Source organism: Streptomyces sp. NPDC020362, from assembly GCF_040642095.1.
Lineage (GTDB): Bacteria > Actinomycetota > Actinomycetes > Streptomycetales > Streptomycetaceae > Streptomyces.
Genome location: NZ_JBFAET010000076.1, coordinates 1 through 40,411, shown reverse-complemented (window position 1 = coordinate 40,411; position 40,411 = coordinate 1). Strand labels below are relative to the sequence as shown.

37 protein-coding genes and 1 pseudogene are annotated in these 40,411 nt (G+C 72.3%); 9 read left to right on the top strand and 29 right to left on the bottom strand.

Annotated features, from left to right (window positions below; genetic code table 11):
- Nucleotides 1–31: 31 nt before the first annotated feature.
- From der to aroH, 5 genes are all read right to left on the bottom strand, one after another.
- A complete protein-coding gene (gene der, locus AB0H32_RS25335; RefSeq protein WP_361124577.1) occupies nt 32–1,516 on the bottom strand; it encodes a ribosome biogenesis GTPase Der in 1,485 nt (494 codons plus the stop codon).
- A 77-nt stretch (nt 1,517–1,593) separates the two neighbouring features.
- On the bottom strand, nt 1,594–2,181 hold the full coding sequence (locus AB0H32_RS25330; RefSeq protein WP_361124582.1) for a lysophospholipid acyltransferase family protein: 588 nt from the start codon (nt 2,179–2,181) through the stop codon (nt 1,594–1,596).
- Between the two features lie 53 nt (nt 2,182–2,234).
- Nucleotides 2,235–2,930: a (d)CMP kinase gene (gene cmk / locus AB0H32_RS25325; protein ID WP_361124575.1), complete on the bottom strand. Its 696-nt coding sequence runs from the start codon at nt 2,928–2,930 to the stop codon at nt 2,235–2,237.
- 302 nt (nt 2,931–3,232) lie between these two features.
- Entirely contained in the window at nt 3,233–4,318 is a 1,086-nt protein-coding gene (locus AB0H32_RS25320) for a prephenate dehydrogenase (RefSeq protein ID WP_361124574.1), read from the bottom strand.
- Entirely contained in the window at nt 4,315–4,677 is a 363-nt protein-coding gene (gene aroH, locus AB0H32_RS25315) for a chorismate mutase (RefSeq protein WP_361124572.1), read from the bottom strand. Before aroH ends, AB0H32_RS25320 begins: the two co-directional genes overlap by 4 nt.
- 173 nt (nt 4,678–4,850) lie before the next feature.
- Here aroH and AB0H32_RS25310 point away from each other — a divergent pair, with 173 nt between their 5' ends.
- Nucleotides 4,851–5,252, top strand: coding sequence for a Rieske (2Fe-2S) protein (locus AB0H32_RS25310; RefSeq protein WP_361124570.1), 402 nt, complete (start codon nt 4,851–4,853; stop codon nt 5,250–5,252).
- 22 nt (nt 5,253–5,274) lie between these two features.
- A complete protein-coding gene (locus tag AB0H32_RS25305) occupies nt 5,275–6,027 on the top strand; it encodes a nucleotidyltransferase domain-containing protein (RefSeq protein ID WP_361124568.1) in 753 nt (250 codons plus the stop codon).
- Here the strand turns inward: AB0H32_RS25305 and AB0H32_RS25300 are convergent.
- The 12 genes from AB0H32_RS25300 to AB0H32_RS25245 all read right to left on the bottom strand — a co-directional run bounded on the left by AB0H32_RS25300 (nt 5,953) and on the right by AB0H32_RS25245 (nt 19,572).
- Nucleotides 5,953–6,702, bottom strand: a complete 750-nt coding sequence (locus AB0H32_RS25300) for a nucleotidyltransferase domain-containing protein (protein WP_361124567.1) — start codon at nt 6,700–6,702, stop codon at nt 5,953–5,955. The two genes, AB0H32_RS25305 and AB0H32_RS25300, sit on opposite strands and share 75 nt — an antisense overlap.
- A 4-nt stretch (nt 6,703–6,706) precedes the next feature.
- Nucleotides 6,707–7,729 carry an ADP-ribosylglycohydrolase family protein gene (locus AB0H32_RS25295; RefSeq protein WP_361124565.1) on the bottom strand — a complete coding sequence of 341 codons (1,023 nt, stop codon included), beginning with the start codon at nt 7,727–7,729 and terminating at the stop codon, nt 6,707–6,709.
- Nucleotides 7,726–8,445 carry an NUDIX domain-containing protein gene (locus tag AB0H32_RS25290; protein ID WP_361124563.1) on the bottom strand — a complete coding sequence of 240 codons (720 nt, stop codon included), beginning with the start codon at nt 8,443–8,445 and terminating at the stop codon, nt 7,726–7,728. The genes AB0H32_RS25295 and AB0H32_RS25290 overlap by 4 nt, the downstream gene beginning before the upstream one ends.
- A gap of 185 nt (nt 8,446–8,630) precedes the next feature.
- On the bottom strand, nt 8,631–9,698 hold the full coding sequence (locus AB0H32_RS25285) for a pseudouridine synthase (RefSeq protein WP_361124561.1): 1,068 nt from the start codon (nt 9,696–9,698) through the stop codon (nt 8,631–8,633).
- A 12-nt stretch (nt 9,699–9,710) separates the two neighbouring features.
- Entirely contained in the window at nt 9,711–10,361 is a 651-nt protein-coding gene (gene scpB, locus AB0H32_RS25280) for an SMC-Scp complex subunit ScpB (protein ID WP_361124559.1), read from the bottom strand.
- The gene (locus AB0H32_RS25275; protein ID WP_361124558.1) at nt 10,358–11,584 is read right to left on the bottom strand and encodes a segregation/condensation protein A; all 1,227 of its coding nucleotides are present in this window, start codon (nt 11,582–11,584) and stop codon (nt 10,358–10,360) included. Before AB0H32_RS25275 ends, scpB begins: the two co-directional genes overlap by 4 nt.
- 18 nt (nt 11,585–11,602) lie before the next feature.
- Nucleotides 11,603–12,175: a hypothetical protein gene (locus AB0H32_RS25270; RefSeq protein ID WP_361124556.1), complete on the bottom strand. Its 573-nt coding sequence runs from the start codon at nt 12,173–12,175 to the stop codon at nt 11,603–11,605.
- Nucleotides 12,160–13,293 (bottom strand): ParA family protein, encoded by a 1,134-nt coding sequence (locus tag AB0H32_RS25265; RefSeq protein WP_361124554.1) that lies wholly within the window; start codon nt 13,291–13,293, stop codon nt 12,160–12,162. The genes AB0H32_RS25270 and AB0H32_RS25265 overlap by 16 nt, the downstream gene beginning before the upstream one ends.
- 411 nt (nt 13,294–13,704) lie before the next feature.
- Nucleotides 13,705–14,820 carry an alanine dehydrogenase gene (ald, locus tag AB0H32_RS25260; RefSeq protein ID WP_361124552.1) on the bottom strand — a complete coding sequence of 372 codons (1,116 nt, stop codon included), beginning with the start codon at nt 14,818–14,820 and terminating at the stop codon, nt 13,705–13,707.
- Nucleotides 14,821–14,969: 149 nt separating this feature from the next.
- Nucleotides 14,970–17,033: a tetratricopeptide repeat protein gene (locus AB0H32_RS25255; RefSeq protein ID WP_361124551.1), complete on the bottom strand. Its 2,064-nt coding sequence runs from the start codon at nt 17,031–17,033 to the stop codon at nt 14,970–14,972.
- Between the two features lie 163 nt (nt 17,034–17,196).
- Nucleotides 17,197–17,823 carry an NUDIX hydrolase gene (locus tag AB0H32_RS25250; RefSeq protein WP_361124549.1) on the bottom strand — a complete coding sequence of 209 codons (627 nt, stop codon included), beginning with the start codon at nt 17,821–17,823 and terminating at the stop codon, nt 17,197–17,199.
- A gap of 99 nt (nt 17,824–17,922) precedes the next feature.
- A complete protein-coding gene (locus AB0H32_RS25245) occupies nt 17,923–19,572 on the bottom strand; it encodes a CTP synthase (protein ID WP_361124547.1) in 1,650 nt (549 codons plus the stop codon).
- Between the two features lie 545 nt (nt 19,573–20,117).
- On the opposite strand from AB0H32_RS25245, the gene AB0H32_RS25240 reads away from it, so the two are divergent.
- On the top strand, nt 20,118–21,920 hold the full coding sequence (locus AB0H32_RS25240; protein WP_361124581.1) for a glycoside hydrolase family 15 protein: 1,803 nt from the start codon (nt 20,118–20,120) through the stop codon (nt 21,918–21,920).
- A 60-nt stretch (nt 21,921–21,980) separates the two neighbouring features.
- On the opposite strand, the gene AB0H32_RS25235 is transcribed toward AB0H32_RS25240, so the two are convergent.
- Nucleotides 21,981–22,904, bottom strand: coding sequence for a LysR family transcriptional regulator (locus AB0H32_RS25235; protein ID WP_361124545.1), 924 nt, complete (start codon nt 22,902–22,904; stop codon nt 21,981–21,983).
- 163 nt (nt 22,905–23,067) lie between these two features.
- Between AB0H32_RS25235 and AB0H32_RS25230 the strand changes: the two genes are divergently transcribed.
- The 4 genes and pseudogenes from AB0H32_RS25230 (at nt 23,068) to AB0H32_RS25215 (ending at nt 27,078) form a co-directional block, all read left to right on the top strand.
- Complete coding sequence (locus AB0H32_RS25230) at nt 23,068–23,370, top strand: muconolactone Delta-isomerase family protein (protein WP_361124543.1); 303 nt, start codon at nt 23,068–23,070, stop codon at nt 23,368–23,370.
- A gap of 163 nt (nt 23,371–23,533) precedes the next feature.
- Nucleotides 23,534–23,920 (top strand): annotated as a pseudogene (locus AB0H32_RS25225) (YbfB/YjiJ family MFS transporter); the annotation flags it as partial.
- 81 nt (nt 23,921–24,001) lie between these two features.
- On the top strand, nt 24,002–25,384 hold the full coding sequence (locus tag AB0H32_RS25220) for an FAD-binding oxidoreductase (protein ID WP_361124541.1): 1,383 nt from the start codon (nt 24,002–24,004) through the stop codon (nt 25,382–25,384).
- Nucleotides 25,385–25,434: 50 nt separating this feature from the next.
- The gene (locus AB0H32_RS25215) at nt 25,435–27,078 is read left to right on the top strand and encodes a PucR family transcriptional regulator (RefSeq protein WP_361124539.1); all 1,644 of its coding nucleotides are present in this window, start codon (nt 25,435–25,437) and stop codon (nt 27,076–27,078) included.
- Nucleotides 27,079–27,100: 22 nt separating this feature from the next.
- On the opposite strand, the gene AB0H32_RS25210 is transcribed toward AB0H32_RS25215, so the two are convergent.
- The 5 genes from AB0H32_RS25210 to AB0H32_RS25190 form a co-directional block, all read right to left on the bottom strand.
- Nucleotides 27,101–28,273: a glycosyltransferase family 4 protein gene (locus AB0H32_RS25210; protein WP_361124537.1), complete on the bottom strand. Its 1,173-nt coding sequence runs from the start codon at nt 28,271–28,273 to the stop codon at nt 27,101–27,103.
- Nucleotides 28,274–28,722: 449 nt separating this feature from the next.
- Nucleotides 28,723–30,465, bottom strand: coding sequence for a DNA repair protein RecN (recN, locus tag AB0H32_RS25205; protein WP_361124535.1), 1,743 nt, complete (start codon nt 30,463–30,465; stop codon nt 28,723–28,725).
- A gap of 165 nt (nt 30,466–30,630) precedes the next feature.
- The gene (locus AB0H32_RS25200; protein ID WP_361124533.1) at nt 30,631–31,536 is read right to left on the bottom strand and encodes an NAD kinase; all 906 of its coding nucleotides are present in this window, start codon (nt 31,534–31,536) and stop codon (nt 30,631–30,633) included.
- Nucleotides 31,533–32,348, bottom strand: a complete 816-nt coding sequence (locus tag AB0H32_RS25195) for a TlyA family RNA methyltransferase (protein ID WP_361124532.1) — start codon at nt 32,346–32,348, stop codon at nt 31,533–31,535. Before AB0H32_RS25195 ends, AB0H32_RS25200 begins: the two co-directional genes overlap by 4 nt.
- 55 nt (nt 32,349–32,403) lie before the next feature.
- Nucleotides 32,404–32,682: a hypothetical protein gene (locus AB0H32_RS25190; RefSeq protein WP_361124530.1), complete on the bottom strand. Its 279-nt coding sequence runs from the start codon at nt 32,680–32,682 to the stop codon at nt 32,404–32,406.
- Nucleotides 32,683–32,724: 42 nt separating this feature from the next.
- Between AB0H32_RS25190 and AB0H32_RS25185 the strand changes: the two genes are divergently transcribed.
- Complete coding sequence (locus AB0H32_RS25185; RefSeq protein WP_361124528.1) at nt 32,725–33,072, top strand: sterol-binding protein; 348 nt, start codon at nt 32,725–32,727, stop codon at nt 33,070–33,072.
- Here the strand turns inward: AB0H32_RS25185 and AB0H32_RS25180 are convergent.
- The 4 genes from AB0H32_RS25180 to AB0H32_RS25165 form a co-directional block, all read right to left on the bottom strand.
- Nucleotides 33,056–33,880 (bottom strand): ABC transporter ATP-binding protein, encoded by an 825-nt coding sequence (locus AB0H32_RS25180; RefSeq protein ID WP_361124526.1) that lies wholly within the window; start codon nt 33,878–33,880, stop codon nt 33,056–33,058. The genes AB0H32_RS25185 and AB0H32_RS25180 overlap by 17 nt on opposite strands.
- Nucleotides 33,881–33,939: 59 nt before the next feature.
- Nucleotides 33,940–34,986, bottom strand: coding sequence for an iron chelate uptake ABC transporter family permease subunit (locus AB0H32_RS25175; protein WP_361124524.1), 1,047 nt, complete (start codon nt 34,984–34,986; stop codon nt 33,940–33,942).
- The gene (locus tag AB0H32_RS25170; RefSeq protein ID WP_361124522.1) at nt 34,983–36,026 is read right to left on the bottom strand and encodes an iron chelate uptake ABC transporter family permease subunit; all 1,044 of its coding nucleotides are present in this window, start codon (nt 36,024–36,026) and stop codon (nt 34,983–34,985) included. The genes AB0H32_RS25175 and AB0H32_RS25170 overlap by 4 nt, the downstream gene beginning before the upstream one ends.
- 77 nt (nt 36,027–36,103) lie before the next feature.
- Nucleotides 36,104–37,132 carry an HAD hydrolase-like protein gene (locus AB0H32_RS25165; RefSeq protein ID WP_361124520.1) on the bottom strand — a complete coding sequence of 343 codons (1,029 nt, stop codon included), beginning with the start codon at nt 37,130–37,132 and terminating at the stop codon, nt 36,104–36,106.
- Between the two features lie 73 nt (nt 37,133–37,205).
- Here AB0H32_RS25165 and AB0H32_RS25160 point away from each other — a divergent pair, with 73 nt between their 5' ends.
- Complete coding sequence (locus AB0H32_RS25160) at nt 37,206–38,489, top strand: DUF1015 domain-containing protein (protein WP_361124518.1); 1,284 nt, start codon at nt 37,206–37,208, stop codon at nt 38,487–38,489.
- Between the two features lie 144 nt (nt 38,490–38,633).
- Here the strand turns inward: AB0H32_RS25160 and AB0H32_RS25155 are convergent, their stop codons facing one another.
- Together AB0H32_RS25155 and AB0H32_RS25150 are read right to left on the bottom strand one after the other, a co-directional pair.
- Nucleotides 38,634–39,500, bottom strand: a complete 867-nt coding sequence (locus AB0H32_RS25155) for a hypothetical protein (RefSeq protein ID WP_361124579.1) — start codon at nt 39,498–39,500, stop codon at nt 38,634–38,636.
- Nucleotides 39,392–40,237, bottom strand: a complete 846-nt coding sequence (locus tag AB0H32_RS25150) for a hypothetical protein (RefSeq protein WP_361124584.1) — start codon at nt 40,235–40,237, stop codon at nt 39,392–39,394. Before AB0H32_RS25150 ends, AB0H32_RS25155 begins: the two co-directional genes overlap by 109 nt.
- Nucleotides 40,238–40,411 lie beyond the last annotated feature (174 nt).

Here is a 40,411-nt window from a genome sequence, read left to right as displayed (position 1 = left end):
AGTCGCCGCTGCTGCGGCGACTCCGCCGCTTCTACTTCTTCTTCGCGCCGCGCTTCTCGCGCACCCGCACCGAGATGTGGATCGGGGTGCCCTCGAAGCCGAACTCCTCGCGCAGGCGGCGCTCGATGAAGCGCCGGTAGCCCGCCTCGATGAAGCCGGAGGCGAAGAGGACGAACCGCGGGGGCTTGGTGCCGGCCTGGGTGCCGAAGAGGATGCGCGGCTGCTTGCCGCCCCGCACCGGGTGGGGGTGCGCGGAGACCAGCTCGCCGAGGAAGGCGTTCAGGCGGCCCGTGGGGACGCGCGTCTCCCAGCCCGCCAGTGCCGTCTCGATGGCCGGGACCAGCTTCTCCATGTGCCGGCCGGTGCGGGCCGAGACATTGACGCGGGGCGCCCAGACGACCTGGGCCAGCTCGGTCTCGATCTCCCGCTCCAGGTAGTAGCGGCGCTCCTCGTCGAGGGTGTCCCACTTGTTGTAGGCGATGACCATCGCGCGGCCGGCCTCGACGGTCATGGTGATGATCCGCTGGTCCTGGACGGAGATGTTCTCGGAGGCGTCGATCAGGATGACCGCGACCTCGGCCTTCTCCACGGCCGCAGCGGTGCGCAGGGAGGCGTAGTAGTCGGCGCCCTGCTGGAGGTGGACGCGCTTGCGGATACCGGCGGTGTCGACGAACTTCCACGTCACGCCGCCCAGTTCGATCAGCTCGTCGACCGGGTCGCGGGTGGTGCCCGCCAGCTCGTTGACGACGACGCGCTCCTCGCCGGCCACCTTGTTCAGCAGCGAGGACTTGCCGACGTTCGGGCGGCCGATCAGCGCGATGCGGCGGGGGCCGCCGCCCCCGGCGCCGCCGAAGGTCTGCTCGGGCGCGTTCGGCAGTACTTCCAGGACGGCGTCGAGCATGTCGCCGGTGCCACGGCCGTGCAGGGCCGAGACCGGGTGGGGCTCGCCGAGGCCCAGGGACCACAGGTAGGCGGCGTCGGCCTCGCCGCTCGGGCCGTCGACCTTGTTGGCGGCCAGCACCACGGGCTTGCCGGCCTTGCGCAGCAGCCGTACGACCGCCTCGTCGGTGTCGGTGGCGCCGACCTTGGCGTCCACGACGAAGACGACCGCGTCGGCCGCCTCGATCGCGTACTCGGCCTGAGCGGCCACGGAGGCGTCGATGCCGAGGACGTCCTGCTCCCAGCCGCCGGTGTCGACGACCTTGAAGCGGCGGCCCGCCCACTCGGCCTCGTAGGTGACGCGGTCGCGGGTGACGCCGGGCTTGTCCTCCACAACGGCCTCGCGACGGCCGATGATGCGGTTCACCAGGGTCGACTTGCCGACATTGGGGCGGCCGACGACGGCGAGCACGGGCAGCGGGCCGTGGCCCGCCGCCTCGATGGCACCCTCGACGTCCTCGATGTCGAAGCCCTCTTCGGCGGCGAGCTCCATGAACTCCGCGTACTCGGCGTCGCCGAGCGCCCCGTGCTCGTACTCGTGCTCGGCCGAGCCGTCGGGCTGGATGTGGTCGTTCATGAAGTCCGTACCTCGTCGTTCATCGTGGTGATCGGTGGAGCGGCCCGTCATGGGCTGATCCACTACTCAAGTGTCGCCTAGCGCCCGGTCAGGCGCCTGGCGTTTTCCAGGTGGCTGGTGAGCTGCTTCTGGATGCGCTCGGTCGCCTCGTCCAGCGCCCTGCGCGTGCGCCGCCCGCTGCCGTCGCCCGCCTCGAAGGGGTCTCCGAAGACGACGTCGACGCGGGAGCGCAGCGGGGGCAGCGCCTTTATCAACCGTCCCGGCCTCTCGGAGCTTCCCAGCACGGCCACGGGCACGATCGGCGCCCCGCTGCGGACCGCGAAGTAGGCGAGCCCGGCCCGCAGGGAGGCGAAGTCGCCCTCGCCCCGGGTGCCCTCCGGGAAGATGCCGAGCACTCCCCCGTCGTTCAGCACGCCGAGCGCCTCGGTGATCGCCGCGCGGTCGGCGGACATGCGGTCCACCTTCAGCTGGCCGATGCCGGTCAGGAACGAGCCCAGCGGGCCGACGAACGCCTCCTTCTTGATCAGGAAGTGTGTCGGCCGGGGCGACACGCCCATGACCATCGGGCCGTCGATGTTGTGGGAGTGGTTCACGGCGAGGATCGCAGGGCCGGTCGCGGGCAGCTTCCAGGCGCCGAGCACCCGCGGCTTCCACAGCCCGTACATCAGGCCGACGCCGATGCGCCGCCCGACCTCGGCGCCCCGCTCGGACGGAAGGCTCACTTCCCCGCCCGCTTCTCCTCGACCAGGGTGACGACGCACTCGATGACCTGGGCGAGGGTGAGGTCGCTGGTGTCCACCTCGACCGCGTCGCCGGCCTTGGCGAGCGGGGAGGTCTTGCGGCTGGAGTCCGCCGCGTCCCGCTTGATGAGGGCCTCACGGGTGGCGGCGAGGTCCGCCCCCTTGAGCTCGGCGCTGCGGCGGGCCGCGCGGGCCTCCGGGGAGGCGGTGAGGAAGATCTTCAGGTCGGCGTCCGGGAGCACGGTCGTGCCGATGTCCCGGCCCTCGACCACGATGCCCTGGTCCGCGCCGACGGCCAGCGAGCGCTGCAGTTCGGTGATCCGGGCACGCACCTCGGGCACCGCGCTGACCGCGCTGACCTTGGAGGTGACCTCCTGGGTACGGATCGGGCCGGCCACGTCGATGCCGTCGACCACGATGGTCGGGGCGGACGGGTCGGTGCCGGAGATGATCTCCGGCTTGCCCGCGACGGCCGCGATGGCGGTCGGGTCCTCCAGGTCGATGCCGTTGGTGACCATCCACCAGGTGATCGCCCGGTACTGGGCACCGGTGTCCAGGTAGCTCAGGCCGAGCTGCGCGGCCACGGCCTTCGACGTGCTCGACTTACCCGTGCCGGAGGGGCCGTCGATCGCGACGATCACGGACTTGACGGTCGGGGCGGCGCCGTTTTCCACGGGTGGGCACCTTCCTGATGAAGCGTGGTGGGCGGGGTGCGGGACGCGAGGACGCCCCGCACAAGGTTACTGGGTGCGGCTCACTCGTCCGGACGCCCCGGGCGTACGGCCCGCCCCGACACCGCTTCCGACCCGTCCGGCGCCTGAGGAGGCGGCCCGGACAACCCGGCCCGCCCGCGGTCTGAGGACACAGCCCCGACAATCCAGCCCGTCCGGCGTCTGAGGACGAGGCCCGCAGGGCCGGTGCGGGGGTCCGGGGGCGGCAGCCCCCCCGGGAACCGTCCACAACGGCGCCGGACGCCCTACTGCCGCAGGGCCCAGCCCCGCTCCCGCAGCGCAGCACTCAGCACCGGCACCGCCTTCGGCTCCACCATCAACTGCACCAGACCGGCCTGCTGCCCCGTCGCGTGCTCGATGCGCACGTCCTCGATGTTGACCCCGGCCCGTCCGGCGTCCGCGAAGATCCGGGCCAGCTGTCCCGGCTGGTCGTCGATGAGGACCGCCACGACCTCGTAGACCCGCGGAGCGGACCCGTGCTTGCCGGGCACCCGCACCTGTCCCGCGTTCCCCCGGCGCAGCACGTCCTCGATGCCGGTGCCGCCCTCGCGCCGCTTGTCCTCGTCGGCGGACTGCAGGGCACGCAGGGCGCGCACGGTCTCGTCCAGGTCGGCGGAGACCTCCGTGAGGAGGTCGGCGACCGGGCCGGGGTTGGCGGAGAGGATGTCGATCCACATGCCCGGTTCGGAGGCGGCGATCCGGGTCACGTCCCGGATGCCCTGCCCGCACAGCCGTACGGCCGCCTCCTCGGCGTGTTCCAGACGGGCGGCGACCAGGCTGGAGATCAGGTGGGGCATGTGCGAGACGAGGGCCACGGCACGGTCGTGGGCGTCGGCGTCCATGACGACCGGCACGGCCCGGCAGTGCGAGACCAGCTCCAGGGCGAGGTTGAGCACCTCGGTGTCGGTGTCCCGGGTCGGCGTGAGCACCCAGGGGCGGCCCTCGAAGAGGTCGCGGGTGGCGGCCAGCGGGCCGGACTTCTCCCGGCCGGACATGGGGTGGGTGCCGATGTAGCAGGACAGGTCCAGGCCGCGGGCCTCCAGCTCGCGGCGCGGGCCGCCCTTGACGCTGGCCACGTCGACGTAGCCGCGGGCCACGCCCCGGGTCATGGCGTCCTCGAGGAGGGCGGCCACGTGCGCGGGCGGGGCCGCGACGATCGCGAGGTCCACCGGGCCCTCGGGACCCTCGTCGGTGCCGGCGCCGAGGGCGGCGGCCGTACGGGCCTGTGCGGGGTCGTGGTCGGTGAGGTGGACGGTGACGCCGCGCTGGGTCAGGGCGAGTGCGGCGGAGGTGCCGATCAGCCCGGTGCCGATGACGAGTGCGGTCCTCACTGGGCGATGTCCTTGCGCAGGGCGGCGGCGGCACCGAGGTAGACATGGGCGATCTCGGCGCGGGGCCGGTCCGACTCGACGTGGGCGAGGACCCTCACGACCCGGGGCATGGCGCCCTCGATGTCCAGTTCCTGGGCGCAGATCAGGGGTACGTCGACGATGCCGAGCTTGCGGACGGCAGCCGCCGGGAAGTCGCAGTGCAGGTCGGGGGTGGCCGTGAACCAGATGCTGATCAGGTCGTCCACGGCGAGGCCGTTGCGCTGCAGGACGGCCGTGAGCAGGGCGCCCACCTGCTCGTTCATGTGACCGGCCTCGTCCCGCTCCAGCTGGACGGCCCCCCGGACCGCTCGTACCGCCACGGCGCTGCTCCTTGTCGAGATGGGTATCGGCTCTTGGTCCGTCCAGGGTAGTCAGCCCGTGCCGCGCGGGCGCGCCGCGCCCGATCGCTGAGACAGTACAAGAAATCCGCTATTTCATATTTCATCAGCATGTGCGTTCAGAGCGATGGCAGCGATGACACGGGAGTGATGACATGACCGAGCACCCGGCCCGCCGCACGGTTCTCGCGACGGGCGCGTCCGCGCTCGCCGTCGGATGCGTGGGATGCGGCGGCACCGAAAAGAGCGAGCCCCCCTCGTCCCTGACCGGGAAGGTGCTCACGAGGACGAGCGACGTCCCGGAGGGCGGCGGCAAGGTGTTCGCGGCGCAGAAGGTCGTGGTCACCCAGCCGCAGAAAGGCCGATTCAAGGCCTTCTCGGCCATCTGCACGCACATGGGGTGCACGGTGAACCGGGTGGCGGACGGCACCATCGACTGTCCCTGCCACGGCAGCAGGTACCGCATCACCGACGGCTCGGTCGTGCACGGCCCGGCGCCCAGGCCGCTGCCGCCCAAGACGATCAAGGTGGAGGGAAATTCGATCCGTCTGGTGTGAGCGGCCCGCGTACGCTCCGGGCATGCAGCCCGAGAACCCCGTGCATCTCGTACGCGACCACACGATCTACGCCTGTGTCATGGGTTCGCGGGCCTTCGGCCTGGCCACGCGGGCCAGCGACACCGACCGGCGGGGCGTCTTCCTCGCCCCCACTCCCCTGTTCTGGCGGTTCGAGAAGCCGCCGACACATGTGGAGGGGCCGGGCGAGGAGCAGTTCTCCTGGGAGCTGGAGCGCTTCTGCGAGCTGGCGCTGCGCGGCAACCCGAACATCCTGGAGTGCCTGCACTCCCCGCTGGTGGAGCGCGTGGACGACACCGGGCGCGAGCTGCTGTCCCTGCGCGACGCTTTCCTGTCCCGGCACGCCCACGACACCTTCACCCGCTACGCCCTCGGTCAGCGCCGCAAGCTGGACGCCGACGTCCGCACGACCGGTGCACCGCGCTGGAAGCACGCGATGCACCTGCTGCGTCTGCTGACGAGCGCCCGGGATCTGCTGCGCACCGGCCGGCTGCGGATCGATGTCGGCGACCAGCGGGAGCCGCTGCTGGCGGTGAAGCGGGGCGAGGTCCCCTGGACACGGGTCGAGGCGTGGATGGCCCGTCTCGCGGCCGAGACCGAGGAGGCGTTGCTCCGCACCCCGCTGCCGCCGGAGCCGGACCACGCGCGCGTGGCCGACTTCGTCTTCCGGGTGCGGCGCGCCTCAGCCCTCCAGGCGGAGCCGGACCACGAGGTCGTGCAGGGCGTCGTGGGCGGTGGCCGCCTCGGGCAGGGCTGAGGCGGCCTGGGCCTCGTCGAGCGTGGCGTGCAGCCGCTCCACGTCGGCCTCCACGCGCGCGTGCCCGACGTCGGCGGTGCCGTGCTCGCGCTCCGCCTTGGCGGCTATCAGCTCGGGCAGGTAGCCGGGCGCGGCCACCTGCTCCAGGAGCGTGGGCAGATGGGCCCGGACCTCGCCGCTGCGCATGAGGTGGATGCCGGTGAGCAGCACGCGGAAGGTGTAGAGCAGCGGCTTGAGTTCGCCGGTCTTCTCGAACAGCCGCCACTGGGTCACCGCGAAGCCCCGGTAGTGGTGGGCGTGGTGGCTGGTGAGGACGCCCGGCACGAGCGCGGTCAGCTCCCGGTGCGCGTCGGTGGTGTGCGCGACCAGCGGGGAGAGCAGCTGCTCCAGCACATAGCCGTTGCGCCGGAGCATCAGCCGTACGAACTTGCGCAGGTCGTGGGTGACGAGGTCCATCTCGACGCCGAACCGCACCCAGGTCCGCGACCGTGTCTCCTCCGGCTCGTGCAGCCCGACCAGGTCGGCGGCGGGCAGCAGGTGGGCGCCGCGCAGGTCCAGGTCGGAGTCCCGGGACGGGAAACCGTAGAGGTGGGCTCCGGAGACGGTGGCGAACAGCAGCGGGTGAGGCTGTTCGGCGATCACGGTCGTCAGGTCCAGGTCGAGGTCGTCGATCATGGACCTAAGCGTCCCAGAGTGCTCCCAGCGTCAACAGGTCCCCCCGGTACTCGATCCGGTCGGCCCACTCGGCCGGCCAGGCGTCCGCGCCGAGCCAGGCGCCCGCGAAGGCCCCGGTGAGGCAGGCGATCGAGTCCGAGTCGCCCGAGGAGCAGGCGGCCCGGCGCAGGGCGGTGACGGGTTCGTCGGGGAAGAGCAGGAAGCACAGCAGCCCGGTGGCGAGGGCCTCTTCGGCGATCCAGCCCTCGCCCGTGGCCAGGCACGGGTCGGTCTCCGGGGAGACGGTGCGCGCGGCCTCCTGGAGACGGCCGAGGACGTCCAGGCACTCGTCCCAGCCGCGTGCGATGAAGTGCTCGGGGCCGGGGTCGTGGGAGCGGGTCCACAGGTCGCCGAGCCAGGTGTGGTGGTAGCGGGTGCGGTTGTCGTGGGCGTACGAGCGCAGCTGTCCGACGAGGCCGGCCGGATCGGTGCCCTGGGCGAGCAGACGGACGGCGTGGGCGGTGAGGTCGGAGGCGGCCAGAGCGGTGGGGTGCCCATGGGTGAGCGCCGACTGCAACTGGGCGGCACCGGCGCGCTGTTCGTCGCTCAGGCCGGGGGCGAGGCCGATCGGGGCGACGCGCATGTTGGCGCCGCAGCCCTTGGAGCCGATCTGGCTGGCGTCCTGCCAGATCCGGCCCTCCTCCTTCAGCAGGTTGCACGCGGTCAGGCAGGTGCGGCCGGGGGCGCGGTTGTTCTCCGGCGACTGGTACCAGTCCACGAACTCCTCGCGCAGCGGCCGCGCCAGCCGCCTCGGCGCGAGCACACCTCGGTCCATGGCGGTCCTGAGCGCGCGGCCGACGGCGAGGGTCATCTGCGTGTCGTCGGAGACGAAGGCACGCGCCGGCAGCTCCATCTCCCGCCACGGCCCGCACTTGGCGAGGATCGAGGGCACGTCGTTGAACTCGGTCGGGAAGCCGAGGGCGTCCCCGAGGGCGAGGCCGACGAGGGATCCGGTGGCGGCGCGCTTGCTCGTCCGAGTGGTGGTCATGAGGCGGGTCCTTCCCGGGACGGTCGGAGCAGGGGCGGGTGCAGGGCGGTGGCGGTGCCCGCGCGGTAGAGCGCGGCCGGCTTGCCGCGGCCGCCGGTGAGCCGGGCGGCACCGGGGACGGGTTCCACGAAACCGGGCGTGGCGAGCACCTTGCGGCGGAAGTTGGGCCGGTCCAGCACCGTGCCCCACACGGTCTCGTAGACCTGCTGCAGCTCGCCGAGGGTGAACTCGGGCGGGCAGAAGGCGGTGGCGACGCAGCTGCTCTCCAGCTGGGCGCCGATCCGCTCGTGGGCTTCGGCGAGGATCCGGTCGTGGTCGAAGGCGAGCGGCCCGGCGGAGCCGTACGGCAGCCAGCGGGTCTGGGCCGCGTCGCCGCCGCCGCGCGGCTCGGGGGCCTCGGGGAGCAGCGCGGTGAAGGCGACGGACACGACCCGCATCCGGGGGTCGCGGTCCGGGTCGCTGTAGGTGCGCAGCTGCTCCAGGCGGAGCCCGCAGAGGTCGGCCAGACCGGTCTCCTCGGCGAGTTCGCGCCGGGCGGCCGTCTCCGCGGATTCGTCGGGCAGGAGGAAGCCGCCGGGCAGCGCCCAGCGGCCGGCGTACGGCTCCTGCCCGCGCTCGACCAGCAGCACGTGCAGAGTGCCGGCGCGGAGGGTGAGGACGGCGAGGTCGACGGTGACGGCGAAAGGTTCGTAGGCGTACTTGTCGTAGCCCTGCATGCCCGGCCGCCCCCTTTCTCCGGTCGCTCTTTATGGTCAGACTGACCAATAGTCACTACGACTATAAAGAGTCGTGCGCCGATCCGCAACCCGGTCAGCGCCTCCTGGAGCCCCATTCGGGCATACGGCGACGGCCGGTCCCGGGAAACCCGGGACCGGCCGTCGGAAAGCCGTGCAGGCGCCTCCTAGAGGTCGACCTCCTTCATCAGCATGCCGACCTCGGTGTTGGACAGGCGGCGCAGCCAGCCCGACTTCTGGTCGCCCAGGCCGATCGGGCCGAAGGAGGTGCGCACCAGCTTCTCGACCGGGAAGCCGGCCTCGGCGAGCATGCGGCGCACGATGTGCTTGCGGCCCTCGTGCAGGGTCACCTCGACCAGGTAGTTCTTGCCGGTCTGCTCGACGACGCGGAAGTGGTCCGCGCGCGCGTACCCGTCCTCCAGCGGGATGCCGTCCTTCAGACGCTTGCCCAGGTCGCGCGGGATCGGGCCCACGATGGCGGCGAGGTAGGTCTTCTTCACGCCGTACTTGGGGTGCGTGAGGCGGTGCGCCAGCTCGCCGTGGTTGGTGAGCAGGATGACGCCCTCGGTCTCGGTGTCGAGGCGGCCGACGTGGAAGAGCCGGGTCTCACGGTTGGTGACGTAGTCACCGAGGCACTGGCGGCCTTCCGGGTCCTCCATGGTGGAGACGACACCGGCCGGCTTGTTGAGCGAGAAGAACTGGTACGACTGCGTCGCGACCGTCAGGCCGTCGACCTTGACCTCGTCCTTCTCCGGGTCGACACGGCGGCCCTGCTCCAGGACGATCTCGCCGTTGATCTCGACGCGGGCCTGCTCGATCAGTTCCTCGCAGGCACGCCGGGAGCCGTAGCCCGCGCGCGCGAGGACCTTCTGCAGCCGCTCGCCCTCCTGCTCGGCGCCCGGGAAGGTCTTGGGGAGTTTGACGTTCTTCTTCCCGGCGTAGCGCTCGCGGTTGCGCTCCTCGACCCGCGCCTCGTACTCACGCGAGCGCGCGGGGGCCGTACGGCCGCGCCCGCCGTCCTGGGGCTGCTTGGGCCCGCCCTTGGCACCACCGCGGGCCGCGCCGCCGCGCCCGGACTTGGGGCCGTCCTTGGTCGCGCCGGGGCCCACGTCGTAGCGGCGCTCCTCGGGGCGGGGCTTGCGGGGACGGCCCTGCCCCTGCCGCTCGTCCCGGTTGTTGCCGGCGCCGCGGTTGTTACCGCGCCCGCCACTCTTTCCGCTGCCGCTGCTTCGCATCAAAGTTCCGTCTTAGTCGTCTGCGTCCTCTACGCCGGGCGCGTCGGGCGCGTCCGGGTCGAACGACGGAACTCCCTCCTGGGTCTCGGCCTCGATCGCCTCCGCCTCCGGGAGGAAGGGCGCGAGCTCCGGAAGCTCGTCCAGGCCCCGCAGGCCCATCCGCTCCAGGAAGTAGTTCGTCGTCCTGTACAGGATCGCACCTGTTTCGGGTTCCGCGCCCGCCTCCTCGACGAGACCGCGCTGCAACAGGGTGCGCATCACACCGTCACAGTTGACTCCGCGCACGGCGGAGACGCGGCTGCGGCTGACCGGCTGGCGGTAGGCGACGACCGCGAGGGTCTCCAGCGCGGCCTGGGTGAGGCGGGCGGTCTGGCCGTCCAGCACCAGCCGCTCGACGGCGGGCGCGTACTCGGCGCGGCTGTAGAAACGCCAGCCGCCCGCGACGAAGCGCAGCTCGAAGCCGCGGCCCTGCAGGGTGTACTCGTCGGCCAGTTCGCGCAGCGCGTCCGCGATCTGCCGCCTGGGCCGCTCCAGGATCTTGGCCAGGTGCTCCTCGGTCGCGGGCTCGTCCACGACCATGAGGACCGCCTCCAGGGCGGGCTTGAGGTCCAGGCCGGCGACGGTACGGAGCCCCGCCGGGAACTCCACGGTCTCCTCGCTCATGCCTTCTTCTCCTCCTCGGTCTCCTTCGGCTCCCCCGCCTTCCCCGTCCCTTTCGTCTCCTTCGCGTCCTTCGGCTCCTCGGGCGGCCGGTCGAACTCGTCGGTTACCAGGGGCGCCGCGTCCCCGTCCCCGCCGGTCCAGCGCACGAGCAGCTCCCCGAGCGCGGTCTCCTGCTCCAGGGCGACGGCCTTCTCGCGGTACAGCTCCAGCAGGGCGAGGAAGCGGGCCACGACGGTGAGGGTGTCGTCGGTGTCCTCGACGAGCGAGCGGAAGCTGGCCTCGCCCAGTTCCCTGAGCCGCGCGACCACGATCTGCGCCTGCTCCTGCACGCTGACCAGCGGGGCGTGGATGTGGTCGACGTACACGGTCGGCTTGGCCTTGGGCTGCATCGCCTTGACGGCGAGCCTGGCGAACCCCTCGGGGCCGATGCTGATGACGACCTCGGGCAGCAGCTCGGCGTGGTGCGGTTCGAGGCCGACGGTGCGGGGGTAGCGGCGGGCCTCGTCGTCGAGGCGCCGGGTGAAGATGTCGGCGATCTGCTTGTAGGCGCGGTACTGGAGCAGCCGCGCGAACAGCAGGTCACGGGCCTCCAGCAGCGCCAGGTCGGCCTCGTCCTCCACCTCGGCGGTGGGCAGCAGCCGGGCCGCCTTCAGGTCGAGCAGGGTCGCGGCGACGACCAGGAACTCGGTCGTCTGGTCCAGGTCCCAGTCCGGCCCCATGGCCCGGATGTGCGCCATGAACTCGTCGGTGACCTTGGAGAGGGCGACCTCGGTGACGTCCAGCTTGTGCTTGGAGATGAGCTGGAGCAGAAGGTCGAAGGGTCCCTCGAAGTTCGAGAGGCGGACCTTGAAGACACCGTCGGAGGACGCCGGGGCTTCCTGGTCCCCCGAGGGCGCCGGGGCCGGGGCTGCCTCGGGCTCGGGTTCAGACTCCCGCACAAGCTCCGGTTCGGGTTCCGGGACCGGCTGCGGTACAAGCTCCCTCTCGGACTCCGGGACCGGCTGCGGCTCCGGTTCCGGTACGGATGCCGGCGGCGCCGGGGCGGGAATCTCCGGCCCGGGAAGGTTCGGCTCGGGAAACTCCGGCTCGAGGACCTCCGGCTCGTGGATCTCCGCGGTCGCCTGGACCGGCTCGGCCTTCGCTGCTCCCGGCCCCCGCCCGAGCACACGCCGGCGGCCGGCGCCTGCGCCGGGGGTGGGTACGGGAACGTCGTTCGAGGTCATGGCCCCCGCAGGCTACCGCTACCGCCCGCGCAGCCGCCGTACCAGGATGCTCGCGTCCCCTCGGGACTCCAGGTCGGCCAGGACCACGGCGACCGCCTCGCGGACGATCCGGCCGCGGTCGACGGCGAGCCCGTGCTCGCCTCTGAGGACCAGCCGCGCGTGCTCGAGGTCCATGAGCTCCTCGGCGGACACGTACACGGTGATCTTCTCGTCGTGCCGCTCGCGGCCGCTGGGCCGCCGGGCCGCCGCCCGCCCGCGCTTGCGCTGCTGCGCGGCCGCCGCGGGGGCGGCAGAACCTTCCTGCGCCGTCTGCCGCCGCGCCGGGTGGGTGCGGGACTCGCCGGACTCGGCCGACTCGGTCTCGACCGCCGCCACATGCTCCGCGCCCTCGCCGTCCCCGCCCTGCGCGGGAACCGACTGCGGCGCGTCCTCCGCCGCGGCGGCCGCGGCCGCCGGATCGCTCTCTCCCGCGGGAGCCGGCACCCGGGCCTCACCGTTGGCCCCACGCCGGGGCGTGGACGGCTGGAGCGCCGTCCCCCCGGTCGTACGGAACAGTTCGTCGGCCCCGGGCAGACTCACTCGGCGTGACACCGGGCGAGCACCTCCCTGGCGAGCTGGCGATAGGCGGCGGCACCGACGGAGTTGGAGGCGTACGTGGTGATCGGCTCACCGGCGACCGTGGTCTCCGGGAAGCGGACCGTTCGCCCGATGACCGTGTGGTAGACGTGGTCGTCGAACGCCTCGACGACACGCGCGAGCACCTCACGGCTGTGCACGGTGCGCGAGTCGTACATCGTGGCGAGGATGCCGTCCAGTTCCAGCTCGGGATTGAGCCGCTCCTGGACCTTCTCGATGGTCTCGGTCAGCAGGGCCACACCGCGCAGGGCGAAGAACTCGCACTCCAGCGGCACGATGACCTTGTGCGCGGCCGTCAGCGCGTTGACGGTGAGCAGGCCGAGCGAGGGCTGACAGTCGATCACGATGTAGTCGTAGTCGGGCAGCAGCGGCTTGAGCGCCCGCTGGAGGGTCGACTCGCGCGCGACCTCGGAGACCAGCTGGACCTCGGCGGCCGACAGGTCGATGTTGGAGGGCAGCAGGTCCATGTTGGGGACCGCCGTCTTGAGCAGGACCTCGTCCGCGGACATGCCCCGCTCCATGAGCAGGTTGTAGACGGTGAGGTCGAGCTCCATGGGATTGACGCCGAGACCCACCGACAGCGCGCCCTGCGGGTCGAAGTCCACGAGCAGCACGCGCCGGCCGTACTCCGCGAGCGCGGCACCCAGGTTGATGGTCGACGTCGTCTTGCCGACCCCGCCCTTCTGGTTGCACATCGCGATGATCGTCGCGGGGCCGTGACTGGTCAGCGGACCCGGGATCGGAAAGTACGGCAGCGGGCGTCCGGTCGGGCCGACGCGCTCACGGCGCTGGCGGGCAGCGTCGGGCGCGAGCGTGGCCGCGTACTCCGGGTCCGGCTCGTATTCGGCGTCGGGGTCGTAGAAGTGCCCCTCGGGCAGTTCGTCGTAGTCGGCGAAGTGGTTGTGGGGCGCGCCACTTCCGTCGCCGGCCATGGCGTTCACGTGATGGCCATCCATGCTCTGGTGTGCTGTCCGGGCGGTCTGCGGACCCGGACTCTGGTGGGCTGCGAAGGTGCGCACAGCTACGGAGCCGACAGCCTCGAATCCCTCGGGGCCCTGGCCCCGTACAGGCATTCCTGGTTGACCACCCCCGGGAGAAAATGTCGACTCATTCACAAGTCGTCTTACCTCCTTGGTGACCAGGGAACTTCTAGACAAGGTCAGCGTGGCACCATGCCGACGGTTGGCGACTCTATGGCGTGTCGGCGGTCCGCAGCAACACAATCCGCCGGACCCGGCAGGATGTGTCGGCAATGAAACATCCCGCTGTCAAGGGCGTACGGCCGTCGCACGGCAGGTTTCACCGGTGTGCGAATCGGTCGAAGGGTTACGTTCGAGGCGAGTTGACCAAGAGTCGCCAAGTGACCATACACACATCCGGCCGGACCTTGTCGGGCAAGGTCCGGCCGAGTGCGTGCTGTTGACGATGTGTGTTGACGTATCGCCTTTTGCGCGTCGGTGACTTAGTGACCCACCGGGTCGGGGTCAGCCGAGCAGGGTCTCCAGCTCCACGTGCTCCAGACCGTGCGCCTCGGCGACCTCCTTGTAAACGACCTTGCCGTCGTGGGTGTTGAGACCCTTGGCGAGCGCGGCGTCGCGGCGCAGCGCCTCGACCCAGCCGTTGTTGGCCAGCGAGACGATGTACGGCAGCGTGGCGTTGGTGAGGGCGTTGGTGGAGGTGTTCGGCACCGCGCCCGGCATGTTGGCGACGCAGTAGAAGACCGAGTTGTGGATCCGGAAGGTCGGCTCGGCGTGCGTGGTGGGACGCGAGTCCTCGAAGCAGCCGCCCTGGTCGATCGCGATGTCGACAAGAACACTTCCGGGCTTCATGCGGGACACCAGCTCGTTGGTGACCAGCTTGGGGGCCTTGGCGCCCGGGATGAGGACGGCGCCGATGACGAGGTCGGCGTCGAGGACGGCCTTCTCCAGCTCGAAGGAGTTGGACATGATGGCCTTGACCTTGCTGCCGAAGACCTTGTCGGCCTCACGCAGCTTGTTGATGTCACGGTCGAGCAGGGTCACGTCGAAGCCCATGCCGACGGCGATCTGGGTGGCGTTCCAGCCGGAGACACCGCCGCCGATGACGACGACCTTGGCCGGGGTCACGCCCGGGACGCCGCCCGGCAGCACACCGCGACCGCCGACCGGGGCCATCAGGTGGTAGGCGCCGACCTGCGGGGCCAGACGGCCCGCGACCTCGGACATCGGGGCGAGCAGCGGCAGCGCGCGGCCGGGCAGCTCGACCGTCTCGTAGGCGATGGCCGTGGTGCCGGACTCGATGAGCGCGTCCGTGCACTCCTTGGACGCGGCCAGGTGCAGGTAGGTGAAGAGGATCTGGTCCTTGCGGAGGCGGTGGTACTCCTCGGCAATGGGCTCCTTGACCTTCAGCAGCAGGTCGGCGGTGGCCCAGACCTCGTCGGCGGTGTCCAGGATCTGGGCACCGGCGGCCACGTACTCGTCGTCCGTGATCGAGGAGCCGACGCCGGCACCCCGCTCGATGACGACCTGGTGGCCGTTGCGCGCCAGCTCGTGCACACCGGCGGGGGTGATGGCCACCCGGAACTCGTTGTTCTTGACCTCGCGGGGGATGCCGACCTTCACGTGGATCACGGTCCTTGGCTCAGAGGGTATGGGGGGGTGCATTACATGACATACCCAGGCATGCGGGGGCATACCGGGAGACACCGCAGGAGAACGTGCGGCAGAGCCAGTTTAATGAAGGCGTTCCGCGTGTCTAGCCTTTCATTGCATCAATCTTCAGTTGATGCACTACGGATTTCGCAGGCGATCTCGTCGTCCTCCTGAGGGGAGGCGTCCTCCGGCTCCTCCTCGCGCAGCATGCGCTCGGCCACCGCGCGGTGCAGGTGGGCGGCCGTGGGGTCGCCCAGCCGGTCCAGGGTGTCGGCGAGCCGGAGCTGCAGCGCGGCCTGCAACCGGACCTCCTCGGCACGCCGCGCCCACTCCACCGCCTCCTGGCAGGTGCGCAGCGACTCCTCGGGCCGTCCCGCGTACTCCTGGACCCGGGCCACTTCGCTCAACGCCCGCGCATGGGCGGCCACATCACCGTTCTTGCGGTACCCGGCGGCAGCCGCCCGCCAGCCTCTGAGCGCCTCGCCGTAACGGCCCGCGTAGGTGTGCGCGGTGGCGATCCGGCCGTACAGCCGTGCGGCCTCCGTGCGCTCGCCCCTCGCCAGCCGCTCGGCCAGGGCCCGGCCGAACCAGTCGGCGGCCCGGTCGTAGTCCCCCAGCTCCTGATGGGCGCCGCCTACGGATTCCATCGCGCGGCCGGTTGCGTACGGGTCGTTCGCTTCGCGTGCGGCGTCCAGGGCGGCCCGGTAGCGGGCGAGCGCGGCCTGGGTGCGACCGGTCTGCGCGTCCAGATCGCCCAGGTTCAGCAGGGCCGCGGCCTTCTCCCGATGCAGCCCGCGCCGCTCGGCGACGTCCAGGACGAGGCCGTGGACGCCGTACAGGTCGGGGGCCGCCGCCTGGGTGCCGAAGTGCGCCGCCATGGCTCTGACCAGCTGGGACATCAGCCGGCGGGCGAGGGTGTCCAGCTCCCCGTCGGCCACGGCCAGGCGGACGGCGGCCAGCAGGGCGGGCCTGCGCACGCGCAGCCACTCGGCGGCCGCCCGCGGGGTGGGGAAGCGCAGCGCGGGAGGCGTCTCCTGCAGCTTCTCCCGGGCCTGCGGGCTGTCCGTCTCGGTGATCGCCCGGCACGACTGCAGCAGCCGTACGGTCCGCTCCAGCATGCGGGCGCGGGCCAGCTGCAGCTCGGCCGGGCGTTCCTGGCTCTCGGCGCGGGAGCGCAGCAGCGGGTGCAGACAGCCGGGGACGTCGTACTCGGGCAGCGGGGAGTCCACCGCGCGCAGCAGACCGAGGGCGACGAACTCGTCCAGGGCGCCGCGGGCGGCGTTCACCGAGCAGCCGGCCAGGGCCGAGGCGGTGTGCGGGTCGATCAGGCCGGCCGGGGCGAGACACAGCAGTCGCAGTATCCGGGCGGCAGGGCCGGGCAGCTCGTCGTAGACGAGCCGGAAGACGCGGGCGAGGGGGTTGCCGTCACCGTCGTCGGTGTCCGAGCGCATCCGCTTGGCGAGGTCGGAGACGGCCGCCTGGGGCCGGGAGACGAGCCAGCCGCCGGCCAGGGTGAGTGCGGCCGGATGGCCCTGGCAGGCCTCGGCCAGGCTCTCGGCGGCGCGCGGGTCGACAGTGATGCGGACGGAGCCGGTGAAACGGGTGAGGAGTTCCACCGCCGACTTGGTGTCGAGGCCCCCCAGGGTGCAGGGGCGGACGTCTGCGATGCCGGTGAGCGGGCCGCCCGAGACGGCGACCACCAGGCAGTCCGGGGCGTCCGGCAGCAGGGCGTCGACCTGCTCGGCACCGGCGGCGTCGTCCAGCAGGAGCAGGACGCGCCGCTCGGCGAGACTCACGCGCAGCGATGCGGTCAGGTCGTCCTCGCCGGCTCCCGCCGGTGCCTGCACCTCCAGTGCGGCGAGCAGCTCGCGGGCAGCGCGCTCGAGCGGTACCGGGGTGCCGTCGGGCTCGCTGAGCCGGGCCCGCAGCACTCCGTCGGGGTAACGGCCGGCGATCTGCCGCACCAGCTCCCCGGCGAGGGCACTGCGGCCGGAGCCGGGGCGGCCCGCGATGAGGAGCACGCGCGCGCGGGGTGCCTTGCGGCCGGAGAGGGTGTCCAGACCCGCGCGCTCGATGTCGGCGCGCAGTTCCTTCAACTCCCGTGTGCGGCCCAGGAAATCATCCTTCACGGCTGATGATGCCGACAGCCGCAGGTCGTCCGTGTCCACCGCCTGATCCGTCACGGGCCACACTCCCGTCCCACCGCACGTGCAAGCCCGCCGGGTCCTTCCGGTACGGACGTTTGCAGAGCCTAGTTGACGCTCTGCGACGTTCCTGGAGGAGCACGGCGGACACGTCCCCCGATCGGATCAGGCGATCGTCACACCAATGTGTGCACGGGTGGGTTCAGGACGTGAACGGACGCGCGGGCCAGGGGGCGTCGGCCGGGCGCAGGGCGTCCAGGCCGTCCCCGGCGCGCGCGGCGACCAGGGAGAGGACGCCCACGACGAGGCAGTTGTTGTGCACGTCGCCGGCGAGCACCCGGCGCACCAGCTCGTCGACCGGCACGCGCGCGTACTCCATGTCGGTCTCCTCGTGCTCCGTCTCGAAGCGCTCCCCCTCCGCCTCGGAGAGATCGCGGGCGAGGAAGATCCGTACGGCCTCGTCGCAGCCGCCGGGGGTGGTGTACACGTCGGTCAGCACCCGCCAGTCCCCGGCCTTGGCGTGCGCCTCCTCGTACAGCTCGCGCTGGGCGGCGTGCAGCGGGTTCTCGCCCGGCACGTCGAGCAGGCCGGCCGGGACCTCCCACAGCTTGTGCCGCACCGGGTGGCGGTACTGGCGGATGAGCAGGACCCGGTCCTCCTCGTCCAGCGCGAGGACGGCGACGGAGCCGGGGTGCACCTGGTAGTCGCGGCGGACCACCGAGTCGTCTGGCATGACCACCTCGTCCGTGCGCACCGAGGTCTTGTTGCCCACGAAGGGGGTCTCCGTCGCGCGGATCTCCCATTCCTCGGGGGTGTCCTTGATCGTCATGCCCTGTCCTTCCACACGCCTTCGAGAAGACCGGCCAGATGAAAGCCGGGGTGCTCACCTTGTGAAGGTATGCACCCCGGCCACCGTACAACTGGTGCGTTACTTGGAATTCTTCCGCTCGACCGCGGCCTTCACCAGGCCGGCGAACAGCGGGTGCGGACGGGTCGGCCGCGAGCGCAGCTCGGGGTGCGCCTGCGTGGCGACCAGGTAGGGGTGGGCGTCGCGCGGGTACTCGACGTACTCGACGAGCTTGCCGTCCGGCGAGGTGCCCGAGAAGAGGATGCCCGCCTTCTTCTCCAGCTCCGCGCGGTAGGCGTTGTTCACCTCGTAGCGGTGACGGTGCCGCTCCTCGACGTACTCCTTGCCGTCGTAGACCTCGCGCACGATGGAGCCCTCGGCCAGCTTCGCCGGGTACATGCCCAGCCGCATGGTGCCGCCCATGTCGCCCTCGCCGGCGACGATGTCCATCTGCTCCGCCATGGTGGAGATGACCGGGTGGCCGGTGGCCGGGTCGAACTCGGTGGAGTTGGCGTCGGGGATGTCGGCGAGGTTGCGCGCCGCCTCGATCACGATGCACTGCAGGCCGAGGCAGAGGCCGAGCAGAGGGATCTTGTTCTCGCGGGCGAAGCGGATGGCGCCGACCTTGCCGAGCACACCGCGGTCGCCGAAGCCGCCCGGGATGCAGATGCCGTCGACGTCGCCGAGCTGGGCCTTGGCGCCGGCCGGGGTCTTGCAGTCGTCCGAGGTGACCCACTTGATCTTCACGCGGGCCCTGTTGGCGAAGCCGCCGGCGCGCAGCGCCTCGGTGACCGACAGGTAGGCGTCGGGCAGGTCGATGTACTTGCCGACCAGGGCGAGGGTGATCTCGTGGTCGGGCTTGTGGACGCGGTCGAGCAGGTCGTCCCAGGTCGTCCAGTCCACGTCCCGGAAGGGCAGGTCGAGCTTGCGGACTACGTAGGCGTCCAGGCCCTCGCCGTGCACGGTCTTCGGGATGTCGTAGATCGAGCGGGCGTCGGGGCAGGCGACGACGGCGGCCTCGTCCACGTCGCACATCAGCGAGATCTTGCGCTTGATCGCGGTCGGCACCTCGCGGTCGCAGCGCAGCACGATCGCGTCGGGCTGGATACCGATGTTGCGCAGGGCCGCGACGGAGTGCTGGGTCGGCTTGGTCTTCAGCTCACCGGACGGGCCGATGTACGGAAGGAGCGAGATGTGGACGACGAAGACGTTGTCCCGGCCGACCTCGTGGCGGACCTGGCGGACGGTCTCCAGGAACGGCAGCGACTCGATGTCGCCGACCGTGCCGCCGACCTCGGTGATGACGACGTCCACCTCGTCGGTGGCCATGCGCCGGATGCGGTGCTTGATCTCGTTGGTGATGTGCGGGATGACCTGGACGGTGTCGCCCAGGTACTCGCCGCGCCGCTCCTTGGCGATCACGGTCGAGTACACCTGACCGGTGGTGACGTTGGCGGAGCCGTCGAGGTCGCGGTCGAGGAAGCGCTCGTAGTGGCCGATGTCCAGGTCGGTCTCGGCGCCGTCGTTGGTGACGAACACCTCACCGTGCTGGAAGGGGTTCATCGTGCCCGGGTCGACGTTCAGGTACGGGTCGAGCTTCTGCATCACGACGCGCAGGCCGCGGGCCTTGAGCAGCATGCCCAGGCTGGAGGCGGTGAGGCCCTTGCCGAGCGAGGAGGCGACACCCCCGGTGACGAAGATGTGCTTGGTCGTCGTAGATTTCGGCGGCATGGCCAAGAGGGGGCTCCCGTGGTCGCTGTCTGTGATGCGGTCCGGCAGTCTGCCCGGAGTTTTCCGGAGGTGCCGTCGCTGCGGTTCGGGGGTTTGTCGCCCACCGGTCCACGGGCTACCAGCGTAACAGCGCCTCGGCGGGATGGCTCCCGGCCACGCTCCGCGCTCGCGCCGACACGGAACACCTCCTCTCACGCCCGTCACGTGCGGCGACACAGATGCGCAGCGGACACACGGGTTTCATCCGCTGGTCACTCGTTCGGCCCACACGGGTTGCCCGGAGCGGCACGCAGATCATCTACGTGCGTCGTATCCTGCTCGGACACTCACTGCCGGGCCCGGCCGGAAACGACGGCACACCCCAGCCTGCATCACCCGGAACAACGAGAGCGCGGCAGTTCGTTGAGCAAAGACTGTCGTTTTGCCTCAGGGCTCGGCAGGCTGCTTTGCTTCACCGCTCAACGACGCACAACAACGACCCCTTGACCGCACTAGCGACAGCCCCCCTGTGCGGGGGTGACGTGGCCGTTCGACTGGAGTTGCACGTGGCCGGGCGCATCGAAGACTACGCACTCATCGGAGACATGCAGACCGCCGCACTGGTCTGCCGGGACGGCACGGTGGACTGGCTGTGTCTGCCCCGCTTCGACTCGCATGCCATCTTCGCCGGCCTGCTGGGCACCGAGGAGCACGGCTTCTGGCGGCTCGGCCCGGCGCACGCGGCCGACTCACCGCCGCCCTCGGCCGCCCGGCGGACCTACCGCGGCGATTCGCTGATCCTGGAGTCGGAGTGGGACACCCCGCGCGGCACCGTGCGGGTGACCGATTTCATGCCCCCGCGTGACGGCGCCCCGCAGCTGATCCGGATCGTGGAGGGCGTCACCGGCCGGGTGCCGATGCGCTCGGCGCTCAGGATGCGGTTCTCCTACGGCCGGGTGGTGCCCTGGGTGCACCGGCACGAGGGCCGGACCGTGGCGGTGGCGGGCCCCGACTCGGTGTGGTTCGACACCGAGGCCGAGACCTACGGAAAGTCGCTGACCACCTACGCCGACTTCACGGTCGCCCCGGGTGACCGGATCGCGTTCACGATCTCGTGGGAGCCCTCGCACAAGGAGCCGCCCGCGCTGCCCGAGCCGGAGCAGTCGCTGCAGGCGACGGAGGACTTCTGGCGCGAGTGGGTCGAGCACTGTACGTACCACGGTCCGTACCGCGAGGCGGTGGTCCGTTCGCTGATCACCCTGAAGGCTCTGACGTACGCGCCGACCGGCGGCATCGTCGCCGCGCCCACCACCTCCCTCCCGGAGGACATCGGCGGCGTCCGCAACTGGGACTACCGCTACACCTGGCTGCGGGACGCGGCGATCACCCTGTCCTCCCTCCTGCGCACCGGCTACCGCGAGGAGGCCCGCGCCTGGCGCGAGTGGCTGCTGCGCGCGGTCGCCGGCGACCCGGAGAACCTGCAGATCATGTACGGCATCGCCGGCGAGCGCGAACTGGGCGAGGCCGAGCTGGACTGGCTTCCCGGCTACGAGGCCTCGGCCCCGGTCCGGGTCGGCAACGGCGCGGCGCACCAGCTCCAGCTGGACGTGTACGGCGAGGTCACCGAGGCCCTGCACCTGGCGCACATGACGGGCCTGGCCCGCAACGACTACGCCTCCCTCCTCCAGCTGAAGCTGATCCGCTATCTGGAGGACCACTGGCAGGAGCCGGACGAGGGCATCTGGGAGGTGCGCGGCCCGCGCCGGCACTTCGTGCACTCGAAGGTGATGGCCTGGGTCGCGGTGGACCGCACCATCAAGCTGATCGAGTCCGGGGACGCGGACGGCCCGCTGGAGCGCTGGAAGGAGCTGCGCGACGACATCCACCGGGACGTCTGTGAGAAGGGCTACGACCAGGAGCGCAACACGTTCACCCAGTCCTACGGCTCCAAGGAGCTGGACGCCTCGCTGCTGCTGATTCCGCAGATGGGCTTCCTGCCGCCGGACGACAAGCGGGTGATCGGCACCATCGAGGCGATCCAGCGCGAGCTGTCCACCTCGGACGGGTTCATCCTGCGCTACCCGACGGAGGGCCAGGACGAGGGCGTCGACGGCCTGCCGGGCGACGAGGGCGCCTTCCTGGCCTGCTCGTTCTGGATGGCGGACGACCTGGCGATGATCGGCCGGGTGGACGAGGCCCGCAAGCTGTTCGAGAAGCTCCTCGCGCTGCGCAACGACCTCGGCCTGCTCGCCGAGGAGTGGGACCCGCGCCTGCAGCGCCAGGTCGGCAACTTCCCGCAGGCCTTCAGCCACGTCCCGCTGATCGACACCGCGCTGCGCCTGACGGCTTCGGGAGCCTACGGCGGCTGAGCGCGCAGGGGATCCGGACCGGTCGCCTGCGGCCGGTCCGTGCCCCTTCGGAACCCGGTGCTAGCGCCGGTAGGGGTCTTGGGCGGGCAGCCAGGTGTCCGGGCCGTGGACCGGCAGGTCGCCGACGCCGTCGCAGAGGGCGTCGACGACGGCGAGGACGCCACTGCGGGCCTCGGTGCGGCGCCAGGTCAGGGACCAGGTCCAGTGGATCCGCGGTGCGACGACAGGGCGTTTGACCAGGTCGGGCGGGAGCGGGGTGGTCTGGCCCTTGGGTGAGTTGACGACCGGGCGGCCGCTGCGGCGGACGTGGTCGAAGAAGGCGGGGCCGGTGATGCCGCCGTCTGCGATGTGCACCGGGTGCGCGCCGGTGTCCCGCGCCAGTTCCTCGGCGTAGGCGTTCCAGGACGACCAGGACGTGGTGTCGTCGTCCAGGAGGACGGCGGTGTCCCGGGCGGGTACGTCGCTGGTGTCCGTGCCGGTGGCGACGGCGTAGAGCCGGTCGGCGCCGAGGAGCCGCGCGGACAGGCCCCGCTGCTCCAGGTCGTCGGTGCGCACCCAGCACACCGCGAGGTCCAGGCTGCCGTCGGCGACCCGGGCGGCCTGGGTGTGCGACGGGGCGACCCATGCGTCGATGTGGACCTGGGCCACGGCGGAGGTACGGGCGGTCAGGTCCGCGGGGAGCCAGTTGACGTAGCCGAGGCGCACCGGTTCGGATCCGGAGAGCCGGCGGCCGCGCCGCTGGAGGTCGTCTGCCCGTTCCAGCAGGGCCCGGGTGTGCGGGAGCAGGGCCGCGCCCGCTGCCGAGAGGGACACCGAGCGGCGGTCGCGGTCGAACAGACGCACTCCCAGGTCGCGTTCGAGCGACTTGATCTGCTGGGACAGGGAGGGCCCGGCGATCAGGAGCCGCTCGGCGGCCCGGCCGAAGTGCAGTTCCTCGGCCACCGCGACGAAGTACCGAAGTTGGCGCAGCTCCACGCCCGTCATGCTACGTCGGTGCGAGGCAACGCCTCTCAGCAGGGAGAAAGCCTGTCGTGGCATGCCGTGGGCGACCGGCGGACACTGAAGTCCGGAGCGGGCAGGAGCCGCCCGGCTCCCCCTCTTCGGTGCGTCGTACGCACCGGGCAACCCCACCGAGCGGAGCAGGACCATGCGAGAGTTCCTGGTCGAGATCACCACCACTGTCCCCGAGGGCACCAGTCATGACGAGGTCGACCGGCGGCGGGCTGCCGAGGCGGTCCGTGCGAAGGAGCTGGCCTCGACCGGCTACCTGGCGCGCCTGTGGCGGCCGGTCGGCGAGCTGCGCAGCATCGGGATCTGGCGGGCCGCGGACGAGGAGGAACTGCACGAGAAGGTGCTCGGCACGCTGCCGCTGCGCCCGTGGATGACCCTCACCGTCACCGCGCTCGAATCCCACCCCAACGACCCCGGCCGGGCGGACGGGGCCGCGTGAGTGCACCCTCGTTCCGCACGAACCGGGGAGACGGTCCGTCCGCTTCGCCCTGAGCCTCTCCCTGGACGCACGTCGCCCCGGCTGCGGCGGCGCTCGCGGCGGGCATGGGCGTCGGGCGGTTCGTCTACACCCCGATCCTGCCCCTGATGCACGACGGGGCCGGGCTGTCCGCGTCCAGGCGGCCGGCATCGCCCTGCCCTCGCTGGTCGGCGGGGTGTCGGCCGCTCTGGTCTCCGCCGTTCTGTTCGGCGCCGCCTTCATCGGCATCAGCACGCTCGCCCTCGCCGCGGGCTCGCAGCCGGGGTTCCCGCGCTCGGTCGCGCTGCTGACCGCCGGCTACTCCGTCGGCCAGATCCTCGGCCCGCTGGTCGTCGTCTCCCCGCTGCTGCGCCACGGCTACCACCAGGCCCTGCTCCTGGCCGCCGCCGCGGCCGCCGCCGTGCTGCGCATCGGCTTCCCGGACCACGGGACGGTCGTACGGCGCGGCGCGCCGGCGGGACTGGTCACGGCGGTCGAGGCCGCCACGGCTCCGGAGGGCGGCGGCGTCTGAGGAGGCCCCACGGCGCGCCCGGCCGCCCCTGCGCTCCTAGGCTGGGTGTGGACAAGACCCCCTGTTCCGGAAGGGGCGGCCATGGCTCCCCTCTCCAAGGCGGGCGCGGCCCTCGCCGCCCTGCGCGAGGATCTGGCCGGCGACGTGTTCGCCCCGGGGGATCCGGGCTACGACGCGGCGCGTGCCGTCTTCAACGGGATGATCGACAAGCGTCCGGCCGTGATCGCACAGTGCGCGGACGCGACCGACGTGGTCCGCGCGGTGCGCTTCGGGCGGGAACTGGACCTGTCCGTCGCGGTGCGCGGCGGCGGGCACGGCGTGGCCGGCACGGCCCTGGGCGACGGCGCCCTCGTGGTGGACCTGCGCCGGATGCACCGGGTGACCGTGGACCCGGCCGCCGAGGCCGTCCGGATCGAGGGCGGGGCCACGATGAGCCATCTGGACCGGGCCACCCAGCCGTACGGACTCGCGACCACCGGCGGGCGGGCCTCGACCACCGGCGTCGGCGGCTTCGTGCTGGGCGGCGGCACCGGCTGGCTGGACCGGGCCTTCGGCCTCGCCGTCGACAACCTCATCAGCGTGGAGCTGGTGACCGCCGACGCCGAGCGGGTGCACGCGAACGCCGACGAGAACCCCGAACTGTTCTGGGCCCTGCACGGGGGCGGCGGCAACTTCGGCGTCGCCACCGCGCTCACCCTGGAGCTGCACGAGCTGCCGGAGTTCTCGATCGCGCTCCTGCTGTACCGCCCGCGGTTCGGGGCGGATGCGGTCCGCACCTTCCGCGAGGTCATCACCGGCGGCCCCGACGAGGTGGGCGGCGCGGTGCTGTATCTGACCGGCCCGCCCCTGGAGTTCGTGCCGGAGCACCTGGTGGGCACGCTGCTGTGCGCGACGCTGCTGACGTACGCGGGAGGCGGGGAGGATCTGCGCAAGCTGGCCCAGCCGCTGCTGGCGCTGCCGCACGAGGCGGAGCTGGTGGGCGCGCTGCCCTACGCGGACCTGCAGTGCATGCTGGACCAGCCGCCCGGGCTGCGGAACCACTGGTCGGCGGAGTACCTGACCGCTCTGCCCGACGAACTCGTGGACGTCTTCTGCGGCCGCGCCGAGGACATGCCGGTGCCGACCGCCACCCAGCACCTCGTCTTTCCGCAGGGCGGGGCGATCGCCGCCGGTCCGCACGTGTACCCGGTGCCGTACCGGGACGCGGCCTGGGCGGTGCATCCCTTCGCCGCCTGGGAGGACCCGGCCGACGACGAGCGTGCCCTCGCCTGGGTACGGGACGTCCGCGCCGGCGTCCGGCCGTGGAGCACCGGTGATGTGTACCTGAACTTCATCGGCGACGAGGGCACCGAGCGGGTGCGCGCGGGACTGGGCGCCGGGAACCTGCTGCGGCTGGAGAAGGTGAAGCGGGCCTACGACCCCGACAACGTGTTCCGCTTCAACCACAACATCCGGCCCGTGTAGCCGGTGGCGCAGGCTGTCGTCAGAGGGTTTGCGCAGGTAGCGTCCGCTGCATGGACAGCGGTACGGACAGCAGATTCGCCACTCAGGGCGCGGGGATCACCGTTCAGCGGGCGCTGGAGCTGCCGGGGCTGCGCAGCGGACTCCCGGAGATCGTGGCGGGCGCCGACCGGCTGGGGCGCACGGTGCGCTGGGTGCACGCGGGCGAGGTGCCGAACATCGCCTCGCTGCTCAAGGGCGGCGAGCTGCTGCTCACCACCGGCTACGGCCTCGGCACCCGCCCGGCCGAGCAGCGGGCGTTCGTGCGCACGCTCGCCGAGCGCGGCATCGCGGCCCTGGTGGTGGAGCTGGGCCCGCGCTTCACCCGGCTGCCGGCCGCCCTGGTGGACACCGCCCGCAGCGCGGGGCTGCCGCTGGTCCAGCTGCACCGCGAGGTGCCGTTCGTGACCGTCACCGAGGAGGTCCACACCGAGATCGTCAACGGACACTACGCGCTGCTCCAGCGGGCCGAGGAGGTGCACCGGCGGTGTACCGAGGCACTGCTCGGCGGTGGCGGGGTGCCGCAGGTGCTGGGCATCCTGGCCGACTTCAGCGCCAACCCGGTGTTCCTGGAGACGGCGGACGGCCGGCTGCTGTACGCCGCCGGGTCCGGCCCTCAGGGCGCGGATCCGCTGCAGGTGTGGGAGGGGCTGCGCGGTCCGCACAAGGATGCGCCGCCGCCGGCCGGTTCGGTGCTGGTGGACGTGCCCGGCGGCGGTCCCGGGGCAGGGGCGGTACGGGCCCGGCTGGTGCTGCTGCCGGTGTGTTCGCCGCTGGCTCCGGTGCACCGGATCGCCGCCGAGCGGGCCGCGGGCATCCTGGCCGTGGTGCTGATGCAGGCCCGGCAGGAGGAGGAGCTGGCGGCGCGCGGCCGCGGCGACTTCCTCACTGACCTGGCCGAGGGCCGGATCACCGCGGAGGACGCGCCGGCCCAGGCCCGCGTCCTCGGTTTCAAGCCCGGGAACAGCCCGCTGCTGCCCGTGGTGATGCGCGTCGGGGACGCGCTGTCCCCCGGTGGCAGCTGGGCGGTGCTGGCGCGTGCGGTCGCCGAGGAGCTGGCCTCGGTCGGGGTGCCGGTGCTGCTGGGCGTCAGGCCGGTCGAGGGCCGGGTCCCGGTGCTGCTCGGGCTGCGCTCGGAGTCGGAGCGGTCCGCGGTCGCGGACCGGGTGGCGGCGGCGCTGCGGGCGGGCGTCGAGCGGGCCGGGATGCAGCGGCCGGGCGCCCCGCCGCCGGTCGTGGTGGTCGGGGTGGCCGGCGGCTGGGCGGCCGCTTCGGCCGGGCTCAGACACGCGGCGGAGACGGCGACGGCGGCCCAGGGCCTGAGCGACCGCCCCTGGTACGACGCCCGTCGCCTGGACATCGACCTCCTGCTGTGGCGGCTGCGCGACCACCCGGACCTGGCGGCCTTCGTGGACCGTGCGATCGGCCCGCTGCGCGACCACGACCACCGCTCCAAGCCACCGCTGCTGCCCACCCTGGAGACCTACCTGGCACATGCGGGCCGCAAGGCGGAGACCGCCCGCGAGCTGCACCTCAACCGCCAGACCCTGTACAACCGGCTCGCCCGCATCGGGGAGTTGCTGGGCACCGACCTCGACGACCCTCAGACGGTGCTGGCGTTGAGCCTCGCCCTGCGGGCCCGCCGGCACGTGCCCTGAGGCCGGTGGCCGTGGCGCGCCCTCAGGCCAGGGGCGTCGGCTGGGTCAACTCGTCGTAGACGCTGAGGACTTGGGCGACGGTCTCGTCCTCCGTCGGCCAGGTCGCGGCCTGCCGCTCGCCCCGCTCGCGCAGCAGCTCGCGCCCCTCGGGGTCCGCGAGCAGCCGTACGACGGTGTCCGCGAGCCGGTCCGCGTCGCCGTACGGGACGAGTTCCGCCGCTTCGCCGACCAGGTCGGGGATGCCGCCGACGGCGGTCGCGACGAGCGGCACGCGCGCGTACAGGGCTTCCTGGGCGAGGACGGAACGCGACTCCCAGCTGCTGGTCAGCAGCGCCAGATCGGCGGCCGCGAGCAGCTCGGGCACGTCCTCGCGCCGTCCGATGAGCCGCACCGGCAGTTCCTCGTCCTCGATCCGCCGCTGCAGCTCGGGCCGCAGCGGCCCCTCCCCCGCGACGGCGACGAGCGGGACGGGGTCGAGGTCCCGCCAGGCTCGGGCCGCGTCCAGCAGGACGTCGTAGCCGCGCCGGCGGTCGAGGGAACCGACGGCCAGCAGCAACGGGCGTCCGGTGGCACCGAGTTCGGCGCGGAGCTTGTGCCGCCGCTGGTCGCTCTCGTCGTGCGACAGGGGTCCCTCCGCTTGGGCGCAGTCGAGCGTGGAGGTGGGTCGGTTCCGGCCGGGCAGCGTCACGGCCGCGAGCCGGGCGTCCCGTGCCCCCGTGCGGCGTGCCCGGTCGACCAGGTCGGAGGTGGTGCCGAGGACCACGGCGGCCGTCCGCACCACGCGCCGCTCCAGCAGCCGCAGCAGATGCGCCCGGGCGCCCTCCGCCCGGGCCCGGTTGTGCCAGGTGACCACCAGCGGGGTGCTGCGCCCGCTGAGCGCGAGCACGGCACGGAAGGAGGCGTGCAGCCCGTGGGCGTGCACCAGGTCGGCATCGGCACAGGCCGCCCGGAGCGCGGCCACGGAGGCCGGGTCGCTGCTGCGCGGGACGTGCACATGGTCGGCGCCGACCCCGGTGAAGTCGTAGGCGCGGTCGGCCTCGACGGGGGCGCACACCGTGACTCGCACGCCCCGGGCGACGAGCCCCTCGGCCAGGGAGCGGACGTGCGCACTGCTGCCGACGTTGCCCCCACCCAGCACCTGCACGGTGCGCAGCGGCGACTGGCCGTGCGGTGCGTTGCTGCTCACGGGGCTCACGGGGCCGGGGCTCCTGATTCGGCGCGGGCTGTCACGGAGAAACGTACAGAAGGCAGCGGGCGGCGGGGCGCGGAAGGGCGCACCGCGCGCCTCCCTCGCGGACTGCGCTCGACCCGCCGTCCGCCTCGCGTTCTCTGCCAAGCATGCCAGGACGTACGGCCGTTCCGGGAAATCCGCGGAGGCGCACAGCGCGGCGGGCCGGAGCAGTGCGCCGGAGCACGTCACCCACAAGGGTGATGAGAACTCCGTCGCGTCCGAGCGGTCTGCGTACCCGTACCCCGAGGTCAGACGCCCATGACGCTCGCCTCCGGGCACTCGCCCGGGCCCCGTTGGACCGCGCCTGCCGCCGACCGGACGGCGCGCAAGCGGTCCCACGCGCCCCCGGTACGCAACCACACCGGCGACCGGCGCACCGAACCCCGCCCCGGGTGCCCGGGCCCGGGCGCCGACTAGAGGTCGGCCCTGGCCGTCGCCAGCAGCTCCTCCGCGTGGGCGCGCGCCGTCTGCGAGTCCTCCTGGCCGGCGAGCATCCGGGACAGCTCGCGCACCCGCTCCTCGCCCTCCAGGACCTTCACGCCGGAACGGGTGACCGATCCGTCGTTGGTCTTCTCCACCAGCAGCTGCCGGTCGGCGAAGGCGGCGACCTGCGGAAGGTGGGTGACGACCACGACCTGCGCGGTCCGGGCGAGCTTCGCCAGGCGCCGCCCGATCTCCACCGCGGCCTTGCCGCCGACACCGGCGTCGACCTCGTCGAAGAGGTACGTCGGCACCGGGTCCGTCCCCGCGAACACGACCTCCACGGCCAGCATCACGCGGGACAGCTCACCGCCGGAGGCACCCTTGGCGATGGGCCGCGGCGGGGCGCCCGGGTGCGGGGCGAGCAGCAGCTCGACCTCGTCCACGCCCGAGGACCCGTACGCCACCGTGCGCCCGCCGACCTCGACGCCCTCCGGGTCCTCGGTCTGCCGGATGTCGAAGGACACGCGCGCGTGGGGCATCGCCAGCGAGGCCAGCTCGGCGGTCACGGCGGATGCGAACCGCTCGGCGGCCTCGGTCCGTGCGTCCGTCAGCGCCTGCGCCAGTCCGCCCAGTTCGGTGCGCAGCGCGTCCCGCTCGGCGGTCAGCTCGTCGATCCGCTCGTCGTCGCCGTCCAGCTCGGTCAGGCGCGCGGCGCTCTGCTCGGCCCAGGCGAGCACGGCGTTGACGTCGTCGCCGTACTTGCGGGTGAGGGCGGTGAGCGCGGCCCTGCGCTCCTCCACGGCGGCCAGCCGCAGCGGATCGGCGTCCAGGTCGTCGGCGTACCCCGCCAGCTCGCCGGCCACGTCACCGAGCAGGATCCCGATCTCGCCGATCCGGTCGGCGAGGGAGGAGAGCGCCGGATCGTGCGCGCGAACGGCCTCCAGGGCCCGGTGGGCGCCCGCGACGAGGGTCGAGGCGTCGATGCCCTCGGGGTCCTCGGGATTGCCCGCGAGAGCCGCGTGTGCGGCGGTGGCGGCGGACGACAGCGCCTCGGCGTGCCCCAGCCGCTCCGCCTCCTCGGCCAGCTCCGCGTCTTCCCCGGCCCGTGGCTCCACGGCGGCGATCTCGTCGAGCCCGTAGCGGAGCATGTCGGCTTCCTGGGCGCGCTCACGCGCGCGCGTGGTGATCTCCTCCAGCTCGACGGCGACGGACCGCAGCCGCCGGTAGGCCTCGGTGTACTTGGCGAGCGGCACGGCGACCGCGTCCCCGGCGTACCGGTCGAGTGCCTGCCGCTGCCGGGACAGCTTGAGCAGTCCCTGCTGGTCGGTCTGGCCGTGCACGGCCACCAGGTCGTCGGCCAGTTCGGCCAGCAGCCCCACGGGCACGCTGCGTCCGCCCAGGTGCGCCCGTGAGCGGCCCTCGGCGGAAACGGTACGGCTGATCAGCAGCGCCCCGTCGTCCAGCTCGGCCCCGGCCTCCTCGGCGCGCACCAGTGCGGCGGTGTCGCGGGGGACGGAGACCCGCCCTTCCACGACCGCCTTCTCGGCCCCGATCCGCACGAGCGCCGGGTCCGCCCGCCCGCCGAGCAGCAGCCCCAGGCTGGTGACCACCATGGTCTTGCCCGCACCCGTCTCGCCGGTGACGGCGGTGAACCCAGGCGACAGCTCGACGACAGCATCGTCGATGACCCCGAGCGACCGTATCCGCATCTCCTCCAACACGGAACAGACCATACGAGGTCCGGGCGGGCGAGTGCACACGGCCCGCCTATGTCACTCCGGCGAGTGGTCCTGCCGAAGGGGCGCGGGCTGTATCCCCCTGTGGCTCGGCCGCGCGGGCGCGACCAGCCACATGTCATCCGCGCCCGTCGGCGAAAGCGAACAACTCCCCACGAACCGCTAGTGCGGTGCCCCCCGCCACCCGTGTGTGGGCAGCGCGAACTTTGCCACAAGCCGGTCGGTGAAGGACGAATGGTGCAGCCGCGCCAGCCGCACCGGCACAGCACCCCGCCGCACCTCCACCCGGGCCCCGGGCGGCAGCTCGATGGTCCGCCGCCCGTCGCACCAGAGAACCCCCGGCGGAATGTGAGGCAGAACCTCCACGGCGAGCACCGAATCAGGCGACGTCACGAGCGGCTTCGCGAACAGCGCATGCGCGCTGATCGGCACCATCAGCAGCGCCTCCACCTCGGGCCACACCACGGGTCCCCCGGCCGAGAACGCGTACGCCGTGGACCCGGTCGGCGTCGACAGCACGATCCCGTCGCACCCGAAAGCGGTGACCGGCCGCCCGTCGATCTCCAGCACGACCTCGAGCATCTTCTCGGCGCCGGCCTTCTGCACGGCCGCCTCGTTCAGCGCCCAGTCGGTGTGCACGATGTCCCCGTTGCGGTGCACGACGACATCGACGGTCATCCGCTCCTCGACCTCGTACGACCGCGCCACCACCCGGTCGACCACCCGATCGAGGTCGTCCCGTTCGGCCTCCGCGAGGAACCCGACGCGCCCGAGGTTGACGCCGAGCATCGGAACCCCGGAGGCCCGCGCGAACTCGGCGCCGCGCAGCAGCGTGCCGTCGCCGCCGAGCACGATCAGCAGTTCGCAGCCGTCCAGGCACTGCGGTGTCGCCTCCTTGACGAGTTGCACCTCGTCGGGCAGCGGCAGGTCGCGCGCCTCCTCCTCCAGCACTCGCACCCCGATGCCGTGCCCCAGCAGTCCCTTGACCACGAGTTCCGCACTGCGGATCGCCGCGGGACGCCCGGTGTGGGCGAGCAGGAAAACAGTACGCGCTCGGTTCTGTGTCAACGCGGCCCCTCCGCCACTGCTCGGTCGACGTCTGCCGGGTCCAGTTCGGGGGCACCGGCCCGCAGCCAGAGAAAGTACTCGACATTGCCCGAGGGCCCCGGCAGCGGACTGGCGGTGACTCCACGCACCCCGAGCCCCAGCTCCCAGGCCTTCTCGGCCACCCCGCGCACGGCCTCCGCCCGCAGCTGCGGACTCCGTACGACACCCCCGCTGCCCAGCCGTTCCTTCCCCACTTCGAACTGCGGCTTGACCATCATCACCAGGTCGGCGTCCGGCTTCACGCACCGCTTCAGGGCAGGCAGCACCAGCCCGAGCGGAATGAAGGACAGATCGCCCACGACAAGATCCACAGGTTCCCCATCGATCGCCTCAAGCGTCAACTCGCGTACGTTCGTACGGTCCTTGACGGTGACGCGTTCATCGCTCTGAAGGGTCCAGGCGAGTTGGCCGTACCCGACGTCCACGGCGACCACGTGCGCGGCGCCCGCGCGCAGCAGGACGTCGGTGAAGCCGCCGGTGGACGCGCCGGCGTCCAGGGCGCGGCGGCCCTCGACGACGAGCCCCTGCGGTACGAACGCCTCCAGCGCGCCGGCGAGCTTGTGGCCGCCCCGGGAGACGTACTCCGGGTCGCTGTCGTCGGCCTGGACGACGATGGCGGCGGCGGCCTCCACCTGCGTGGCCGGCTTGGTCGCCACGGTCTTGCCGACGGTGACCCGCCCGGCGGCGATCAGCTGGCTGGCGTGCTCGCGCGAGCGCGCGAGCTTCCGGCGGACCAGCTCCGCGTCCAGACGACGGCGTGCGACTCCTGCCACGTTCGGTTCAGCTCCTGTTCCCGTACGGCGTTCGAAGGGTGAGACCCGAAGGGTCTCATTGGGGGGCCGCGGTCGGGTGACGGGTGGGCGCCGGAGGTCCCGGGCGGGCGTCGAGCGCGGTCAGCGCGTCGCGCAGCCCCCTGTGTACATCCTCGTACACCTCCACATGCCCGTCGGTAGCGAGGTGGTCGGTGTCGGCCAGCCGCTCCAGTTGGGCGTCGACCTCGGCATTGCCGGTGGGTGTGCGCGGCACGTTCAGGGGGGCCGGGGCGGCGGGGTCGCACTCGGGCTCGGCCGCTGTGACGATCTCGGCCTCGGACACGGACTCGCTCATGCCCAGACGCTACCCCGAACCGCTGGGGTACCGTCGTGCGCGATGGCCACGATCGAGGAGTGCCGCGCCGCACTGGGACGGCTCTCGGACAACATGCAGGGCACCGAGGGCGACGTGCGCGCGGCCGCCGCCCTGGACCGCTCGGTGAGCTGTCACATCACCGACCTGGACGTCACGTTCGCCGGCCGGCTGACCGGCGGCCGGATCGAGGTGGACGAGACCCTCCCCGGGCCGCCGCGCGAGAAGGCACAGATCAGACTCGCCATGGCCGGGGACGACCTGGTGGCCCTGGTGGGCGGCGTGCTGAACTTCGCCACCGCCTGGGGCTCGGGCCGGGTGCGGCTGGAGGCGAGCCTGCTGGACCTGTTCCGGCTCAGGAAGCTGCTGTAGCGGCGTCCTTCCGGGCAGCGGTACGTGCCTTCCTGGCGGTCGGCACCACCAGTGGAGTGCCCGTCTCGGGGTCGTCGATGACCTGGCAGCGCAGCCGGAAGACCTCCTCGACCAGCTCGGCCGTCACGATGTCGTTCGGGGCACCCTCGGCGATCACCCGGCCGCCGCGCAGGGCGATGAGATGGGTGGCGTACCGGGCGGCGTGGTTGAGGTCGTGCAGGACGGCGACCAGGGTCCGGCCCTGGGTCTCGTGCAGCTCGGCGCACAGGTCGAGGACGTCGATCTGGTGCTGGATGTCCAGGTAGGTGGTCGGCTCGTCCAGGAGCAGCAGCGGGGTCTGCTGGGCGAGCGCCATGGCGATCCACACGCGCTGGCGCTGGCCGCCGGACAGCTCGTCCACGTACCGGTCGGCGAGTTCGGCGACGCCCGTCTGCGCCATGGAATCCCGCACGACCCGCTCGTCCTCGGCGGACCACTGCCGCAGGATGCCCTGGTGCGGGTAGCGGCCGCGGCCCACGAGGTCGGCGACCGTGATCCCGTCCGGTGCGACGGACGACTGCGGCAGCAGGCCGAGCGTGCGGGCGACCTTCTTCGCGGGCATCGACTGGATGACCTGCCCGTCGAGCAGCACCCGGCCCTGGCTGGGCCTGAGCATCCGGGACAGGGCCCGCAGCAGTGTCGACTTGCCGCACGCGTTCGGGCCGACGATCACCGTGAAGGAGTTGTCCGGGATCTCCACCGAGAGCTGTTCGGCGATGACGCGCTGGTCGTAGGCGAGGGTGACGTTCTCGGCGGACAGGCGGTTCACAGTGCTCCTTCGGGTGTTCTCGATCGCTGAGCCGCTCGCGAACGGCTTCTGCGTGCCGCTCATATCCGGCCCGCCCTGCGCTCGGTGACCAGCAGCCACAGCAGATAGCCGCCGCCCAGCACACCGGTGACCACGCCCACGGGCAGCTGGTCGGCGCCGAACGCGCGCTGGGAGGCCCAGTCGGCGGCGACCAGCAGGGTGGCGCCCATGCAGAGGGAAGGCACCAGGTTCGGCCCGGGCGAGCGGGTCAGGCGCCGGGCGAGCTGCGGCGCGGTCAGCGCCACGAAGCCGACGGGTCCCGCGGCGGCGGTGGCGGCCGCGGTGAGCAGGACGGCGCAGACCATCAGCACCAGCCGCACGCGCTGCACACGCACCCCGAGGGCACCGGCGACGTCGTCGCCCATCTCCATCATCCTGAGGCCGCGTGCGTTGACGAGGACCAGCGGCACGAGGACGGCGCACAGCCACAGCAGCGGCCAGACCTGGTCCCAGTCGCGGCCGTTGAGGGAGCCGGTCATCCACACCACCGCGCGGGCCGCGTCGACCAGGTCCGCCTTGGTGAGCAGGTAGCCGTTGACCGCCGTGACGACCGCGGAGACGCCGATGCCGACGAGGACCAGCCGGTATCCGTGCACGCCCTGCTTCCAGGCGAGGAGATAGATCGCCAGGCCGGTCACCAGGCCACCGATCAGCGCGCCGACGGTGACCTGGGCGGCGCTGCCGGACATCAGCACGATCACGACCAGCGCGCCCGCCGTCGAGCCCTGCGAGAGGCCCAGCACGTCCGGGCTGCCCAGCGGATTGCGCGAGACCGCCTGGAACAGCGCGCCGCCCAGGCCCAGCGAGGCGCCGACCAGCAGGCCGACCAGGACGCGCGGCAGCCGCAGCTCGTTGACGATGAAGTCCTGGTACGCCGTGCCGTTTCCGGCCAGTGTGTCGATGACGTCGGAGGCCGGGATCTTCGCGTCGCCGGTGCCGATCAGCGCCACCCCGGCGGCGAGCGCGGCGGCCAGCAGCAGGACGACGACGATCAGCGCGCGCACGTCCAGGCGCAGCGAGAGCCCGCCGAGGGTGCGCACGGCACGGCTTCGGGAGAGTGTCTTCACAGCTGGGCCGTCCTCCGCCGTCGTACGAGATGGATGAACACCGGGCCGCCGACGATCGCGGTGACGATGCCGACCTGCAACTCGGAGGGGCGGGCCACGACCCGGCCGACGACATCGGCGCCGAGCAGCAGCACGGGCGACAGAACGGTCGCGTACGGCAGGATCCAGCGCAGGTCGGGGCCGGTGAAGGAACGCACGACGTGCGGGACCATCAGGCCGACGAAGACGATCGGGCCGCAGGCGGCGGTCGCGGCACCGCACAGCACGGTGGCGGCCAGCATGGCGAGGGCGCGGGTGCGGTCGAGGTTCGCCCCGAGGGCGCGCGCGGTGTCGTCGCCCATCGCGACGGCGTTCAGCGGCCGGGCCAGCGCGAGCGCGAGGACCGTGCCGACCGCGAGGAACGGCAGCACCTGCATGATGGTCGAGTCGGTGGCCGAGGCCAGCGAACCCACCGTCCAGAAGCGCATCCTTCCCAGCGCCGCGTCGTCCATGATCATCACGGCCTGGAGATAGCCGTACAGCGCGGCACTGATCGCCGTACCGGCGAGCGCCAGCCGCACCGGTGTGGCGCCCCGGCTGCCGCCGAGGAACCAGACCAGCGCACCGACCGCCGCCGCACCGGCGAAGGCGAACCACACATAGCCGGTGAGGCTGGTGACACCGAGGTAGGTGATGGCCGTGACGACGGCGGCGGAGGCACCCGCGTTGATGCCCAGCAGACCGGGGTCGGCCAGCGGATTGCGGGTGAGCGCCTGCAGCACGGCGCCGGACAGACCGAGCGCGGCACCGGCCAGCAGACCGAGGACCGTGCGCGAGAGCCGCTCGTCGACGACGACGTCGCCGTAGGTGCCCGTGTCGTGGAACAGGCCGTGCCAGACCTGGTCCAGCGACAGGGCTTTGGCTCCGATCGCGATGCTCGCCAGTGCGACGAGCACCAGGATCGCAAGGGAGAGGAGGAGCCCAAGGGCCCGCACCGCCCGGCGGGTTGGGGGCGCGGGGGCGGTCTCCGCGCGCTGTTCCGGAGGACTGTCGACCAACACGAGGTTAGGTTAGCCTACCCTCGCACGCGGTCTCGATCCCGGAGGCTGCAGAGAAGTCGGAGTCCGAGCGGCCGTGTTCAGAGCCCGAGCCGCGCCAGCGCCTTGCCCCCCTCCAGCTCACAGACACCGTCCCCGGCCGCCGTCCAGGCCGCCGCGCACAGCGCCCGCAGCCCGTCGAGGTCCGCGCCGTCGCCCTCCAGCTCCAGCCGGTCCGCCCCGGCGGTCGCCGTCCAACCCCCGCAGCGGAAACCGTCACTGTCATGGGTGATCTCCGGCTGGCCGGTGAGCAGCCCGCGCAGATCGGCGTCCACGTAAGTCGGCCGGTGCTGCGGCGGCGCGGCGAGCAGCTGGGGGCCGTCCGTGACACCGGTCAGCACCAGCAGCGAGTCCACCCGGCCGTTGAACGCGCCCTCGATGTCCGTGTCCAGCCGGTCCCCGACCACCAGCGGCCGCACCGCGCCCGTGCGCAGGATGGTCTCCCGGTGCATCGGCGGCAGCGGCTTGCCCGCCACCTGCGGCTCGGCACCGGTCGCGATCCGTACCACCTCCACGGCCGCGCCGTTGCCGGGCGAAATGCCCCGCCCGCTGGGAATCGTCAGATCCGTGTTGGACGCGAACCACGGCACCCCGCGCGCCACGGCGTACGACGCCTCGGCGAACCGGCCCCACGTCAGATCGGGCCCGCCGTATCCCTGGACCACCGCCGCCGGATCGTCGTCCGCCGACTCCACCGGGGTCAGGCCCCGCTCGCGCAGCGCCACCCGCAGCCCCTCACCGCCGATCACCAGCACCCGCGCACCGGCCGGCACCTGCTCGCTGATCAGCCGAGCGACGGCCTGCGCCGAGGTGATGACGTCGTCCGCCCCCGTCGGTATCCCCAGCTCCGTCAGGTGCTGCGCCACCGCGTCCGGCGTCCGCAGCGCGTTGTTGGTGACATAGGCCAGGTGCATCCCGCCCGCGCGGGCGTGGGCCAGCGAGTCGACGGCATGCGTGATCGCGTTCCCGCCCGCGTACACCACCCCGTCCAGGTCGAGCAGCGCCGTGTCGTACGCCTCGCTCAGGGGCTGCCCACTGCCCTCGGGCCTCGTCCTGACGCCCTGGCTCATTCCGCATCGCTCCTCGGTCGACCGTGTTTCCCCCGATCATCCCGCACACCACTGACACACGTACGATGCCGGGATGAACACTGCAGGTCACTCGGAAGCAACGGTGCACCGAGGCCTGGAACTCACGCCGTTCCGAGGCCTCCGTTACGACCCCGACCGGGTCGGCAGCCTCGCCTCCGTCACCTCCCCGCCCTATGACGTCGTCGTACGCCCAGACGGCCTGCACCACCTCCAATCGGCCGATCCGTACAACATCGTCCGGCTGATCCTTCCCCAGGCCGGCACCCCCAGCGCCCGCAACGAACAGGCCGCCGACACGCTGCGCCGCTGGCTCGCCGAGGGCGTCCTGACCACCGACCCGGAACCCGCCCTGTACGTGTACGAACAGCGGGACGGCGACGGCATGCTCCAGCGCGGTGTCATCGGCGCTCTACGCGTGTCAGATCCCTCGGACGGCGTAGTCCTGCCGCATGAGGACGTCATGCCCCCGGTGGTCGCCGACCGCGCCGCCCTGATGCGCGCCACCCGCGCCAACCTCGAACCCCTGCTGCTGACCTACCACGGCAACGGCGCGGCGGCCGAGGTGGTCGAGCGCACGGTGGAACAGCCCCCACTGCTGGCCACCACCACCGAGGACGGCTTCCACCACAGCCTGTGGGCGGTCACCGACCGCGCCGACGTGGCCCTCATCCAGTCCGACCTGGCCCACCAGCAGGCCCTCATCGCCGACGGCCACCACCGCTGGGCCACCTACCGGCAGCTGCGTGCCGAGCACCCCTCACCCAGCCCCTGGGACCACGGCCTGGTCCTCCTGGTCGACACCGCCCGCTATCCCCTGCGCGTCCGCGCCATCCACCGCCTGCTGCACGGCCTGCCGGTGGCGGACGCGCTGGCGGCCCTGGAGGGCCGGTTCCGGGTGCAGCACCTCGCGGCACCACTGCCCAAGGCCCTGGAGGCGCTGGCGGACGCCACCTGCACGGGCAACGCCTTCCTGCTGGCCGGCGACGGCGCCTTCCACCTGATCGACCGCCCCGATCCGGACCTGCTGGCCCGGACGATCCCCGAGAACCGCCCGGCCGCCTGGCGATCCCTGGACGCCACCGTCCTGCACGCCACGCTCCTCGAACACGTCTGGCACATCCCCGAGGACTCCCCCGCCGACATCGCCTACATCCACGACACGGCCGCCACGGTCGCGAAGGCGGAGCGCGACGGCGGTACGGCCGTCCTGATGCACCCCGTCCGTGAGGACGTCGTCCGGGATCTGGCCCGTCAGGGCGTGACGATGCCCCGCAAGTCGACGTCGTTCGGGCCGAAGCCGGCGTCGGGGCTGGTGCTGCGGGCGCTGGAGCTCTGAGCCCGCGCCCGGACATCCGAAAGATCCGGGCATGCGAAAGGGCGGGACCTTCCGGTCCCGCCCTTCGCCCTTGTCAGAGGATCACCGTCACCCGCTCACGGTCACCCGGTCACCCGGTCGCCGTCATGCGGTCACCGGCTCACGTCAGGCCTTGTCGTCCTGCACGGGAGTGCCCGCGGAGTCGGCGCTCTCCTCGCGCTCGCTCTCCGTCGCGGACTCGTCCTCGACGTCCACCTCGTCGTCGTCCTCGTCGTCGTCCACATCCTCGGCCTCGGCCTCGGCCACGATGTCGGCGGCGTCCTCGGCGCCGGTCTCGTCGGCACCCTCGCTCTCGTCCAGGGCGTCGACGAACTCCACGCCGTCCAGCTCGGCGAGCCGGTCGGAAGCGTCCGTGCTGCCGTCCCGGTCCGCCTCGACGGCCTTGGCGAACCACTCACGCGCCTCGTTCTCCCGGCCGGCGGCCAGCAGGGCGTCGGCATAGGCGTAGCGCAGGCGTGCGGTCCACGGCTGGACCGAGTTGGAAGCCAGCTCGGGGCTCTGCAGGGTCACGATGGCCGCGTCCAGCTGCCCCATGTCCCGCCGGGCCCCGGCCGCGACGAGCCGCATCTCGACCTGCCCGGCCTTGTCCAGCTTGTGCACCTCGGGAGCGCCGGCCATGTCCAGCGCCTTCTCCGGCCGTCCGAGACCGCGCTCGCAGTCGGCCATCATCGGCCACAGGTCCACCGTGCCGGTCATGCGCCGAGCGGCACGGAACTCGCCGAGGGCCTCCGAGTACTTCTGGTTGGCGTACGCGGCGAACCCGGCGGCCTCGCGGACAGCGGCCACGCGGGACGCCAGGCGCAGGGCCACCTTGGAGTAGCCGTACGCGCCCTCGGGGTCCTCGTCGATGAGCCGGGCGACCATCACCAGGTTCTTGGCGACGTCCTCGGCGAGCGTCTTCGGCAGACTCTGCAGCTCCTGCCGGACGTCCTTGTCGATCTCGTCGCCGGTGATGTCCTCCGGGAACGGCAGCCGCTTGATCGGCTCCCGGTCCCGGTCACGCTCGTCCCGGATACGGCCGCCGCCACGGCGGTCGTCCCGCCCACGGTAGCCACCGCCCGGGCGTCCGCCCCGGTCGTCACGACGGTCGTCACGGCGCGGGCCACGGCCACGATCATCGCGGCCACGGTCATCGCGGCCACGGAAACCGGGACGGTCGCCCTCGCGGCGGTCGTCGCGCCGGTCGTCGCGGCCACGGTAGCCCCCGCGGTCGCCCCGCTCACCGCGGTCGCCACGGAAGTCGCCGCGGTTGTCGTCCCGACGGAACCCACCACGCTCGCTCCGCTCACCCCGCTCACCACGGGCATCGCGGTCATCACGACGGCCATAGCCAGCACGGTCGTCACGGCCCCGGAAGCCACCGCGGTCATCGCGACGGCCGTAGCCACCACGGTCGTCACGCCGGTCGCCACCACGGTCGTCACGCCGGTCATCGCGACGGTCGTCACGGCGGCCGTAGCCACCACGGTCACCACCGCGCTCGTCGTCGCGACGGAATCCACGACGGTCGTCGTCGCGCCGCTCTCCACGGTCGCCGCGGGCATCGCGGTCGTCACGGCGGAAGGAGGGTCGTTCATCGCGACGGCCGTAGCCACCACGATCGCCCCGGTCGTTCCGCTCGCCCCGGTCATCGCGACGGCCGTAGCCACCACGGTCGTCACGCCGGTCGCCACCACGGTCGTCACGCCGGTCGTCGCGACGGTCGTCACGGCGGCCGTAGCTCCCGCGGTCGCCACCGCGCTCGTTCCCACGGTCGCTTCCGCGGCGCGGACCGCTGCGGTAGCCGCCGCGGTCGTTACGGTCACCACTGTCCCGTCGCCGCTGGTCGCGCTCCGGTCGGTCCTCGGGCGAGTTGGTGGACATGGGGTGACTCCTGTCTTCGG

Bases quoted from the DNA above. Each gene is read 5' to 3' on its own strand.
- der (WP_361124577.1), bottom strand. From the start codon at position 1,516: ATGAACGACCACATCCAGCCCGACGGCTCGGCCGAGCACGAGTACGAG.
- AB0H32_RS25330 (WP_361124582.1), bottom strand. From the start codon at position 2,181: ATGTACGGGCTGTGGAAGCCGCGGGTGCTCGGCGCCTGGAAGCTGCCC.
- AB0H32_RS25310 (WP_361124570.1), top strand. From the start codon at position 4,851: ATGACCGAGCACCCGGCCCGCCGCACGGTTCTCGCGACGGGCGCGTCC.
- AB0H32_RS25305 (WP_361124568.1), top strand. From the start codon at position 5,275: ATGCAGCCCGAGAACCCCGTGCATCTCGTACGCGACCACACGATCTAC.
- AB0H32_RS25300 (WP_361124567.1), bottom strand. From the start codon at position 6,702: ATGATCGACGACCTCGACCTGGACCTGACGACCGTGATCGCCGAACAG.
- AB0H32_RS25295 (WP_361124565.1), bottom strand. From the start codon at position 7,729: ATGACCACCACTCGGACGAGCAAGCGCGCCGCCACCGGATCCCTCGTC.
- AB0H32_RS25290 (WP_361124563.1), bottom strand. From the start codon at position 8,445: ATGCAGGGCTACGACAAGTACGCCTACGAACCTTTCGCCGTCACCGTC.
- AB0H32_RS25285 (WP_361124561.1), bottom strand. From the start codon at position 9,698: ATGCGAAGCAGCGGCAGCGGAAAGAGTGGCGGGCGCGGTAACAACCGC.
- scpB (WP_361124559.1), bottom strand. From the start codon at position 10,361: ATGAGCGAGGAGACCGTGGAGTTCCCGGCGGGGCTCCGTACCGTCGCC.
- AB0H32_RS25275 (WP_361124558.1), bottom strand. From the start codon at position 11,584: ATGACCTCGAACGACGTTCCCGTACCCACCCCCGGCGCAGGCGCCGGC.
- AB0H32_RS25265 (WP_361124554.1), bottom strand. From the start codon at position 13,293: ATGCCTGTACGGGGCCAGGGCCCCGAGGGATTCGAGGCTGTCGGCTCC.
- AB0H32_RS25250 (WP_361124549.1), bottom strand. From the start codon at position 17,823: ATGACGATCAAGGACACCCCCGAGGAATGGGAGATCCGCGCGACGGAG.
- AB0H32_RS25245 (WP_361124547.1), bottom strand. From the start codon at position 19,572: ATGCCGCCGAAATCTACGACGACCAAGCACATCTTCGTCACCGGGGGT.
- AB0H32_RS25235 (WP_361124545.1), bottom strand. From the start codon at position 22,904: ATGACGGGCGTGGAGCTGCGCCAACTTCGGTACTTCGTCGCGGTGGCC.
- AB0H32_RS25230 (WP_361124543.1), top strand. From the start codon at position 23,068: ATGCGAGAGTTCCTGGTCGAGATCACCACCACTGTCCCCGAGGGCACC.
- AB0H32_RS25220 (WP_361124541.1), top strand. From the start codon at position 24,002: ATGGCTCCCCTCTCCAAGGCGGGCGCGGCCCTCGCCGCCCTGCGCGAG.
- AB0H32_RS25215 (WP_361124539.1), top strand. From the start codon at position 25,435: ATGGACAGCGGTACGGACAGCAGATTCGCCACTCAGGGCGCGGGGATC.
- recN (WP_361124535.1), bottom strand. From the start codon at position 30,465: ATGGTCTGTTCCGTGTTGGAGGAGATGCGGATACGGTCGCTCGGGGTC.
- AB0H32_RS25190 (WP_361124530.1), bottom strand. From the start codon at position 32,682: ATGAGCGAGTCCGTGTCCGAGGCCGAGATCGTCACAGCGGCCGAGCCC.
- AB0H32_RS25185 (WP_361124528.1), top strand. From the start codon at position 32,725: ATGGCCACGATCGAGGAGTGCCGCGCCGCACTGGGACGGCTCTCGGAC.
- AB0H32_RS25165 (WP_361124520.1), bottom strand. From the start codon at position 37,132: ATGAGCCAGGGCGTCAGGACGAGGCCCGAGGGCAGTGGGCAGCCCCTG.
- AB0H32_RS25160 (WP_361124518.1), top strand. From the start codon at position 37,206: ATGAACACTGCAGGTCACTCGGAAGCAACGGTGCACCGAGGCCTGGAA.